The organism is Cellulomonas sp. GbtcB1 (assembly GCF_019091725.1).
In the GTDB taxonomy this organism is placed as follows: domain Bacteria; phylum Actinomycetota; class Actinomycetes; order Actinomycetales; family Cellulomonadaceae; genus Cellulomonas.
Genome location: NZ_JAGXJG010000024.1, coordinates 1 through 57195, shown reverse-complemented (window position 1 = coordinate 57195; position 57195 = coordinate 1). Strand labels below are relative to the sequence as shown.

The window sequence follows — 57195 nt, the reverse complement described above, 5'->3', positions numbered from 1 at the left end:
CGTCCCCCTCCGCGACGGCGACGGGCTCGCCCGCGGTGACGCGCCGCGGCGGCAGGGTGCCGGTCGCGACGGTGATGCCGTTGGTGGAGTACAGGTCCGTGACCAGCACGCGGCCGGCCTCCAGGCGGACCTCGGCGTGCGTGCGCGAGATGTCCTGCTCCGGGCTCGGCACGGTCACGAGGCGCGCCTCGGAGCCGTCGGGCGCGCGGTCGGCCTGCGGCGCGCGGCCGATCAGGACGACGGCGTCGACGGGCACGAGCGCCCCGGTGGACAGGGCGAGCCGGGGCACCGGCAGCTGGGCCGTGGGCGCGGCGGTGACGGGCAGCGCACCCGAGACGCCGGGCGCGGGCGCCGGGGTGGGCACGACGGGGCCGGACGGCCAGTCGCCGGTCTGGGAGACCGCCCAGGACGGCAGGTGCTGGCGGATCGACGCCAGCTCGCCGCTGAGGATCGTCAGGCCGTCGTGGTCGTCGGCGGACGCCGGGCCGGGCAGGGCCGGGGCCGCGGGCGGGGCCGGCGGGACGTAGGGCTGGGCGGGGCTGGGCAGCACCGGGGCCGCGGCCGCCGGCGGGGCCGGCGTGGGCGCCGGGGCCGGTGCCGGTGCGGCGGGGGCCTCGGCGACGGCGTCGTGCTCCTCGACCTCGGCGGGCGCGTCCTCGGCGGGCGACTCCTCCGCGGGCGCGTCCTCCGCGGGCGCGTCCTCGGCGGGTGCCTCCTCCTCGACCACCTCGGCCTCGACGAGCTCGCCCTCGACGACCTCGGCCGGCGCGGGGGTGCCCTCGACGACCTCGGTGCCGGACGGCACGTCCGCGGACCCGGCCGGGACCGGCTCGGCGACGGCGGCCGGGGCGGCCTCGACCTCGGCCGGCGCGACCTCGACGTCCTCGACCGCCGCCGCGCGCGCGGGCGCCACGGCGACCGGCGTCGGGGCGGCGGGCAGCACGACGGGCTCGGACGGCGCGGCCTCGGCCTCGCGCGCCGGCTCGGCGCCCGTCAGCCGCACCCGCACGCGGGACGCGCGCACCACGCCGCTGACGATGGGCAGGGCGGCGCCGCGGCCGGCGCCGGACACCCGGACGGTGACCTCCTCGGCGGAGCCGACGGACCGCTCGGACCAGGACACGACCTCGGGCGCGGACAGCACCTCGGCGCGGGTGCCGCGGACGACCTCGACCTCCACGTCGCCGCGCAGCGCGGTGTGCACCTTGCCGCCGGCCAGGTCGACCGCCGCGAACGGGTGCAGGCCGCCGAGACCGTGCCGCACCAGGGCGTCGAGCTGCGCGCCGAGGCCGCCGCCGCGCTCCGGCGCGGTGGCCCAGACGTCGCGCACGACCTCGGGCGGGGTCGACGGGGCGAGCAGCAGCACGACGCCTCCCGCGACGACGGCGTACCACTCGCCGGGGGTGTACTCGGGCACGATCACCGACGGTCCTCCTGGTGGCTTCGCGGTCGCGGGATGGTGGCCCCGTCGACCGTCTCGTCCCATGTCCTATCGGCAGGACCGGTGCCGAACGCGAGCCATCCGGGTGAATTCGTCCCGTCGGGCTCGTCATCCAGGGCGTCCACGACGACGGCCGTGGCGTTGTCCCGGCCGCCCGCCTCGACCGCGCGGCGCACGAGCTCGGCGGCGGCCGCGGCGGCGCCCGGGACGCGGTCCAGCACGTCGGCCAGGTCGGACGGCGCGAGCTCGCCGGTCACGCCGTCGGAGCACACCAGCAGGCGGTCGCCGGGGCGCGCGGGCAGCGTCCAGTAGTCGGGCTCCGGGTCGGCGCCGGTGCCGAGCGCCCGGGTGAGCACGTGCCGCTCCGGGTGCTGCTCCGCGGCGTCCCGGCTGAGCGCGCCGGAGTCGACGAGCTCCTGCACCACCGAGTGGTCGACGGTCAGCTGCGCGAGCTCGCCGTCCGCCCAGCGGTAGACCCGGGAGTCGCCGACGTTGAACACCAGCCAGTGCGCGGCGCCGTCGTGCTCGCCCAGGGCCACCCCGGCGACCGTGGTGCCGCCCTCGCGGCGCTCGAACGCCCCGCGGATCCGGCGGGCGGCGCGGCGGAAGCACGCGTGCAGGTCGGACGGGTCCACCGCGGTCCGGCCGGCGAGCGCGCCGAACTCCTCGACCGCGAGCCGGCTGGCGACGTCGCCCGCCTCGTGCCCGCCCATGCCGTCCGCGACGAGGAACACCGGCGGGTGCGCCAGCAGCGCGTCCTCGTTCAGCGCGCGCACCCGCCCGCGGTCGGTCGCCGAACCCCACGTCGTCCGCACCCGTGCTCTCCCCTCGTCGCCCTGGCAGGCACCATGGTGCCTGGTCGCGGCGCCACGCACCGCATCGTCCACACCCTCAGATGCCGAGCTGGTACACGCCCCAGTACGCCAGGACCACCAGCAGGGCCGCGCTGGCCGCGCAGGTGCCCCACAGCACGACGTGCCCGAGCACCCCGTGCGCCATCGGCTCGCCGGCCCGGCGCAGCCGCCGCAGCCGCACCACGACGGCCGCCGCGGCGTACACGGCGACCAGGCCGAGCACGCGCACCGCGATCCAGCCGCCCTGCACGATCCAGCCGTTGCGCTCGTACCCGACGGCGAGCCGCGCCACGGAGACGAGGTACCAGACCAGCGCGACGACCGTCGCGACCGAGGCTGCGGACAGCAGCGCCAGCCGCCGGGTCAGCACGCGGTCGCGCCCCGGCCCCGGCTCGCGGCCCCGCACCCGCCGGACGCCCACCACGGCGAGCCGCCCGACGGGCAGCAGCACGAGCACCCCCACCGCCCCCGCGACCAGGAACAGCAGCACGTCGCCGTCACCCAGCCACCGCGGCTGCGGCACCGGGCCGGCCCAGTACAGCTGCTCGGGCTGCTGACCTGCGATCCGCGGGGCGGCCGACGCGGTCGCGGGCAGCCCCTGCACCCAGCCCGCGAGGTCGTGCAGGAACGCCGGCGCCACGACCTCGTCCACCCGGATGCCGTGGTCGGCGCCCCGGTAGTAGCGCACGGTGTAGTCGGTGTTCCCGGCGATCGCCAGGTCCCGGATGATCTGCTCGGCGCCCTGCACCACCGGCATCGACGCGTCCGCGGTGCCGTAGACGACGAGGACCGGCTGGCTCATCCGCCGCTGGTAGGGCGCGACGTCGAAGTCCGCGTAGTCCAGGCCGCCCCCGGGCAGCGACATGCCGACCGCCCGCGGGATCGCCCGGAACACCTGCTGCGGGACGCCGGTGTTCCGCAGGTAGGAGTCGACCGCGAACGCGGCCTGCTGCCGGGGCGGCACGACCGGAGCGGAGGCCAGCACCACGAAGCCGATGCCGGGCTGGTCCGCGGCCATCACCGGCGCGATCCAGGCCCCCTCGCTCTCCGCGTAGACGCCGACCCGGTCCGGGTCGATCCCGGGCAGGCCCCGCAGCAGGTCCCACGAGCGCAGGTAGTCGTCGGCCATCGCCACGTAGTCGCGGTGCCGCAGCGTGTAGGTGTCGAGCCGCTTGTTCGGCACCAGCGTCGCCACGCCGGCCTCGGCGAGCGAGCGCGCCTGGTCGACGAACGCGTCCTCGAACTTCCCGGTCCCCGCGCCGTGCACGAACACCACCGCCGGCACGTCGCCGTCGACCCCGACCGGCATCAGCAGCCGGGCGTCCACGTCCGCCCCGTCGAGCTGGACGGTGAGCACCGACGACCGCACGGCGTACGTCCCCAGCGCGGGCGCGTCGGTGATCGCCGTCGACTGCGTCTGCACCGTCAGCGGGTCGGTGAGCGGCACCGGCGCCCACTGCGGGCCCATGAGCGCCCCGAGCACGGCGAGCACCACCGCGCCCACGACGGTCCCCGCGGCGGTCCGGTAGCGCACGTCGCGATTATCCCCGTGGTGGGTACCCCCCGGGGGGACCCCCTGCTCGTGCTGCGTGGTGGCGGTGCTCAGAAGCCCAGCCGCCCGAGCTGCTTGGGGTCGCGCTGCCAGTCCTTCGCGACCTTGACGTGCAGGTCGAGGTACACCCGGGAGCCGAGCAGGGCCTCGATCCCGCGCCGCGCGGTGGTGCCCACCTCGCGCAGCCGGGAGCCGCCGCGCCCGATCACGATCGCCTTCTGGCTGTCCCGCTCGACGAACAGGTGCACCCGGACGTCGAGCATCGGGGTCTCGCCCGCGCCGGTCTCCCGGGGGACGATCTCGTCGACGACGACCGCCAGCGAGTGCGGCAGCTCGTCGCGCACGCCCTCGAGCGCGGCCTCGCGGACCAGCTCGGCGACCATCACGGCCTCGGGCTCGTCGGTCAGCTCGCCCTCGGGGTACAGCGCGGGGCCCTCGGGCAGGTGCTGGACGAGCACCTGCTCCACCACGTCGACCTGGTACCCCGACTCGGCGGACACCGGCACGATGTCGGCCCACTCCCCGAGCTCGGACACGGCCAGCAGGTGCTCCGCGAGCCGCTGCTTGCCCACCAGGTCGGCCTTGGTGGCGATCGCGACGACCGGGGTCCGGCGGCCCAGCTGCGCCAGCTGCTCGGCGATGAACCGGTCGCCCGGGCCGACCTTCTGGTCCGACGGCAGGCAGAAGCCGACGACGTCGACCTCGCTGAGGGTGTCGCGCACCAGGTCGTTCAGCCGCTCGCCGAGCAGGGTGCGCGGCCGGTGCAGCCCGGGGGTGTCCACCAGCACGAGCTGGGCGTCCGGGCGGTGCACGATGCCGCGGACCGTGTGCCGCGTCGTCTGCGGCCGCCCGGAGGTGATCGCGACCTTCTGGCCGACCAGGGCGTTGGTGAGCGTCGACTTGCCGGCGTTGGGCCGGCCGACGAGGCAGGCGAAGCCGGAGCGGTGGGGCACGGGGGTCTCCGTCATGTCAGTGGTCCGTCGGGGTGGGGGCCGGGTCGGCCGGGCGGTCGGCGGTCTCGCGGGCGTCCGCGTCGTCGGGCTCCGGGGCGCGGGAGACGAGCACCCGGGCGACGCGCTTGCGCCGGCCCTCGGTGCCCTGCGCGACCAGGCGGAGGCCGTGGATCTCGCCGGCCGAGCCCGGGATGGGCACCTTGCCGAGCGCCTTGGCGAGCAGTCCGCCCGCGGTGTCGACGTCGTCGTCCTCGACGTCCAGGCCGAACAGCTCGCCCAGCTCGTCCTTGGCGAGCCGCGCGGGCACCAGGAAGGTGCCGCCGCCGAGGTCCTCGACCTGCGGGGCGTGCGGGTCGTGCTCGTCGGTGAGCTCGCCGACGATCTCCTCGAGGGCGTCCTCGATGGTCACCAGGCCGGCGATGCCGCCGTACTCGTCGACGACCATCGCGATGTGGCTGGCGCCGGCCTGCAGCTCGCGCAGCAGCTCGTCGACCGGCTTCGACTCCGGCACGAACACGGCGGGCCGGACCAGCGAGCCGGCCGGCGCCTCGGCGCCCTCCGGGTCGTCCTGCATCCGGCGCACCAGGTCCTTGAGGTAGAGCACGCCGCGCAGGTCGTCGACGCCCTCGCCGACCACCGGGACGCGGGAGTACCCGGAGCGGAGCAGCAGCGACAGCACCTTGCGCAGCGGCGTCGCCTCGTGGGTCGTGACCATGTCGGTGCGCGGCACCATGACCTCGCGGGTCAGGGTGTCGCCGAGCCCGAGCACGGAGCGCACCATCGCGCGCTCGTCCACGTCGATCGACGGCGACTCCCCCACGCGCTCGACCATCTCGCGCAGCTCGTCCTCGTCGAGGTCCGTACCCGCGGCCGGCGCGACCCGGACCAGCGGGCCGGCGACGGCGCGCACGCCGAGCAGCAGCCGGGACGTGGTGGTGAGCACCTGGCGGGGGTACCGGTGGCCGAGCGAGCGCGGGCTGAGCCGGGCCAGCACGACGGTGAGGAACGCGCAGGCGGCCACGGCGACGACCAGCTCGGCCGCCCACGGCAGCGACGAGGCGGCGATCGCGAGCGTCAGGCAGACGGCCGCGACCATCTCGCACAGCAGCCGGACGACGCCGGCCGACCCGGCGACGGCGGCGCGGTCCTCGGTGAGCCGGCGGACGCGCTCGGCCGCGGGGTGCCGCGACGCGAGCAGGTCGGCCACCACGCCGCGGGACACCCGCAGCACGGCCGCCTCGCCCGCGGAGAGCACCGCCGCCACGAGCACGGCCAGGACCGTCAGGGCCGCGAGCAGCCCGAGCGGGACGCCGGCGGTCATCGTCCCGCGAGGAAGGTCAGCAGCAGCTGGCGCTGCAGGCCGAACATCTCCTTCTCCTCCTCCGGCTCCGCGTGGTCGTAGCCCAGCAGGTGCAGGATCCCGTGCGTGGTGAGCAGCAGCAGCTCCTCGGCGGTCGAGTGGCCCGCGGTGCGCGCCTGCTCGACGGCGACCTCCGGGCACAGCACGACGTCGCCGAGCAGCCCGGCGGGCGTCGGCTCGTCCGCGCGGCCGGGGCGCAGCTCGTCCATCGGGAACGACAGCACGTCGGTGGGGCCGGGCTCGTCCATCCACTTCACGTGCAGATCCGTCATCACCTCGGTGTCGACGAACAGGATCGACAGGTCGGTCTGCGGGTGCACGTGCATCTGGTCCAGGACGAAGCGGGCGAGCGCGGCGAACTCCGCCTCGTCGACCTCGTGGCCGGACTCGTTGTTGACCTCGATACTCATCTCTTGGTGCTGTCCCAGCGTGCGTAGGCGTCGATGATGTCGCTGACCAGGCGGTGGCGGACGACGTCCGAGGAGGACATCCGGCAGAACGCGACGTCGTCCACGTCGTCGAGGATCGACTCCACGACCCGGAGGCCGGAGGTCGTGCCGGACGGCAGGTCGACCTGGGTGACGTCGCCGGTCACGACCACCTTGGACCCGAAGCCCAGGCGGGTGAGGAACATCTTCATCTGCTCGGCCGAGGTGTTCTGCGCCTCGTCCAGGATGATGAAGGAGTCGTTGAGCGTGCGGCCGCGCATGTAGGCGAGCGGCGCGACCTCGATCGTGCCCGCCTCCATCAGCCGCGGGATCGACTCGGGGTCGACCATGTCGTGCAGCGCGTCGTAGAGCGGCCGCAGGTACGGGTCGATCTTCTCGCTGAGCGAGCCGGGCAGGAACCCGAGCCGCTCCCCCGCCTCGACGGCCGGCCGGGTGAGCACGATGCGGTTGACCTGGCGGGCCTGCAGCGCCTGCACGGCCTTGGCCATCGCGAGGTAGGTCTTGCCGGTGCCCGCGGGGCCGATGCCGAACGTGATCGTGTTCCGGTCGATCGCGTCGACGTACTCCTTCTGGCCCGCGGTCTTGGCCCGGATGGTCCGGCCGCGCGAGGAGAGGATGTTGAACGTCAGGACGTCGGCCGGGCGCGTCGCGGTGCCGGCGGTGAGCATCGCGACGGAGCGCGTGACGACGTCGGGGGTCAGGGGCGTGCCGGCGACGGCGGTCTCGACCAGCTCGTCGACGAGACGGGCGACGAGCGCCACGTCCCCCGCCGGGCCGCCGAGGGTGATCTCGTTGCCCCGCACGTGCACGTCGACGGTGCGGAAGCCGTCCTCCACGGCGCGCAGGACCTGGTCGTCCATCCCCAGGAGCTCGACCATGGACACGCTCGACGGGATCGTGATCCGGTGCTCGACCCGGGCGGTACCGGGGAGCGATCGCCGCGGGCGATCGGGTGTGGTCTCGGCCATGTGCTCGGCGTGCGCCGTGCGCTCCATTCATCGAGGCGGACTGGTGCTCCCATCCTACCGACCACCACCGACGCACCGCCCCCGGATTCTCCCGGTCGCCGGGCGGCTCCGCCAGGTACCGATGGCCCTACCGGACCGCGACCGCGGGGAGCAGAGTAGGGAGGGCGGGTGCAACGACGCCCCCGCGGTCGTACCGGAGGTGCACGTGGCCAGCTATGTCCAGGACTTCTCCGAGGGTGGCAAGGACCAGAAGGACCTGCTCGGCGGCAAGGGCGCGAACCTCGCCGAGATGACCCGCCTCGGCCTGCCGGTGCCGCCCGGCTTCACCATCACCACCGACGCCTGCCGCGCCTACATGCGCACCGGGCACCTGCCGCCCGAGCTGCGCGTGCAGGTCACGATGGCCGTCCGCCGGCTCGAGGACGCGCTGGGCCGCGGGCTCGGCGACTTCCACGAGCCGCTGCTCGTCTCCGTGCGCTCGGGCGCCAAGTTCTCCATGCCCGGGATGATGGAGACCGTGCTCAACGTCGGGCTGAACGACGCGTCCGTCATCGGGCTCGCCGAGCTCGCGGGCGACGAGCGGTTCGCCTGGGACTCGTACCGGCGGCTGATCCAGATGTTCGGCAGGACCGTCCTCGACATCGACGGCGACCTGTTCGCCGACACGCTCGACAAGGCCAAGGCGGCCAAGGGCGTCGAGCAGGACGTGGACCTCGACGCGGCGGACCTCCGCCAGCTGGTCGAGGCGTACAAGGAGATCGTGCGCACGGAGTCCGGGCGCGTGTTCCCGCAGCACCCGCGCGAGCAGCTCGACCTGGCGATCGTCGCCGTCCTGCGGTCGTGGAACACCGACCGCGCCCGGCTGTACCGGCGCCGCGAGCGCATCCCCGACGACCTCGGCACCGCGGTCAACGTCGTCAGCATGGTGTTCGGCAACCTCGGTCCGACCTCCGGCACCGGCGTGGCGTTCACCCGCGACCCCGCGACCGGCCACTCCGGCGACTACGGGGACTACCTGGCGAACGCCCAGGGCGAGGACGTCGTCGCCGGCATCCGGAACACGCTCAGCCTGGCCGAGATGGAGCAGGTGTCCCCGCAGGCGTACGGCGAGCTCCGCCAGGCGATGCGCCGGCTGGAGACCCACTACCGCGACCTGTGCGACGTGGAGTTCACCGTCGAGCGCGGCAAGCTCTGGATGCTGCAGACCCGCGTCGGCAAGCGGACCGCCCCGGCGGCGTTCCGGATCGCCACCCAGCTGGTCGACGAGCACCTCATCACGATGGACGAGGCGCTGGCCCGGGTCAGCGGGGCGCAGCTGTCGCAGCTGATGTTCCCCCGGTTCGACGCGCACGCCGAGCGCACCCTGCTCACCACCGGGATGGCCGCCTCCCCCGGCGCCGCGGTGGGCGCCGCGGTGTTCGACTCCGCCACGGCCGAGGCGCGCGCCGCCGCGGGCGAGGACGTGGTGCTGGTCCGGCGGGAGACCAACCCCGACGACCTCGGCGGCATGATCGCCTCCGTCGGCGTGCTCACGGCGCGCGGCGGCAAGACGTCGCACGCGGCGGTCGTGGCACGCGGCATGGGGCTGACCTGCGTGGTCGGGGCCGACGCGCTCGACATCGACCCGGCCGCCCGGTCCATGAAGGTGGGCGGCCACGAGGTCGCGGAGGGCGACGTCGTCGCGATCGACGGCTCCACGGGCGAGGTCTACCTGGGCGCGGTCCCGGTCGTGCCCTCCCCCGTGAGCACCTACCTGGGCGAGGGGCTCGACGCCGCGCTCGACCAGGCCGGCGAGGACGAGCAGACCGCCGACCTCGTCCGCTCCGTGCACCGCGTCCTCACGCACGCCGACGACACCCGCCGGCTGCGGGTGCACGCGAACGCCGACACCGCCGAGGACGCCCGGCGCGCCCGGTCGCTCGGCGCGCAGGGCATCGGGCTGTGCCGCACCGAGCACATGTTCCTCGGCGAGCGCCGGGTGCTGGTCGAGCGGGTCGTGCTCGCCGACGACGACGAGGAGCGGCAGGCGGCGCTCGACGCCCTGCTGCCGCTGCAGCGCGAGGACTTCGGTGCGCTGCTCACGGAGATGGACGGGCTGCCGACCACCATCCGGCTCATCGACCCGCCGCTGCACGAGTTCCTGCCCGACCTCACCGACCTGGCGGTGCGCGTCGCGCTCGCCCGGGAGCGCGGCGAGGAGGACGCGCACGACGTCAAGCTGCTCGCCGCGGTGCGCCGGATGCACGAGGCCAACCCGATGCTCGGCCTGCGCGGCGTCCGGCTCGGCCTCGTCGTGCCCGGGCTGTTCGCGCTGCAGATCCGCGCGATCTGCGAGGCAGCGGCCGACCGCGTCGAGGCCGGCGGCACCCCGCACGCCGAGATCATGGTGCCGCTGGTCGGCTCCGTGATGGAGCTGCACCTGGTCCGCGACGAGGCGCTGCGGATCATGGCCGAGGTCGGCGAGGCGCGGGGCGTCCCGCTCGACCTGCCCGTCGGCGTCATGATCGAGCTGCCGCGCGCGGCGCTCACGGCCGACCGCATCGCCGAGGTGGCGCAGTTCTTCTCGTTCGGCACCAACGACCTCACGCAGACGACGTGGGGCTTCTCCCGGGACGACGTCGAGGGGGCGTTCTTCCCGGAGTACCTCGCGAACGGGGTGCTGACCGTGTCCCCGTTCGAGACCATCGACACGAAGGGCGTCGGTCGGCTCGTCCGCATCGCCGTCGAGGAGGGTCGGGCCACCCGCCCGGACCTCACCGTCGGCGTCTGCGGCGAGCACGGCGGTGACCCGGAGTCGATCCGGTTCTTCGACTCGGTGGGCCTGGACTACGTGTCCTGCTCGCCGTTCCGGGTTCCGGTCGCGCGGCTCGAGGCCGGCAGGGCCGCGATCCAGGGAGCCGACTCCGACGCCCGGTGAGGGGGCGCGCGCGGCGCCGCCCGCCCGGTTGGGACACCGGGAGGGCGGCGGCGCGGCGCCCGGTCCGCGCTCGATCGTCAGGCCAGCGGGAGCCAGACGCGCATCGCGCCCGGGGCGCGGTTGCCCCACTGCGCGTACGGGATCGCGGTGAGCCGGACCGGGCGACCGGCGGGCGGCAGGTCCGCGCCGGCGCGGTACAGCGGGACGTCCGCCGCGTCCGCCGCGACGCCCTCCGCCACGATGCGCGGGAGCGGGTCGTCCCCTGGGACGACCGTGAGGGCGCCACCGGCGCGCAGCCGCACGTCCTCGACCGACGGGCCGTCGGGGTGGTCGGCCTGCTCGACGCAGTAGACGACCGGGCCGCGCACGATCGCCACCGACCCGCGCACGGCGTCCACCCGCGGGTGCGCCGCGACCGCCGTGGCCGGCATCTCGAGGTCGAGCTCGACCCGGCGGGTGCCGGGCGGCAGCACCAGGTAGCCCTCGTCGAGGGGCAGGTCGGCGCGGCTCGCCGCGGCGAGCGGGGCGCCGTCGACGACGACCCGCAGGCCGGCGGCCCAGCCGGGGACGCGCAGCGCCAGCGACCCGGTGAGCTCGCCGTCGACCTCGACCAGCACCCGCCCGTCGGCGGGGTAGGCGGTGTCGAGGCGGACCGTGCCGGTGCCGAGGTGCTCGGGGACCTCGATCGTGGCCGCGGAGTACAGGTGCACCCGCAGCGCGTCGTCGGTCGCGGTCGCCAGGTACGCGTGCAGCGACGCGACCAGCCGGGCGATGTTGGGCGGGCAGCACGCGCAGGAGTACCAGGGCGTCCGCCGGGACGGGGCGTTCTCCTCCTCGCGGTGGCCCTCGCGCAGGTGCAGCGGGTTGGAGTAGAAGAACGACCGCCCGTCCGCCGACACCGAGGCGGCGACGGCGTTGAGCAGCGCGCGCTCGATCGCGTCGGCGTACCGGGAGCCGCCGTCGGCGAGCAGCATCCGGTACGACCACTGCACGTCCGCGATCGCGGCGCAGGTCTCGGCGTAGGCGCGGTCCGGCGGCAGCTCGTAGGCGTCGCCGAACGACTCGTCGAAGTGCCGCGAGCCCATCGCCCCGGTGACGTACATCTTCTGGTGGTGCGCCGAGTCCCACTGGGCGCGCATCGCGTCCAGCAGCGCGGCGTCGCCCTGCTCGGTGAACACGTCGGTGACGCCCGCGTCCAGGTAGAGCTGCCGGACGGCGTGCCCGGTCGCCTCGGTCGACTCCCGGACGGGCGCGTGGTCCTGGAAGTAGTGCGCGCCGAGCCGGTCCGGGCCGAGCAGCGCCAGGTCCTGGCCGCGCTCGTCGACCATCCGCCGGGCCGTCGCCAGGTAGGGCTCGTGCCCGGTCTCGCGGTACAGCTCGACCAGCGCGGTCTCGACCTCGGGGTGCCCGCAGTACCCCGCGCGGCCCTCGGGCCCGAACGTCGCGACGACCAGGTCGGCGTACCGGCGGGCCAGCGCGAGGTAGTCCGCCCGGCCGGCACCGCGGTGCAGCGCGACCGCGGCCTGGATCAGGTGGCCCGCGCAGTACAGCTCGTGCGCCCAGCGCAGGTCCACCCACCGCTGGTCCGGGCGGTCGACCTGGACGAACGAGTTGAGGTAGCCGTCGGCGTCCTGGGCCCGGGTGAGCAGGTCGAGGGTCTGGTCGAGGAAGCCGTCGAACGCGTCGGTCCCGGTGCGGCCGATCTCCCAGCCGATCGCCTCCAGCACCTTGTAGACGTCCGAGTCGGCGAACTGGTAGCCGACGAACGGGCCGTCGTGCTCGCCGGTGACCCGGCGGAGGTTGGGCAGGGCGCCGCTGTCCTCCAGCATCCCGATGCTGTGCGGGAGCGTGGCGTCGGCGTTCAGGCGCTGCCAGCGGCCCAGGTGGCCCTCGGGGTCGAGCCGGACCGAGGTGGCCGGCAGCGGGCGCTGGGTCAGCCGCCCGGTGGCGCGCGGGGCCACCGGTCCGGCGTGCGCCCCGAGCGCGGTCGTGGGGATCGCGGTCGGGTCCGCGGGGGTGGTCGCGTGCGTCATGGGGCTTCCTCGCCGTGAGCGGTGCACCGTTGCCCGCGACACTCTCCCGACGGTTCTACATCGTTGTCAAACGGGAGATCGTGAGCCGCGGGACAGCGCGCGGACGCGACGACGCCCGGCCTCCGCAGGGAGAGGCCGGGCGCGCCGGCGGGCCGACGGCGGTCAGTCCGCCGGGCCCGCGATGAGGGTGACGGTCGCCGTCTGCGCGGTGCCGTCGGCGGCGGTCCAGGTCAGCGTGACCTGGTCGCCGGGGGCGTGCGCCGCGAGCGCCGCGCTCAGGGCGTCGCCGTCCGCCACGGCGGTCCCGTCGACCGCGGTGATCGTGTCGCCCGCCGCGAGGCCGGCCTGCGCCGCCGGGGTGCCGTCGATCACGCCCGCGACGGTCGCGCCCGCGCCGGTCGAGCCCGTCGCCCCGCCGAGGCCGCCCAGACCCGGGACGGTCGTGGTGGCGCCGGTCGCCAGCTGCACGCCGAGGAACGCCGGGTAGCCGAGCGTGATCGTGTCGGAGTCGTGGCCCGCGACGATCTGCGTCGCCACGTCGAGGGCGTCGTCGATCGGGATGGCGAAGCCGGTGATGTCCGACGAGCCGGAGGACGCGGCGGTCGTGATGCCGACGACCTCGCCCTGGTCGTCCAGCAGCGCGCCGCCGGAGTCGCCCGAGACCACGTCCGCGTCCACCTGGATCAGCCCGGTCAGCGACTCGCCGGACGAGACGCCCTCGGCCTGGGTGGTGATCGACTGGTCGAGCGCGGTGACGGTGCCGTCCGCCGCGAGCAGCACGCCGCCGCCCTCGGCGTTGCCGACCGCCGTGACCGCGTCGCCCACCGCGAGGTCGCCGTCGGAGTCGAGCGTGGCGGTGGTCAGGCCGGACGCGCCCTGGAGCTGGAGGACGGCGACGTCGGCGGTCGCGTCGGTGCCGACCACCTGGGCGGCGTAGGTCTCGCCGGTGGTGCCGATCGTCACGGTGATCTCGGTCGCGCCCTCGACGACGTGGTTGTTCGTCAGCACGAGGCCGTCGGAGGTGAGCACGACCCCGCTGCCCGCGGCCTCGGCGGACTGGTAGCCGAGCACCGTGTCGATCAGCACCACGCCCTGCTGCTGGGCCTCGGTGGCGGTGCTGGTGTCGAGGGTGCCGGTCCCGGTCGAGGCCGAGCCGGACGAGGAGCCGGGGAGGCCGGTCGACGGGGCGGAGCCGCCGTACCCGGAGCCGGAGGACGAGCCGCCCTGCGACCCCGTCGAGCCGCTCCACCCGCCGAGGCCGGACGCGGAGCCGTCGCGGCCCGCCGAGGCGGTGAGCCCGGTGCCGGCCGTGCTCGCGGGCCAGCCGAGCGCGACCGCCGACCCGCCGAGGACCAGGGCCCCGGCGACGGCGACGGCGCCCGAGGCGACCAGCCCGACGGCGGTGCGGCGTCGTCGGGAGCGGCGCGGGGCGGGCGGGGCGGCGGGGTCAGCGGGGTACGCGGCGTCGCCGGGGTACGCAGCGGGCTGCTGCGGGTCGGTCGGCTGGGCGGCCTGGTCGTGCTGGTCCATGAGGACACCTCCTGCGGGGCGCCGCTGTGGCGCCGACGGGAGCAAGAGAACGCGCCGATCCCGGAAGGTCGCTGAACCCTCCCTGAGCGCCGCCCATGAACCTCCGCCGGCCCGCGAGGAAGTCACCACCGCGTGAGGTCGTCACACAGCCGTGAGGTCGTCACTCGTTCGTGACGACCTCACCGCGTTGTGACGACCTCACCGCCGACGGCCTGCAGCCGACGAGCGGGGGCGGGACGCCCCACGTCAGGCGGTGAAGCGCTCCGACCGCTCCACCACGTGGGCGGTCTGCGTCGCGTCGTCCCAGGTGTAGACCGTGCGGCCCTCGATGAGGACGTGCTCGGCACGGGCGTGCACGTCCAGCGGGTCGCCCGACCAGATGACCACGTCGCCGTCGCGGCCCGGCTCCAGCGCGCCGACCTGGTCGTCGAGGCCGAGGAACGACGCCGGGTTGACGGTCAGCGCCTCCAGGGCGGTCTCCCGCGGCAGGCCGTCCTTCACCGCGAGCGTCGCCTGGTGCACCAGGAAGTTGATCGGCACCACCGGGTGGTCCGTCGTGATCGCGACGCGGACGCCGGCCTTCGCGAGCGCGGCCAGGTTGGCGATCGCGCGGTCCCGGAGCTCGACCTTCGACCGCGAGGTGAGCATCGGGCCGAAGATCACGGGGATGTCCCGCTCGGCGATGACGTCGGCGATCTTGTGGCCCTCCGTGCCGTGGTTCAGCACGAGCCGGTAGCCGAACTCGTCGGCCAGCCGGATGGCGGTCACCAGGTCGTCGTGCCGGTGCGCGTGCTGGTCCCAGGCGAGCTCGCCGTCGAGCACCCGCGCCAGCGTCTCCAGGCCGAGGTCGACCTTGAACGGCTCGCCCTTGGCCTCGGCGGCGGCGCGCGCGGCGCGGTAGTGCTGGGCGTCGGTGAACGCCTGCCGGATGATCAGCGCGGTGCCGAGCCGGGTCGACGGCGTCTGCTTCTTCTCCGCGTACACCCGCTTGGGGTTCTCGCCGAGCGCCGACTTCACGGAGACGGCGGCCTTGATGACCTGCTCGTCGATGGTGCGGCCGCCCCAGGACTTGATCGCGACCGACTGGCCGCCGATCGGGTTGCCCGAGCCCGGCTTCACGACGACCGACGTGACGCCGCCGGACAGCGCGTCGCGGAAGCCCTCGTCGTCGATGTTGACCGCGTCGATCGCCCGGACGGCCGCCATGTTGGGGCCGGTCATCTCGTTGGTGTCGTTGCCCGCGACGCCCTCGCCCTCCTCGTGGATGCCCACGTGGCCGTGCGCCTCGACGAAGCCCGGCAGCACCCAGCGGCCGGTCGCGTCGATCACGGTCGCGCCCTCGGGGACGGCGACGTCGGCGCCGACGGCCTCGATGCGGCCGTCGCGGATGAGGACGGTGCCGCCGTCGATCGGGTCGGAGGAGACGGGGACGACATGGCCGCCGGTGATGGCGACGACAGAGGAGGTCATGATCTCCACCGTACGTCGGCGTCCGGGCCGGCTCGCACCCGTGACCCGGGCGTCCGGCGACCGGCCTGGCACGCCGCGAGCGCCCCGCGTGTGGCACGGTGGCACGCGTGCGATACGTGATCATCGGCGCCGGCGCGGTCGGCGGGACCATCGGCGGGCTGCTGGCGGAGGCGGGGCGCGAGGTCGTGCTCGTCGCCCGCGGCGCCCACCTCGACGCGCTGCGGGCGGACGGCCTGCACCTCACGACCCCGGCCGGCGCCCGGGTGGTCCGGGCCGCGACGGCCGCCGGGCCGGAGGACGTCGAGCTGCGCCCCGGCGACGTGCTCGTGCTCGCCGTGAAGGGCCAGGACACCGCCGCGACGACGGCGCAGTGGGCGGGCCGCCCCGTCGCCGGCGGTCGGACCGCGGGCGAGGACCTGCTGCTGGTGTGCGCGCAGAACGGGGTCGACAACGAGCGCACCGCGCTGCGCCGGTTCGCCCGGGTGGCCGGCATGTGCGTGTGGCTGCCCGCGACGTTCCTCGAGCCGGGCCGGGTGTCGGCGGCCGGCAGCCCGGTGACCGGCGTGCTCACGGTGGGCTCGTTCCCCGGCGGGGACGCCGACCCGGACCTGGCCGCCGTCAGCGCGGACCTGGAGGCGGTCGGGTTCCGCGCGCCGGTCGTGCGGGACGTCATGGCCTGGAAGTACGCCAAGCTGCTGAGCAACCTGGGCAACGCCGTCGAGGCGCTGTGCGGCCCGGTGCGGGAGCCGGCCGCGAAGGAGCTGCTGACCGCGACGGTCGCCGAGGCGCGCGCGGTGCTCGCGGCGGCGGGCATCGAGCCGACCTCCCCCGAGGAGGAGGCCGCCGCCCGCGGCGACTTCACGCTGGTGGAGCTGCCGGGCGTCACCCGGCGCGGCGGGTCGTCCTGGCAGAGCCTGGTGCGCGGCGCCGGGTCGATCGAGGCGGCGTACCTGAACGGCGAGATCGTGCTGCTCGGCCGGCTGCACGAGGTCGCGACGCCGCTGAACGCGGCCCTGCTGCGGCTGGCCGAGGCCGCCGCGGCAGCCGGCGAGCAGCCGGGCGGGCACGACGCGGCCGAGATCCTCGGCGCCGCCCGGGCCGCGGCCTGACCGGAGCGGCGACGTGCTGAGCGACGAGCGGGCGGACGGCGGCGGACCCGGCCGCGACACCCCGGCGGCCGAGGCCGCGCGCGGGGGCGCCTCCGGCGCGTCGGGCCTCCCCGGCGCGGACGCCCTCGCCGCGGGCGCGGGTGCACCCGGTGCCGGCGCAGCGGGCTCCCCCGCACCCGCCGCCAAGCCGCTGCCCGCCGGGCCGCCGTCCACGCGCGTCGACCGCTGGGTGTGGGCGGTCCGGCTCACCAAGACCCGCGCCGCGGCGGCGACCGCGTGCCGCGCCGGCCACGTGCGGGTCAACGGCGAGCGCGCCAAGCCGGCCACGTCCGTCAAGGTCGGTGACGAGATCCGGGTCCGCGGCGAGGGTCCCGAGCGGATCGTCGAGGTCGCGCACGTCCTGGAGCGCCGCGTCGGCGCCGAGCCCGCCGCCCGGTGCTACGTCGACCGTACCCCGGCGCCCCCGCCCCCGGAGCAGGTGGCCGTGGCGGCGCAGCGCGACCGCGGCGCGGGCCGGCCGACCAAGCGCGAGCGCCGCGAGATCGACCGCCTCCGCGGCCGCGGCTGACCCGGAGCCCGCGCACGGCCGGCCACAGCCGCGTGAATGGATCCGTTCGGGCGGACACGCCCGGGCGTGTCCGGGCGAACGGATCCATTCGCGCGACACAGCCCGCCCGCGTCGGCTCGCCCGGGTCGGCCCCGGTCAGGCCGGGGTGACCAGCGGTCCCACGCCCAGGCGCGCCGCCAGGGCCATCGCGTCGACCGGGGCGCGCACCTTGGTGTCGTTGTCGAAGTACACGAACACGTCCCGCCCCTGCGGCGCCGCCGCGGCTGCCGGGCCCAGCCGGTGCGCGTCCTCCGGCTCCCCTCCCGCGGCCCACGCGCGCACCCGCGCGGCCCAGCGGTCGAGCGCCGGGGCGTCGTAGCCCGAGACGTACAGCTCGGAGTCGCCGTGCAGCCGCACGTAGACCAGGTCGGACGTGACGTCCTCCAGGTACGGCCACCGCCCGGCGGTGTCGGCCACCACGAGACCGATCCCGTGCTCCCGCAGCAGCGCCGGGAACTCGGGCGTCTCGAACGACGCGTGCCGCACCTCCAGCACGTGCCGCAGCGGCCGGTCGGCGTCGGTGGTGGTGAACGCCCGGTCGTCGAGCCGCTCGTCGTGCCGCCCGGCCAGCTCCGCCGCGGCGGCGGTCGTCCGCGGCAGCAGGTCGAAGAACCGCGCCAGCCGGTCGGGGTCGTAGCCGAGGGTCGGCGGGAGCTGCCACAGCACCGGCCCGAGCGCCGGGCCCAGCGCGAGCACCCCGGAGGCGAAGAAGTTGGCCAGCGGCACCTCGACGTCGGCGAGCTTCTTCATGTGCGTGACGAACCGGCCGCCCTTCACCGAGAACACGAAGTCCTCCGGCACCTCGGCGCGCCACGCCTGGTACGACTCCGGTCGCTGGAGCGCGTAGAAGGAGCCGTTGATCTCGATGGTGCCCAGGTGGCGGGAGGCGTGCTCGAGCTCGCGGCGCTGCGGCAGCCCCTTCGGGTAGAACACCCCGCGCCAGGGCGCGTACCGCCAGCCCGAGATGCCGATCCGGACGGTGGAGGTCATGGCCGGACCGTAGGCAGGGACCGCGCGGGCGGCAACGCGGACGGGTGACGCCGGCGCCCGCGTCACGGCCCGTTCAGCCGTTCGACACGCGCGGGACGCCCGATGACGGTATGCCTGGCGGGTGCACGCCGACCCCGCCCCGCTGCCGCCGACGCCGGCCGGGCCCCCGACGCCCGCCGGCCCCGCGACGCCCGGCCCCGCCGCCGCCCCGCCGAGCCCCGCGCCCGGCGCGCGCGGCCGCATCGTCGCCTGGTCCCTGTGGGACTGGGGCTCCGCGGCCTTCAACGCCGTCATCACGACGTTCGTGTTCACGCGCTGGCTGACCAGCGACGCGTTCGTCGACCCGGCCGTGGTCGCGGAGGGCGGCGACGCGCTCGACGCCGCGCTGGCCCGGCACTCGACCTGGCTCGGCTGGGGCCTGACGGCCGCCGGGGTGCTCATCGCGCTGCTGGCGCCGCTGACCGGCACCCGCGCGGACGGCTCGGGGCGCCGGCGGCGGAACCTGGCGGTCCAGACCGCGGTCACGGTGGCGCTGTGCGCCGCCATGGCGCTGGTCCGGCCCGACCCGGACTCGCTCACCGCGAACCTCCTGCTCGGCATCGCGCTGCTCGCGACCGCGAACCTCACGTTCGAGCTGGCGAGCGTGCACTACAACGCGCTGCTCCCCCGGGTCGCGACGCCCGCGACCCTCGGCCGGGTCAGCGGCCTCGGCTGGGGCGCGGGCTACCTGGGCGGCATCGTGCTGCTGCTCGTGCTGTTCGTGGGGTTCATCAACCCGGAGGTCGGCTGGTTCGGGGTGACCGGGGAGGGCGGTGTGAACATCCGCGTCGCGGTGCTGGTGTCGGCGCTGTGGTTCGGCGCCTTCGCGATCCCGGTGCTCGTGGCGGTGCCGGACGACCCCGCGGAGGCCGCCGCGGCGCGCCGCCGGCCCGGCGTCCTCGAGGCCTACCGCCGGATCGTCGCCGACGTGCGCGACCTGTGGCGGACGTCCCGCAGCACCGTGTGGTTCCTGCTCGCGAGCGCGGTGTACCGCGACGGGCTCGCGGGCGTGTTCACCTTCGGCGCCGTCATCGCGTCCGGCACGTTCGGGTTCTCCGCGAGCGAGGTCGTGGTGTTCGCGATCGCCGCCAACGTGGTCGCCGGGATCTCGACGCTCGCGGCCGGCGCCCTGGACGACCGCGTCGGTCCCCGCGTGCTCATCGTCGTCTCGCTGGTCGGGCTGTTGGTGGCGGGCGTCGCCACGTTCGCGCTCGCCGGCGCCGGTGCCTCCGCGTTCTGGGTGTGCGGCCTGCTGCTGTGCGTCTTCGTCGGCCCGGCGCAGTCGGCGAGCCGCTCGCTGCTGACCCGGATCGCGCCGCCGGGGCGCGAGAGCCAGATCTTCGGGCTGTACGCGACCACCGGCCGCGCGGCGAGCTTCCTCGCGCCGTTCGCGTTCTCGACCGCCGTGGCCGTCGCGGGCTCGCAGCGGTGGGGCATCCTGGGCATCGTGCTCGTCATCGCGATCGGCCTGGCCGCGCTGCTGCCGCTGCGCCTGGCCGCGGCCCGGCCCGGGGCGCGCGCGTCGACCGACGGGAGCCCCGCGTGACCGGCTGGCGCCCCGACCCGCTCGGGCCGGGCTGGGAGCAGCGCACCCTCCCGCTGTCGGGGACGGAACCCGACCTGGTGGCGACCGTCGTGCGCCGGACCCCGGAGCCCGGCTCGACCCCCGGGGGCAGCGCCGTGCTGCACGTGCACGGGTTCAACGACTACTTCTTCCAGACCCACCTCGCCGACGCGTTCGCCGCGGCGGGCCACACGTTCTACGCGCTCGACCTGCGCCGGTGCGGCCGGTCCTGGCGCGAGGGCCAGGTGCCGCACTACGTCGACGACCTCGCCGAGTACCGCGCCGACCTCGGCCTGGCCGCCCGGCTGCTGCGCGACGAGCTCGGCCACGACCGGCTGACGGTGCACGGTCACTCGACCGGCGGGCTCACGGCCGCGCTGTGGGCGGACAGCCCCGGCGGCCGCGCGGCGGTCGACGCGCTGGTGCTCAACAGCCCGTGGTTCGACCTGAACTCGCGGTGGTTCCACCGCGTGGTGTCGACCTGGGTGCTGGACAGCCTGGGACCGGTCGACCGGATGCGCGTGCTCGCCGACGGGCCGTCCGCCTACTCGTGGCACCTGCACTCCGCCCACGGCGGGCGGTGGGAGTACGACCGGTCGCTCAAGCCCGCCGAGGGCTTCCCGGTGCGGGCGGGCTGGCTGCGCGCGGTGCGCCGGGGCCAGGCGCGGCTGGGCCGCGGGCTGCGGATCGACGCCCCCGTCCTGGTCGCCACCGCGGCGGAGTCCGGGCCGAACTCCCGGTCGAACCCGCTGCTCGACGCCCAGGACACCGTGCTCGACGTGCAGCAGATCTGGGCGCGCGCGCCGCGGCTGGGCGAGGACGTCACGCTCGTGACGATCCCGGGCGGCATCCACGACCTCGCGCTGTCCGCCGACGGCCCGCGGGCGGAGTACCTGCGGGCGGTCACGGAGTTCCTCGCGCGGGTGCAGGGCGACCGCGCGGCCTGACCCGCTCAGATGCCGGTGACGAGGCGGATGCCGGCCGCCACCGCGTTCGCCAGGTAGGCCGGGAGGTGGCCGGTCGGGAACGGCTCGAGGAACTCGCGCGACACCGGGCCGACCGCGACGCTGTCCCGGTCGAGGCCGCTCGCGGCGCCGGGGACCAGCACGTTGCCCGGGAACACCTCCAGTGCCAGGTTCGACGTGAGGGGCACCACCAGCACCGTCCCGATCTCGGTCGCGAGCAGCCAGTCGTCCTGCACGACCACGGCGGGACGGACCGTGCCCGGCTCGCTGCCCCTCGGCTGACCGACGTCGACCCACACCACGTCGGAGCGGGCGATCACCACTCGGTCCCCTCCAGCACCGCCCGCTCCGACGCGCGGAGGAACGCGCCGTCGCCGGCCGGCTGCCCGGCGCGCGCGATGGCCGCGTTGGCGAGGGCGGTGAGCTCGCTCGTCCCCTCGAGCTCGTCCGCGAGGCGGCGTCCCGCGAGGCGGTAGAACTCGGAGCGGTTCATCCCGTGCCGCGCCGCGACGCGCTCGAACCGCTCGAAGTCAGGATCCGGTACGGAGATCGCGGTCTTCATGGCCCCGAGTATCACCGGTCATACCAGCCCGGCGTCAGCCCCGCAGCCCCGCCGCGTCGATCAGCGTCGCCGCCGCCGCCCGCGCCTGCACCGCCGCCTCGGGCGTGCCGGCGATCGCCGCGGTGGTCTGCGCGCCCTCGGCGAGGATCGCGAGCTGCGCCGCGAGCGCGGGCCCCCCGCCGGCGTCGGCGACGAGGCCCGCGACGTACTCCTGGAACCCCGCCTTGTGCGCGCGGACGATCTCGGCGACCTCGGGCGAGCACCCGCCGAGCTCGCCGAACGAGTTGATGAAGATGCAGCCGTGGAAGTCGGTCTCGCCGAACCACGCGGCCAGGTGGTCGTAGACGGCGAGCAGCCGCTCGCGCGGGCCCGGCGCCGCGTCGACGGCGGCCTGCACGCCGCGCTCCCACTGCGCTCCGCGGCGGCGCAGCACCTCGGCGACGATCGCGTCCTTCCCGCCGAACAGCGCGTAGAGCCGCTTCATCGGGACGCCGGCCTCGGCGCGCAGCTCGTCCATGCCGACGGCCTGGATGCCGCGCCGGTAGTAGAGCCGGTCCGCGGCGGCGAGCACCCGCTCGCGCAGCTCGTCGGCGGACGGCGCCGGACGGGCCGCCTCCTGCACCTGGTTCATGGCCGCTCCTCGGGGGGTTGCGCGGAAAACGCTCGTTCTCTAGTGTAGGCGACATCGCGGAGAACGACCGTTCTCCGACGTCAGGGAGAGGGCTGACCATGCCGTACATCACCGTGGGCACCGAGAACACCACGTCGATCGACCTCTACTACGAGGACCACGGGACGGGGCAGCCCGTCGTCCTCATCCACGGCTACCCGCTCGACGGCCACTCGTGGGAGAAGCAGTCGGCCGCCCTGCTCGACGCCGGGTACCGCGTCATCACCTACGACCGCCGCGGGTTCGGGCAGTCGAGCCAGCCCACCACGGGCTACGACTACGACACGTTCGCCGCCGACCTGAAGACGGTGCTCGACACCCTGGACCTGCGCGACGCGGTCCTCGTCGGGTTCTCGATGGGCACCGGCGAGGTCGGCCGGTACCTGGGCAGCTACGGCTCGGAGCGGGTCGCGAAGGCCGTGTTCCTGGCGTCGCTCGAGCCGTTCCTGCTGCAGACCGACGACAACCCGACGGGCGTCCCGGGCGAGGTGTTCGACGGGATCGTCGAGGCCGTGACCGCGGACCGGTACGCGTACTTCACCAGCTTCTACGCCGACTTCTACAACACCGACGAGAACCTGGCGTCGCGGCTGTCGGAGGAGGCGCTGCGGCACTCCTGGGACGTCGCCGCCGGCTCGTCCTGGTTCGCGTCCAGCGCGGTGGTCCCCGCCTGGCTGACCGACTTCCGCGGCGACCTGCCGAAGGTCGACGTGCCGACGCTGATCGTGCACGGCACCGCGGACCGGATCCTGCCGATCGACGCCACCGGCCGCCCGTTCCACGCGGCGCTGCCGCAGGCCGAGTACGTCGAGATCGAGGGGGCGCCGCACGGCATGCTCTGGACGCACGCCGCCGAGGTGACCGAGGTCCTGCTCGACTTCCTCAAGCGCTGACCCCGCGTACCCGCGACGGCGCCGACCGGGCCCACGAGGCCCGTGTCGGCGCCGTCCGGCATGCTGGAGGGGTGCAGCACCCCGGCGGCCCCGAGACCCGCGGGTACGTCCCGGACGGCCCGCTCGACGTCCGGCTCACGCTGATGCTGGTGCGCCGCGGCGGCCTCGACCCCGCGCTCCGGATCGAGCGCGACGGCACCGTCTGGCACGCGCTGCGCACCGCCGACGGCCCCGCCACGCTGCATCTGCGCCCCGGGCCCGGCGGGGTCGCGGCGGCCGCCTGGGGACCCGGCGCGGCCCGCGCGCTCGCCGGCCTGCCGGACCTGCTGGGCGCCCGGGACGACCCGCGCACGTTCGACCCCGTCGGCCACCTCGCGCTCGCCGCGGCGCACCACCGGCTGCGCGGCCTGCGGATCCCCCGCACGGGCGATGTGCTGGGCGCCCTGGTGCCCGCGGTGCTGGAGCAGCGCGTCGTCACGGTCGACGCGCACCACGCCTGGCGCTGGCTGCTGCTCCGGCACGGCGAGGTCCCGCCCGGGCCGGCACCCGCGGGCATGCGGGTGCCCCCGGACGCCCTCGGCTGGCGCCGGGTCCCGGTGTGGGACTGGCGGCGGGCCGGGGTGGACGACCAGCGGTCCTCGACGATCCTCCGCGCCGCCGCGGTCGCGCGCCGGCTGCAGGAGGTGCTGGACGTCGCCCCGGACGCGCCCGGCGCCGCCGCGGAGGTCCGGCGGCGGCTCGCCACCGTCCCCGGGATCGGCGTGTGGACGGTCGCGGAGACCACCCGGCGCGCGCTCGGCGACGCGGACGCCGTGTCGGTCGGGGACCTGCACCTGCCCCGGCTCGTCGGCACGGCGATCGCGGGGCGGCGGGTCGAGCAGGAGGAGGTGCTCGACGTGCTCGCCCCCTGGGCCCCGCACCGGGGACGGGTCGTGCGGCTGCTCGAGCTCACGGACCGGTCGCGCTCCCCCCGCACCCGGCCGCGGCCCCGGCGCGCGGTCCGCCCGGCCTGACCCGCGACACCTGCGTCCGGCCCTCGCGCCCGGAATACCGCGCGCCCCGCGACCGCTGCACAATGTTCCCGTCCGCCCGCTGCACCCCGAGGGAGTCCCGTGAACCAGCCCCGCATGAACGTCGAGTCGTTCAACCTCGACCACCGGACGGTGGCCGCGCCGTACATCCGGCTGGCCGACACGAAGGTGCTCCCGGCGGGCGACGTGATCAGCAAGTACGACATCCGGTTCGCCCAGCCCAACAAGGCGCACCTGGAGATGCCGGTCGTGCACTCGCTGGAGCACCTGTTCGCCGAGCACTCGCGCAACCACAGCGACCGGGTGATCGACTTCTCCCCGATGGGCTGCCAGACGGGGTTCTACCTGATCCTGCAGGGCGAGTGGGCCGAGGAGGACGTGCAGGCCCTGGTCGCCGACACGCTCCAGGACATCACCACCGCCGGCGAGGTGCCCGCCGCGAACGAGGTGCAGTGCGGCTGGGGCGCCAACCACACCCTGGAGGGCGCGCAGGGCGCGGCGCGGGAGTTCCTCGCGCACCGCGCCGAGTGGAGCCAGGTGACCGCGTGACGGCGGCGAGCGCCCTCGCGGGCGTCGACGTCGTCGTCTCGGTCGCGATGCCGGACGAGGCGGCGCCGTTCCTGGAGCGCGCCGACGCCGTCGGCGAGCCGGCCACGGTCGGCGGCGCCGAGCACCACGTCCTCACCGTCGCCGGCCGGGACGTGCTGCTCGTCCGCTCCGGGATCGGCCTGGTGAACGCCGCCTCGGCCGCGTCCGCGGCGCTGGTGCTGGTCGCGGCCGCCCGCGGCGGCGCGGCGCCGGCGGCGCTGATCAGCGCGGGCAGCGCCGGCGGCGTCCAGGCGGGCGTGCACGTCGGCGACGTCGTCGTCGGCTCGGAGCACGTGTACACGAACGCCGACGCCCGGGCCTTCGGCTACGCGCTCGGCCAGGTGCCGGGGATGCCGGCGACCTACCACGGCGACCAGGCGCTGCGCGGCGCCGCCCTGGGTGCCGACGCCGGCGACCTCACCGTGCGCGCGGGCCTCATGCTGTCGAGCGACGCGTTCGTCGACGCCAGCCTGGTCGGTCCGGTGCGCGAGCAGTTCCCCGGCGGCCTGTCGACCGACATGGAGACCACCGCGCTCGCCCAGGTGGCGCACGTCTACGGCGTGCCCTTCCTCGCCGTGCGCGGGATCTCGGACCTGTGCGGCCCGGCCGGCGCGGACGACTTCCTCACGCACGTGGACGACGCGGCCGACCGCTCCGCGGCGGTCGTGCTGGCCATGCTCGCCCGGGTGGGCGCGCCCGCCTGACGACGACGACCGGCGCGCCGGGGACTCGAGGATCCGCCTCAGCCCCCGGCGCGCCGGCCGCCCTCGTCGCCGGTCCCGCGGTCGCCCGCCCGGCGCCCGGCCGCGGCGCCGCCGACGGCCCCGCGGCGCTCCCCGACCGTGCGGCGGGCCGCCGCGCCCCGGCGCGCGCCGCCGCGCCCCGGCCGGTCACCGCCGAGCTTGGCGTCGTACATCACCTGGTCCGCGTCGTGCAGCAGCTTCTCGGTCGTGTGCGCCCGGTCCGCCACCGCGGCCCCGACGCTGGCGCTGACCCGCGCCCACGCCCCGCCGACGGGCACCGACACCTGACCCATGTCCTGCACCGCCGCCACCGCGCGCCGCACCGCGGCGGGCGTCCCCGTGACCAGCACCGCGAACTCGTCGCCACCCAGCCGCGCGACGGCCCCCGACGGCGGCACGAGCTCGCGCAGCCGGTCGGCCACGGCGACCAGCACCCGGTCGCCGACGGCGTGCCCGAAGCTGTCGTTCACGGCCTTGAAGTCGTCCAGGTCGACGTACATGACCGCGACGCCGCGGCGCCCGTCGACCCGCCCGGCCAGCGCCTCGTCCACCAGCCGGTGGAAGTGCGACCGGTTGACCAGCCCGGTGAGCGCGTCGTGGTCGACCATGTGGGCCAGTCGCTCCTCGAGCGTCTTCTCCTGGGTCACGTCGACGAGCACGCCGTGCAGCCGCGGGCTGCCGTCGCTGTCCCGGCGGAGGACGGCGTCGTCGCGCACCCACACGTCGTAGCCCTCGCGGTGCCGCAGGCGGTAGGTGATCGACGGCAGCTGGCCGCCCTCGCCGAGGCCCTCGCGCAGCGCCTCCTCGTGGAACCGCATCGCGCGGTCCGACGGGTGGATCGCGCGGGTCCACTCCCCCGCGTCGTCGAGCCACTCCTGGGGTGCGCGGCCGAGCATCCACTCCAGCCGCGGGCTCACGTACTCGAACCGGCCGCCAGGCCCGGGCTCGGCGATGTAGACGACCGCCGGGACGTGCTCGACGAGCAGCCGGTAGTGCAGCTCGGCGGCGGCGAGCTCGTCGGCCAGGCGCTTGCGCTCGGTGATGTCCTGGACCATGCCGATGGCGTAGTCCGGCCGCCCGTCGGCGTCCCGCACCAGCGAGACGGTCAGGTCCACCCAGAGGGTCGTGCCGTCCTTGCGGACGAACCGCTTCTGCATGGCGAAGCCGTCGGCCTCGCCGTCGCCGTCCACCATCGCGCGGAACAGCCGGTCGTTCTCGGCCTGGTCCTCGGCGACGGTGTAGTCCGCGAACGGCATCGTCGCGAACTCCTCGGTCGAGTAGCCGAGCAGCTGCCGCAGGGTGTCGTTCGTCAGCGGGGTGCGGCCGTCGAGCTGCACGAGGCCGATGCCGACCGGCGCCGCCTCGATGAGCGTCTCGAGCTGCCGCAGCCGCTGGGACTGCCGCGCCAGCAGCGCGGGCAGGTCCTCGGGGGCCGGCGCGCCGCCCGCCTCCACACGGCGCCGGCGGCGCGGCAGCCCCGGGACCCGCCCGGCGCCCTCCGCCGCGGACGCGGGCGACCGGGGCGTGAGGCCGTCGAGCGGGAACGAGCCGTCCCGGGTCAGCGCCGCCAGGGCCCCGCGCAGCACCCGGGCGCCCTCGTCGGCCTCCCACTCCTGCTGCCCTGCGCCGTCCACGTCCCGATCCTCGCTGTTCCACGCGCCGCCCCGGCGAACGTGCCGGGGACCTGCTCGTGTCATCGGCGTCCTCGCAGGTCATCTGAGGCGCCGACCGGGTGGACCGCGATGGCGGGCGGGTGACTTCTCAGACCTCCGAGGAGCCGAGGTCGGGACCGGGGACGAACGTCACCCGCGCCTCCGCGGCGCCGTGCAGCTCGAGGACCACGAGCTCGTTGCCGGCGGCGCGCAGCAGCGGCCCGGGCACGTACAGCGTCGCGGTCGGGCCCGCGCTCCAGTACCGGCCGAGCAGGAAGCCGTTCACCCAGACCAGGCCCTTGCCCCAGCCGTCCGTGCGCAGGAAGTGGTCGGCGCCCGCGACGGTGTCGAAGGTGCCGCGGAGGAACGCCGGACCGGCGACCGGCACCACGGCGTCGACGGCGGGCGCGGCGGCCAGCAGGTCGGCCAGCGCCGGCTCGACGCCGTCCAGGCGCAGCGGCGTCACCGCCCAGTCGGTCACCTCGCGGGTCGCCGTGCGCGCGGGCCCGATCAGCCCCTTCGGCTCGCCGATCCGCGGGCCGTAGTTGACGCGGCCCTGGTCCTCGACCAGCAGGGTGAGCTCGCCGGCCCGGGCGGGCAGCGCGAGCGTGCGGCTGTGCTCGGTGCGGCTCAGGACGCCGACCGGCTCGCCGTCGAGCGCGACCAGCGCGCGGTCCCGGACCTCGGCGAGCGTGAGCGCGCGGTCGTCCGCGGTGACCCGGGTGCGGTACAGCGTGAACCCGGTCCAGTGGCCGAGCTCGTCGGTGGTCGGCAGGTGGTCCCACGCCGCGGGCTCGCCGAGCACGGGCAGCGCCGCGGCGAACGGGACCCGGCGGTCGAGGTCGACCGCGAGCTCCGGTGCCGGCGCAGGGTCGGCGGGCAGCTCCTCCGGCACTGGTGCGTACCGGGAGATGACCTCGCGCATCGCGTGCCACTTGGCGGTGACCGCGCCGTGCTCCGCGAGCGGGGCGTCGTAGTCGTACGACGTGGTGATCGGCTGGTACGTGTGCTTGTCGTTCGCGCCGCCGGTGAACCCGAAGTTGGTGCCGCCGTGGAACATGTAGAGGTTCACGGACGCGCCCAGCGCCAGCAGGTCGTCCAGGTCCTGCGCGTTCATCTCGGCCGGCGCCACGTGGTGCGGCTGGCCCCACCAGTCGAACCAGCCGTCCCAGAACTCCATGCACATGAGCGGGCCGGTCGGCTGGTGCCGGCGGAGCAGCTCGAGGCGCTCCTTGGCGCGGGTGCCGAAGGTGACCGTGCGGTGCAGCTCCGGGACGCTGCCGCGGGCCTGCATCTCGTCGTCGGCCTGGTCGCAGCTCAGCAGCGGGACCTCGATCCCGCGCTCCCGGTTCATCGCGATCAGCGCGCGCAGGTAGTCGTGGTCGTCGCCGTAGGCGCCGTACTCGTTCTCCACCTGGACCGCGATCACGGGCCCGCCGCGGGTGACCTGGCGCTCGGCGACGAGCGGGAGCAGCTGGTCGTAGTACTGCGCGATGGCGGCGAGGTAGCGCGGCTCGTGCCGGCGGACGCCGACCTCCGGGTCCGCGAGCAGCCACGCGGGCAGACCGCCGTTGTCCCACTCGGCGCAGATGTACGGGCCGGGGCGCACGATCGCGTGCATCCCCTCGGCGGCGACCAGGTCGAGGAACCGGCCCAGGTCGCGCGGGCCGTCGAGGTCGAACCGCCCGCGCTCGGGGGCGTGGAAGTTCCACGCCACGTAGGTCTCGATGGTGTTGAGCCCCATCAGCCGGGCCTTGCGGATGCGGTCCGCCCACTGCTCGGGGTGCACCCGGAAGTAGTGCAGCGCACCGGAGACCACCTGGTGCGGGCGGCCGTCGAGCAGGAAGTCGGTGTCGCCGATCTCGAACGTGGGCATGCTGGGCGGTGCTCCCGGGGTGTCGTGGGTGGGGCGCGGTGGCCGGGCGGGGCGGTGGCCGGGCGGGGCGGTGGCCGGGCGGCGGCCGGTGCCGGGCCGGCGGCGGGCGTCGTGCGCCGCGCCGCCGGCCCGGCGGAGGGCGTCAGTCGACCGTGAAGCCCTGCTCGTTGCCGTACGCGACCGACTTGTCCTGCCAGTCGAGCAGGCCGTCCTGCAGCGTCGTCCCCGACACGTAGGCCTGGCCGGCCGTGTCGTTGAAGATGCTGTTCGCGTAGACCTGGAACGGCAGGTACTGCCAGCCCTCGGCCACGTCGGCCGCGGACTGCGCGAGGACCTCGTTGGCCTTCTGACCGCCGAAGTACGGGAACTCCTTGTTGAGGAACTCGTCCGACTCGAGGTCGGCGACGGTGGCCGGGAAGGCGCCCGCGTCGATCCGGGTCTGCACGCCGTCGCCGGCGGTCGCGTACTGCAGGAACTCGTAGGCGAGCTCGGCGTTCTGCGTGCCCGCCGGGATCGACAGGCCGGAGCCGCCGTTCTCGGCCGTCACGGAGTCGCCGGCCTCCCACTGCGGCATGGGCGCGACGCGCCAGTCGCCGGACGCCTGCGCGACGCCGGACTCCAGGTTGGCGGGCATCCACGCGCCGACGACGAGGGTGGCGAGGGTGCCGTTGCCGAGGCCCTGGTACCACTCGTCGGTCCAGCCGCTGATGTCGGAGAGCAGGCCCTCGTCGATCATCTGCTGCCACAGGTCGGTGTACTTCTGCGTGCCCTCGTCGGTGAAGTCGATGGTCACGTCCGTGCCGTCGACCGTGTACGGGTGCCCGCCGGCCTGCCAGATCATCGAGGTCGCCGAGCCGGCGTCGCCGGTGTCGGAGGCGATGTAGACGCTCGGGTCGGCGGCGTGCAGGGCCCGCGCGGCCGCCAGGTACTCGTCCCACGTGGTCGGCACGGCGACGCCGAGCCGGTCGAAGACGGCCTTGTTGTAGAACAGCGCCATCGGGCCCGAGTCCATCGGCAGGTTGTAGATGCCGTCGCCCTGGTGCACCGCGTTCCACGGCCCGGGGCTGAAGGTGCCGTCCAGGTCGTCGGCGCCGTACTCGGTGAGGTCGAGCAGCGACTCGCCGATCGCGAACTGCGGCACGGCGTAGTACTCGATCTGCGCGACGTCCGGGACGCCCGAGCCGGCCGCGATCGCGTTCTGCAGCGCGGTGTACTGGTCGTTGCCGGTGCCGGCGTTGACCAGGTCGACCGTCACGTCGGGGTGGTCGGCCTGGAAGTCGGCGACCACGTCCGTCAGCGAGGTCTCCCACGCCCAGATGGTGAGCGTCGTCGAGCCGCCGCCCGAGGCGTCGTCCGAGCCGCCGCCGTCGCCGCCGGAGCTGCAGGCGGCGAGGCCGAGGGAGAGCGCGCCGGCCAGCGCGACGGTGCGCACCAGCGTCCGGCGGGTACGTGCGGTCATGGGGTGTCCTTCCACGTCGTCGTGAGATGGGTGGTGCTGGGTCGTGCGGGAGGGGTCATTCCTTGACGGAGCCGGACGCGAGGCCCGACTGCCAGAACCGCTGCAGCAGCAGGAACGCGGCGATGAGCGGCACGATCGTGAGGACGGAGCCCGTGATCACGAGGTTGAAGATCGCCTGGCCGCCCGAGGTCGCCGCCTGGGCGTTCCACGAGTTCAGGCCGACCGTGAGCGGGTACCAGTCCGGGTCCTTGAGCATGATCAGCGGCAGGAAGTAGTTGTTCCAGGTCGCGACCATCGTGAACAGCAGCACCGTGACGATGCCCGGGCCGAGCAGCGGCAGGCAGATCTGCGCGAACGTGCGCACCTCGCTGGCGCCGTCGACGCGGGCGGCCTCCAGCAGCTCGGTCGGGATCGCCTCGGCCGCGAACGTCCACATGAGGTAGAGGCCGAACGGCGAGATCAGCGACGGGATGATGACGGCCCACGGGGTGTTGGTCAGGCCCATCTGGCTGAACATGAGGAACGTCGGCACGGCGAGCGCGGTTCCGGGCACCGCGACCGCCCCGATCACGATCGCGAACACGGCGCGCTTGCCCGGGAACGTGAACTTGGCCAGGCCGTAGCCGCCGAGCACGGCCAGGGCGGTGGCGCCGCCGGCGCCGACGACCACGTAGAGCAGCGTGTTGCCGAGCCAGCGGACGAAGATGCCGTCGTTGTAGGTGAGCGTGTCGGCGATGTTCTGGAACAGGGAGAAGTCGCCGGCGAACCACAGGCCGAACGAGCCGAACAGGTCCTCCTGCGCCTTGGTCGCGTTGATGACCAGCCAGGCCAGCGGGACGACCGCGTACAGGCCGACGACGGTGGTGAGCACCGTGAGCAGGACGCTGCGGCGGGGCCTGTCGACGCTGTGGCCCCGGCGGGTGCGGAGCTTCGGGCCGGCCACGGGACGGGCCGGCGTGGGGGCGGTGGTGGTCGTCATGGTCACGCCTCCTTCCGCATGCCGCGGAGCTGGACGGCGTAGGCGACGACCATCGTGACGACGCCCATGATGATCGCGACGGTGGCCGAGTAGTTGTACTGCTGGCCGGAGAAGGACAGCGAGTAGGCGTACATGTTCGGCGTGAAGCTCGTCGTGATCGCGTTGGGCGCGAGCTTCTGCAGGATGCTCGGCTCGTTGAACAGCTGGAACGAGCCGATGATCGAGAAGATCGTCGCGATGACCAGGGCGCCGCGGATCGCGGGGAGCTTGATCGCGCGGATCACCCGCCACTGCCCCGCCCCGTCGATGGCCGCGGCCTCGTAGAGCGAGGCCGGCACCACCCGGAGCGCCGAGTAGAAGATCAGCATGTTGTAGCCCACGAAGCTCCAGGTCACGATGTTGCCGATCGACAGGAGGACCAGGTCGGGCGACAGCGGGTTGGGCAGCGAGACCCCGAACGCGTCGTTGATGTTCCCGACCAGGCCGAACCGGGTGCCGTACATGAAGCCCCACATGAGCGTGGCGACCACGGCGGGCACCGCGTACGGCATGAAGATCGAGATGCGGAAGAAGCTCTTGCCGTAGAGCCGGCCGCTGTCGATCGCGAGCGCCACCAGCAGCGCGATGCCGAGCATGATCGGCACCTGCACCGCGAGGAACAGGGTCACGCGCCCGAGCGCCGACCAGAACGCCGGGTCGGCGAACGCGCGCTGGTAGTTCTCGACGCCGACGAAGGCGTTGCCCCCGACGAGCTGCTTGCGGAACAGGCTGAGGTAGATCGAGTACGCGATGGGCGCGAGGAACACCAGCGCGAACACGGCCATGAACGGGCCGACGAAGCCCCAGCCGGTCCACCGGCCGCGGCGGGCCGGACGGCGTCCGGACCGGGCCGGGAGGTCCGCCACGACGGGCGGGGGGACGGTCTGCGTCACGACGAGCCACTCCTTCGGGGTCGTTGCGCGTCCGATGTTGACGTCAACATCCGGTGCGCCCGCTCACGGTGCCACGGCGTCGCCGCGTGCGTCAACGGGAGCGGCGTCCTCGAAGGTCACGAAATGGTGACGTCACCATTTCGTCGATGGTGACGTGAACACGCGCTAGGGTCTGCGGCATGACCGTCGCCGCGCGCGGCCGCCCGGGCCCGTCGATCGCCGACGTCGCGCAGCTCGCCGGCGTCTCCTCGCAGACCGTCTCGCGCGTGTCGACCGGCGCGGAGAACGTCCGGCCGGAGACCCGCGAGCGGGTGCTCGCGGCGATGGACGAGCTCGGGTACTCCCCCAACCACGCGGCGCGCGCGCTGCGGTACGGCTCGTTCGGCACCCTCGGCCTGATCGCGCACCGCCTGGCCCGCACCGGCGAGTCCCGCACGGTCGAGGCCGTCGTCGAGGCCGCGCGGGCCGAGGGGTACACCGTGAGCCTGGTCGACGTGCGCACCCCGGGGTCGGCCGACGTCACCGACGCCGTGGCCCGGCTGTCGCACCAGTCGATCGACGGCCTGGTCATCATCCGGGCCGAGACCGCCACCCCGGTCACGCTCGCGCTGCCGCCGCGGATGCCGGTCGCGGTCTCCGACTCGCGGTTCGTCGGGCACCACCCGGCGGTCGGCGCGGACCAGGTCACCGGCACGCACCTCGCCGTGCAGCACCTGCTCGACCTCGGGCACCGCACCGTGCACCACGTGGCGGGCCCGGAGGACTCGGCGCCCGCGCAGATGCGCGCCGCCGCGTGGCGCGAGCACCTGGTCGGCTCCGGGCGCCCCGTCCCGGAGGTGCTGGTCGGCGACTGGACGGCGCGGTCCGGCTACGAGCTGGGGCGGCGGCTGGCCGACGACCCCGACGCCACCGCGGTGTTCTGCGCCAACGACGAGATGGCCGCCGGCGTCGTCCGCGCGCTCTACGAGCGCGGGCGCCGGGTGCCGGACGACCTGTCCGTCGTCGGGTTCGACGACATCCCGCTCGCCGAGTTCCTCTGGCCGCCGCTCACCACCGTGCAGCAGGACTTCCACCAGATCGGCAGCCGCCTCATCGACCTGCTGGTCCGGCAGATCCGGGACCGCGAGACGCTGACAGACTCGCGGATCGTGGTGCCCACCCGGCTCGTGGTGCGGGCGAGCACGGGCGCGCCGCGGGCCTGAGCCGGCGCGTCCCCCGCGCCGCCGGGTCCGCCCCCGCGGGCCGTCAGGCCGACGCCGTCGCGCGCTCCGGCCGCGGCGGGCGGGACTCCGGCACCGCCTCCGCGCTGCGCGTGACGAGCACCGGGCACTCGGCGCGCTGCACCACCGGGCGGCTGGTCGAACCCAGCACCAGGCTGGCGAACCCGCCGCGCCCGCGCGTGCCCACCACCAGCAGGCTCGCGTGCCGCGAGCGCCGCACCAGCGCCTGCGCCGGCCGCCCCTCGGCCAGGTCGAACGCCACCTCGACGTCCCGCCGGGACGCCGCCCACGACCGGCCGCGCTCCAGCACGCGCTCCGCCTCCTCGAGCGCCACCTCGCCGGGCGAGCGCTGGGGGTAGGTGAACGCCCAGTACGCCGGGCTGGTCGTCTCAACCGCCGTGGTCCACGCCGTCACGACGCTCACGCCGGTGCCGAGGTGGGCCGCCTGGTCGCACCCGGCCTCGAGCGCGCGGAACGAGCCCGGGGACCCGTCGAAGCCGACCAGCACCGGGTCGCGGCCCGCGCCGGCGTGCGCGGACGCGGGCACCACCACCACCGGGCACCGCGCCCGGTGCAGCACACCGGTCGCGGCCGAGCCGATCAGGGCGTTCACCACGCCCGCGCCGCGCCGGCCGACCACGACCAGCCGGGCGTCGGCGGCCCGCTCGACCAGCACCCGCGCGGGCGGGCCGTGCCGCACCTCGGCCCGGGCGTCCACGCCGGGGGCCGCCTCGACGGCGATCCGCGCGCCCTCCTCGGCGACCTGCCGCACCTGCTCCTGGACCTCGCGACCGAGCCAGGACTCGCCGGCCCCGCCGCCCTCGCGGCCCGCGAAGCCCCAGACGTGCACCACGTCGAGCGCCCAGCCGCGACTCGCCGCCTGCGTGGCGGCCCACCGGACCGCCGCGGCCGACTCGACCGACGTGTCGTAGCCGACGACCACCCTGTCGTCCATCTCCCGCACCTCCGTCCAGCTGACGCCGGATCCGTCCACCATGCGCCTCGACGCCCCGGACACGCCAGGCCCTTGGTCCCTCGGGCGAGGCCGCCCGGGCGCGCGCGCAGGTCAGCGGCCGGTGGTCGAGAAGTGCTGGTAGTCGATCGGCGACGACCAGTCCCCGCCCCACCGCCAGCCGTGCGCCGCGAACGCGCGCACCACCGCGTCGTCCGCGTGCACCACGCCCGGGGCGTCGGGTCGCGACGCGTACGGGACGCCCTCCGGCGGGAGCACCAGCGACCCCCGCACGTACGGGTTCTCGACCGGGTTCAGGTCGATCGCCCGGCCGTAGGCGTGCTCGGACCAGCCGGTGCCCCGGCTGATCGGCCGGCAGTTGAACGCCGAGGTGTTGTCCGCCGCCATCGAGGCGTCGTCGTCGCCGCCGAAGTCGTCGACCAGCCGCATCGAGGCGACCGGGTAGCCCAGGGCGAACAGCTCGCCGAACACCGCTACCACGCTGTCCGCGACGTCCGCGTGCACGACGAGCTCCCCCGTCGCCGTCGCGCCGTCGAACCCGCGGTAGGTGACCGTGACGTACCGCAGGTCGGCCAGCGGCACCGGGCAGCCCGCGCGCCAGGAGGACTGCATCCGGGCAGCCAGCTCGGGCGTGATCGGGCCGACGGTGCCCGCGTACCCGAGGGCGTAGGCGTCGGCGGCCACCGCGCCGTGGTCGGCCCACGCGGCGTCGGGGGCGAGGACCGCGGCCGGCTCGGGGTCCGCGGCGCGCGCGGGCTCGGGCGCGGGCTCGGCGGCCTGCGCGGCGGACTCCCCCGCCGGGCTCCGCCCCGGGGACGGCGCCGGGTCCCCGCCCGGCGTGCACGCGGCCGCGGCCAGCAGCAGCACGGCCGCGAGCCCCGCCGGACGTCCCCGCCTCACGACGTCAGCTCCACGTCCACGACCACCGCGAAGTGGTCCGAGGGGTACCGCCCGCCCACGGGCTCGGTCCCCGCGAGCCGGGCCCCGTCCGCGCGCAGCGTCCCGCCGGGGCGGCCGGGCCGGGCGAGCACGTGGTCGATCCGCTGGTCGATCAGCTCGACGACCTCCAGCGGCGCCTCCGGCACGACCGAGCTCAGGGTCGCCGCGGCCGGGTCGCCGCCGCCGAGCGGCCACAGGTCCGCGAGCTGCCGGGTCAGCGCCGCCAGCTGCGGGCCGTCGGGACGCGCGTTGAGGTCGCCGAGCACCAGCACGGGCAGGTCGCCGTCCAGCTCGGCGTCCGCGGCGAGGTCCGCGAGCGCCCAGGCCTGCGCCATCCGGTCCTCGGCGTACCGCAGCTCCCACTCGAGCGTCGCCACCAGGACGTGCAGCGGCCCCGCGGGGTGGTCGAGCGTGGCGTGCAGGACGTGCGCCGGCGGCCCCGGGCGCTGGGTCGCCGGCAGCGGCACGGTCCGGGTCGCGAGCGGGGGCCACCGGGCGACCAGGGCGATGCCCATCTCGACGCCGGCCAGGTCGGGCTCGGGGGCGTCCGGGACCGGCGGCAGCCCGGTCGGCACGAACACCGCGGCGGGCAGGCCGAGGTGGTCCGCGACCAGGTCGGCCTGGGTGCCGTCGGCGTCCCGCCAGGTCTCCACCAGCGCCAGCACGTCGGGGCGGGCGTCCGCGAGCACGCCGAGGACGGCGGGCTCCCGCTCCCGCCACGCGCCCCCGAAGCGCCACCACACGTTCCACGTCATGGCCCGCACGCCGCCAGCGTAGGGACCGGCGCGCCGACGCGCGCGCCCACCTGCGGGACTGGCCTCCCGGGCGCCGGCGTGCCTACCGTGGGGCCTCCCCCGATCCCCGGACGAGAGGCACCCGCGTGCGCCGACCCGCCCTGCTGCTCGGCACCGGCGCCGTCGTCCTCGTCCTCGTGCTGCTCGTGGTGGTGCTGCTGGTCCGGGACGACCGCGCCGACGACTCCCCCGCCCCGACCGCGTCCGCGAGCACCCCGCCGGCCGAGGCCATGACCACCGTGCTGTCCAGCAGCTTCGACGAGGGCGACGAGGGCTGGGCCCCGCTCGGCGACGGCGTGCAGGTCGCCGCCGCGCAGGACGTCACGCGCGACGGCGCGGGCAGCCTGCTGGTCACCGGCCGGTCGGAGGCCTGGCACGGCGCGGCCGTCGACCTGTCGGGGTCGGTGGCCCGCGGCCAGGTGCACACCGTCTCGGCCTGGGTCCGGCTCGGCGACGGCGCGCCGGACGCGGACGTGCAGCTCACCCTCGAGCGCGATCCCGGGAGCGAGGACCCCCTCTACCTGCACGTCGCGCGGGCCGCCGCCTCCGCCGGCGACTGGGTCGAGGTGTCCGGCACCGCCCAGGTCCCCGAGGGCGACGGCGAGTGGCGGCTGTACGTCGAGACCACCGAGTCGACCGCAGACCTGCGGCTGGACGACGTCACCGTGCAGCGCCCGACCCCGGAGGTGCAGACCGACGTGACCGCCCTGAAGGACGCGGCGGAGGTGCCGCTGGGCGTCGCGGTCGGGCCGCAGGACCTCACCGGCCGCCCCGCCGAGCTGCTGCTCCGGCACTTCGACCAGCTCACCCCCGAGAACGCCATGAAGCCGGTCACGGTGCAGCCGACGGAAGGCGAGTTCGACTTCGGGCCCATGGACGAGGTGCTGGACTTCGCCGCCGCCCACGGGCTGACGGTGCACGGCCACACGCTGGTCTGGCACCGGTCGACGCCGGACTGGTTCTTCGAGGCCCCGGACGGCCGCCCGCTCACCGGCAGCGCCGAGGACCGCGCGCTGCTGCTCGACCGGCTGCGCACGCACACGCGCGCGGTCGCCGACCACCTGGCCGAGCGGTACGGCGACGCGAGCCCCGTCACGTCCTGGGACGTCGTCAACGAGGCGCTCGACCCGCAGCAGCCGGACGGCCTGCGGCACAGCCGGTGGTACGAGGTGCTCGGCCCGGACTACGTGGCCGAGGCGTTCCGGATCGCCCGGGAGGAGCTGGGCCCGGACGTCGCGCTGTACCTCAACGACTACGACACGGACGCCCCCGACCGCCGCCGCGGCCTGGTGCGGCTCGTGATGGACCTGCAGGCCGCGGGCGCGCCGGTCGACGGCGTCGGGCACCAGATGCACGTCGACCTGGACACCGACGTCGACCGGGTCGCCACGACCCTCGACGCGGTCGCGGCGCTCGGCGTGCGGCAGGCCGTGACCGAGCTGGACGTCGCGATCTCGGGGCGGGACGAGCAGCTGGACCGGACGCCGCCGGACCGGCTGGAGGCCCAGCGGGGGCAGGTGCGCGACCTGACCGCGGCGTTCGCGCAGCGCGACCTGGCGTTCGTCGGCGTCTGGGGCCTGTACGACACCCGGTCGTGGCTGCGGGCCTGGCCCGAGGAGCGGCCGTACGAGGCGCCGCTGCTGTTCGACGACGACCTGCAGGCGAAGCCGGCCTACGAGGGGTTCCTCGAGGGGCTGGGCGCGGGCTGACTCCCCGTCAGGGCAGGTCGTCCGCGGCGACCGCGCCGGCGCGGTAGACCACCAGCGCCACGTCGTCCTCCGCGCCGTGCGGGGCGAGCGCGCGGATCAGGTCGTCGGCCACGGACGCCGTGCGCGCGTCGGCGGGCTGGGCCGCCACCTCCGCCACCAGCCGGTCCAGCCCGGTGCGGAGCGTCTCGCGGCGCCGCTCGATCAGGCCGTCCGTGCACACGACCAGCAGGTCGCCGTCCGTCAGCCGCTCGACGGCCTCCGGGCGCGGGGCGGTCGAGATGCCGAGCGCCGCGCCGCGTCCCCCGACCAGCATCTCCGCCCCGCCCGCGGCCCGGCGCAGCACGGGCGGCAGGTGCCCGGCCGACGAGTGCACGACCGTGTGCTCCACCTCGTCGACGACGCCGCAGAACACCGTGGTGCACTCCGCCCCGGGCAGGGTGCGTGCGAACCGGTCGAGGCCGTCCAGCACGTCGGCGGGGCTCCGGTCCTCGAGCAGCAGGGCGCGGGTGGCGGCGCGCAGCTGGCCCATCCGCGCGGCCGCGTCGAGGCCGTGGCCCACGCAGTCGCCGACGACGAGCGCCCGGCGCCCCGGGCCCAGCTCGACCACGTCGTACCAGTCGCCGCCGACGGCCAGGTCGCCGACCGCGGGCAGGTAGCGGGCGACCACGCCGGCGACGCTGGACCCCTCGGGCACGATCGCGGCCTGCAGCGTGTCGCTGACCTCGCGCAGGTGGTCCACCTCGAGCTGGTGCCGGAGGGTGCCGGCGACCGCCTCGCCGACGGTGCTCGCGACCAGCGCGAGGAACGACCGGTACGCGTCGTCCCACGGCCGCCGGCCGGTGCCGGTCAGCACCATGACGCCGACGGGCGTCGCGTCGACGACCCCCGCGAGCGGGACGACGACCGTGCGACCCCGTTCCTCGGCCGTGCCGGTCCGGGCCACCTGCTCGACGACCTGGTCGGGGACCGTCGAGCCGCGCGAGGCCCCGGCGCTCCCCCGGAGCCGCAGGGCGCCGCCGTCGTCCCGGACGTACAGCGCCGAGGCCAGCACGTCGGGTGCGCCCTCGAGCAGCCCGAGCGTCCGGGACGCCAGCGAGTCCAGGTCGTCGCGCGCCGCGGTGAGGGCCACCGTCAGGTCGCCGAGCAGGCGCATGCGGCGCTGCTCGACCACCCGTTCGGTCGTCTCGGTCGCGATGTCGAGCAGGCCCCGCACCTCGTCCGACGCGTCGCGGATCGGCGAGTACGAGTACGTGAAGTACGTGTCCTCGTCGTAGCCCGAGCGGTGCATGACGAGGTGCTGGTCCACCGTCCAGGTGGGTTCGCCCCGCACCATCACGGCCTCGACCGAGGGCAGCAGGTCGTCCCAGATCTCCTTCCACACCTCGGCCAGCGGGGACCCCATCGCCCCGGGGTGCTTGTCGGAGCCGAGCATCTCCCGGTAGCCGTCGTTGTAGATCATCGTCAGCTCGGGACCCCAGGTGACCAGCACCGGGAACCGCGTGTTGAAGCACATCTCCACGGTCAGCCGCAGCGCGGTCGGCCAGGTGCTCGGCACGCCCAGCGGCGTCGCCGCCCAGTCCACCTCGCGCGCCAGCGCGCCGGTCGCGCTGCCGGCGGTGACGCGGAGGAACCAGGGGGATCGCACGCTGGTGACCCTACGCGCCGCCGTCCCCCGCCGCCGGGTGACGGCGGGCGGTCCGTGCGGGTCAGCCGTCCCGGTAGAGGCAGAACGGGTGGCCGGCCGGGTCCAGCAGCACGCGGCGCGACGGCTGCGGCTGGTGCCCGGCGAGGCGCGCGCCGAGCCGCAGCGCGCCCGCGACCGCCTCCTCCAGGTCCAGCACCTCGACGTCCAGGTGCAGCTGGCGCTGCTGGTCGCCGGGCTCCGCGGGCCACACCGGCGGCCTGTGGTCGGGGCTGCGCTGCACCGCGAGGTAGGCCACGCCGGACGGCGCCGCGACGACCGCGTGGTCCGGGTCGTCGCCGACGACCTGCCAGCCCAGCACCTCCGCGTAGAACGCCGCGAGCGCGCACGGCTCCGGCGCGTCGAGCACCACACCCCACCAGCCGTCGTCGGCCCGCCCCTGCATGCGCCCATCGTGCGGTCAGGTCGGGCCCGGCCGCACGTCGGGAGCGGACCGCGGGCGGCCCGCCCCGCTCAGCGCGCGCCCAGCTCCGCCACCCGCGGCACCGCGGGCGCCACGTGGTCCCGGACCCAGGTCGCCAGCGGCACCTCGGCCGGCGGGCGCAGGATGACCGTCTCCACGCCGAGGTCGGCGTACGGGCGCGCCGCCGCGACGAAGCCGTCGACGTCCCCGGACAGCAGCTGGTCGCCGCCCATCAGCAGCGTCACCCGGATGTCCGCGTAGTCCCGGCCGACGTCGTCGCAGTGCCCGCGCAGCACGTCCAGCTTGCGGCCGACCTCCTCCGGCCCGGTCTCGAACAGGTTGCACGCGTCGCCGTACTGCGCGACGAGCCGCAGGGTCTTGCGCTCCCCCGACCCGCCCACGAGGATCTCGGGGCCGCGGCCGGGCCGGCTGAGCGGCAGCGGGCGGCACAGCGTCTCCGCGAGCCGGTAGTGCTCGCCCTCGAACGGTCCCTCGTCCTCGGGGTCCCACATCTGCCGGCAGATCCGCAGCGTCTCCTCCAGCCGCTCGAACCGCTCCTTCAGCGGCGGGTAGGGCACCCCGAGCGCGACGTGCTCCTTCTCGTACCAGGCGGCGCCGATGCCGAGCGTCGCGCGGCCCTGGGACAGCACGTCCAGGGTCGCGACGATCTTCGCCAGCAGGCCGGGGTGCCGGTAGGTCACGCCCGTGACGAGCGCGCCGAGCTGCACCGTCTCCGTGCGGCCGGCCAGCATGCCGAGCGTCGTGTACGCCTCCAGCATCGGGTCGCTCGCGGGGAAGCCCGCGGGCTCCATCTGGAAGAAGTGGTCCATCACCGACAGCCAGGCCAGACCGGCGTCCTCCGCCGCCTCGGCCGTGTCGGCGAGCTCGGGACCGAGCCGGGCGGGCTCGACCGCGTCGAACCGCATGAGGTGGGCGCCCAGGCGCATGGTGGCTCCTCCGGGGGTCGTTCCGGCGCGCGGACCGCGCCGGCTCCTCGGACGATGCCGCTTGGAGCGCGCTCGAAGTCAAGGGGGCCGGGCGCCCGGGCGGCCGGGGCGGGTCCCGCGACGTCTGCTGAGGGCAGAACGGCGCGCCCGGCCGCGGCGAGGGTCGCGGCGCTAGCGTGGCGGGGACCGAGGAGGTCCGCCCATGCCGCACGTCGCCGCCGCACCGCCCGCCACCCCCGCCACGCCTCGCGGGCGCACGGGGCCCGCTCGGCCCGCCGACCCCGTCGCCGCCCGCCCCGAGCCGCCGCTGCGCGTCCTCGTCGGCGCCGTCCTCCGCCGGCACCGCGAGCGCCAGGGCCGCACCCTGCGCGACGTCGCGGACGCCGCGCGCGTCTCGGTGCCCTACCTCTCCGTGGTCGAGCGCGGCCGCAAGGAGGCCTCCTCCGAGGTGCTGGGCGCCGTCTGCCGGGCGCTGGGGCTGCGGCTGGTCGACCTGGTGGGCGACGCGCACGCCGTCCTGGCCCGCGCGGAGGGCCGGGTGGTCGTCGACCTGGCGGCGGCCCCGGTCGCCGGCGCGACCGACGGCGCGGGCCTCGCCCGGGTCACCCCGCTCCCGACCGGGCAGCCCCCGCGCTCGGCGGTCCTGCTCGCCGCCTGACCCGGGGCCCGCTAACCGTGGGGCCGAGCCTCGAGTGGAGCGTTCTGCCGGACACGCCCGGCGTGTCCCGACGGAACGCTCCACTCGTCTCCACTCCGCCGGGCCGGGCCGGGCCGGACCCGCGTGCCCCCGGGGTCAGGCCGCCGCGGACGGGGCGCGTGGCGGCTTGAGGGTGGTGATCACCGTGTCCGCGATCCCGTACGCCACCGCCTGGTGCGCCGACAGCACGAGGTCCCGGTCGGTGTCGGCCCGCAGCTGCTCGCGCGACCGCCCGGTGTGGGCGGCGAGGATCTCGTCGACCTGCCCGCGCAGCCGGAGGATCTCCGCGGCCTGCAGCTCCAGGTCCGCCGCCGTCCCCTGCGCCCCGCCCGACGGCTGGTGCAGCAGCACCCGCGCGTGCTCGAGCACGTGCCGCTGCCCGGGCGCCCCGGCCGCGAGCAGCACCGCCGCCGCGGACGCCGCCTGCCCGAGGCAGTACGTCGCCACGTCGGGCCGGACGTAGCGCATGGTGTCGTAGATCGCGAGCAGCGCCGTGACGGAGCCGCCCGGCGAGTTCAGGTACAGGTGGATCGGCTGGTCCGGGTCCTCGGACTGCAGGTGCAGCAGCTGGGCGACGACCACGTTCGCCACGCCGTCGTCGATCTCGGTCCCGACGAACACGATCCGGTCGCTCAGCAGCCGGGAGAACACGTCGGACGCGCGCTCGCCGTTCGGCCGCTGCTCGACGACCACCGGCACGGTGTAGGTCCCGGGCATCAGAGGCCCGCCCGCCGCTGCGCCGCGTCCGGGCGGACGTCGTCCAGGTGCTCGACCACGCGGTCCACGAACCCGTAGGCCAGGGCTTCCTCGGCGGTGAACCAGCGGTCCCGGTCGGAGTCGCGCTCGATCGTCTCGACGGTCTGGCCGGTGTGCTCGGCGATCAGCGCCTGCATCGTCCGCTTGGTGTGCGCCAGGTTCTGCGCCTGGATCGCGATGTCGACGGCGGTGCCGCCGATGCCCCCGGACGGCTGGTGCATGAGGACGCGGGCGTGCCGCATGACGTTCCGCTTGCCCGGGGTGCCGGCGCTGAGCAGGAACTGCCCGGCGCTGGCCGCGAGCCCCATCGCGAGCGTCGCGACGTCGTTCGGGATCAGCCGCATCGTGTCGTACATCGCCATGGCGGCCGTGACCGAGCCGCCTGGCGAGTTGATGTACAGCGCGATGTCGCGCCGCGGGTCCTCGGCGGACAGCAGGAGCAGCTGGGCGCAGACGCGGTTGGCGACGGCGTCGTCGACCTCCTGGCCGAGCACGACGATCCGCTGGTGCAGCAGTCGGGCGGCGAGGTCGTCGTCGAACGCGCGGGCGGGCGGGGCCTCGGCGCGGGCGGCGGGCGGGACGGGGACGGGTGACATGCGGGCCTCCTCGGGTGGGCTGGTCCCCGCACGCTCGCACCGCGCACGCCCCCGGCGGCCCCGGGTCTGCCCTGGGCAGACGCCCGTCTGCCGGGAGCAGACGGCGGTCAGCCCGCGGCGGCCGGCAGCCGGTCGTCGGCGGCGGCCCCGGCCAGGCGCGCCTGACCGTCCGCCGGAGCCTGCCCCGCGGCCACGACGTCCGCCACCACGACGGTGACGTTGTCCCACGCGTCGGCGTCCAGGGCCTCGCCGACGAGCGCCTCCGCCACGGCCTCGGGCCCGCCCGGGGTGCCGAGCAGCGCCAGCACCCGCTCCTCCGGCACGTAGTCCGTCAGCCCGTCGGTGGACATCAGCCACCGGTCCCCCGGCCGCGCGTCGACCTCGAGCACCGTGACGTGCGCGGCGTCCTCGGCGTCGCCGGCCAGGCAGTGCAGGATCACGTTGCGCCGCGGGTGGTGCGCCGCCTCGGAGGCGTCGATGACCCCCGCCTCGACGAGCAGCTGCACCAGCGAGTCGTCCCGCGTCACCCGGCGCCCCTCGCCGTCGCGCCACAGGTACGCGCGCGAGTCGCCGATGTGCATCACGCGGACGGCCTCCTCCGCGCAGAACACGCCGGTGAAGGTCGTCGCCATGCCCTCCAGCGACGGGTCCGCGCGCACCCGCTCCGCGAGGTCGGCGTTCGCGGTCGCCACCGCCGCGCGCAGGTCCTCGGCGGTGAACCGGTCCGCGCCGGAGGCCGCCAGCGCCGCCATCAGCCGGTGCGCGACGGTCCAGGACGCGACGTCACCGCCCGCGTGCCCGCCGACCCCGTCCGCGACGAACGCGTACCCCGGCGCGCAGCCGGCCGAGTCCTCGTTGTGCGGCCGGTGCTCGCCCGCGACCGAACGCAGGGCGGCGTCGAGGGTGAGCGGCACTGCGGCACCTCCAGGGGGATCGGGCACCTCGTGACCCCACGATGCCACGTCCGGGCGCACGTGCGCAGCCGGGTGCGCGCGGACGCGGCTCCCGGCCGCGCCACCCGGGTGCCAGCACCCCGCGGGCCCCGCCGGCGTCAGCCGATCAGCCCGCGCAGCGCCTCCGGCCGGACGTCGGTCTGCCCGGCGATCACCTCGCGCGCGCGATCGGTCGCGTCCCACACGTCCCACAGCAGCACGCCCACCACCCGGCCGCCGTCGAGGTAGTAGACGACGCCCGCGCCGAGGTCGTCGCCGTGCCAGTCCTCGACGGTCTCGAGCGACGCGTCCAGCCGGCCGACCGCCTCGTAGCCGAGCTCGAACAGGTCGGAGTAGAAGAACGGGGTGTGGTCGTACGGTTCGTCGGCGCCCGCCAGGTTGCGGCCCGCCTGCCGGCCCATCGTGGTGGCGTTGTCCACGTGCTCGACGCGGCGGCGGCCCAGGAGGCGGTCCGGGTACTGGGCGACGTCGCCGGCGGCCCACACGTGCGGGTCGGACGTCCGCAGCCGGTCGTCCACCACCACGCCGTCGTCGACCTCCAGGCCCGCGGCGCGCGCGAGGTCGGTCTCGATCTCCAGGCCGGCGCCGACGACCACGCCGTCCGCCGCCAGCGTGCGCCCGTCGTCCAGGGTGACGACCACCCCGTCCGGCCCGGACTCCGTCGAGGAGACCTTCGCGCCGCGCAGCAGCGTCACGCCCGCGTCGGCGTACCGGCGCTCGACCTTCCGCGCCAGCGCGGCCGGGAACGTCGAGCCCGTGAGCACGTCCTGGGTGAACACCAGCGTGACCCGGGTGTCGTTCTGCACCAGGGCCGCGGCGAGCTCGGTGCCGATGTAGCCGCCGCCGACCACGACGACGTGCCGGCCGCCGCCGGCGAGGTCGCGCAGCCGCTCGTAGTCGCGCACGGTGCGGAAGTAGATGACGCGGCCGGAGTCCTCGACGCCCGGCAGCCGGCGCGGGTGCCCGCTGGTCGCGAGCAGCAGCGCGCCGTAGCCGACCGTGACGTCGGCGTCCGTCGTCACGGTGCGCGCCGCGGTGTCGACAGCGACCACCGCCTCGCCGAGCAGCAGCTCCGCGCCGGTCTCCTCCGCGGTCGGCAGCCACACCTGGTCGAACGCGAACTCCGGGTCGGTCCAGAGCTTCTTGGTCAGGGCGGGCCGGGTCACCGGCGCGGTCGGCTCGCGGCCGATCACCAGGATCGTCCCGCCCGGGTCGACCTCGCGGATCCCGTGCGCCGCGGCGTCGCCCGCCATCCCGGCCCCGACGACGACGTAGTCGTAGCTGTCCCGCACCGTGCCTCCCGAAGGTCGCGTCCTCGCGGCCCAGCCTGGCGCGGCCGGTCGCAGGACGCCACCCTCGGGCGCGCCCGGGCCTCACGGCAGCGGCGTGACCGTCCACGTCCCGTTGGTGCTCAGCGCCACGACGCCGGGCAGCGCCACGTCCGCCGTCTCGCTCAGCGCCTCGTCCCCGCCGAGCACCAGCGACGCCGGGCCGGTGGCGGGGTCGACGTCGACCGCCGACACGACCCGGGCCAGCAGCGAGTCGTCCGGCCCCGCCGGGGTGTAGTCGATCCGGGCGCCGCTCGCGGTGTCGCCGAGCAGCAGCACCGCGGCGCCGGTCCCCTGCTGCGGCCCGGTCAGCACCGGAAGCTCGTTCCAGCTCGAGAACGTGAGCGTCCAGGGGCCGACCGCGTCCAGCAGGAAGCCCTGCTTGGCGTCCGTGCCCTCGAGCACGTCGACCAGGTACGTCCCGGTGAGCGGCGCCGGGCCCGCGCCCCAGGGCGACATGCGGCCGTCGGAGGTGAGCACGACGTCGCCGGTGCAGGCGGCGCAGTCGAGCTGCGCCACGACGCCGAAGTCGCCGTCCCGGACGACGGCGATCCGCGCCGGCCCCTCGCCGGAGACGGTGACCGGCGCGCCCTCCGCCACGGTGCCGGCGTTGAGCAGCGGGCGTTCGGGCCCCGTCGACGGCGTGGGGCTGGGCGCGGGCGCCGGGGTCGCGCTCGGGGCGGGCGCCGCCGACGTGGCGGCCTCCGGCCCGGGCTCCGGCCCGCCCGACGTCCCGCACCCCGCGAGAAGCAGGAGCGGCAGGGCGAGGAGGGCGACGGCGCGCGTGCGGGCGCCGGGTCGGATCGGCATGCGCGCCATCCTGCCCGGGGCTCAGTCCGGCAGCGCGCCGGCGACGACCCGCCCGCGCGACACCACGGCCACGATGTTCTCCACCCGCAGCGCGTCGACGTCCTCCCACGGGCGACCGCGCAGCACGACGAAGTCGCTGCCGAGCCCCGGGCGGAGCCGGCCCGTGACCGACCCCAGCCGAATCGCGTCGGCCGCGTCCGAGGTGGCGGCGGCGAGCGCCCGCGCGGGCGTCCAGCCGAACATCGCCGCCATCGTGCGGACCTCCTCCATCTGGTCCCCGAAGCCGACGAACTGCCCCGAGGCGTCCGTGCCGAGCACGAACCGCACCCCCGCCTCCGCGGCGCGGGCGAACCCGGCGTCCCGCAGCGCGACGACGTCGCGGGCCTTGGCCTGCGCCTCCGCGGACACCGGCCGGCGGGCCTCCGCGATGATGTCGTTGATCAGCAGCGTCGGCGCGACCGGCAGGTCCCGCTCGACCAGCGCGGCGAGGTGGTGCTCGGCGATCGCGGTGCCGTGCTCGATCGAGTCGACGCCCTCGGCGAGCGCGATGTCGAGCCCCTCCACCGAGTGCGTGTGCGCGGCGACCAGCAGGCCGAGGGCGTGCGCCTCGTCCACCGTGGTGCGGATCTCTTCGGTGGTCTGGTTGCGCCAGCCGACCTTGTCCCCCATCGAGAGCACGCCGCCGGAGGTGTAGATCTTCACGCCCGCGGCGCCCGACCGGGCCCAGACGCGGACCAGCTTGCGGCACTCGTCGGGGCTGTCGGCGGTCGGCGGCCGGTGCGGGTAGTGCGGCGGCACGAACAGGTCGCCGTGGCCGGCGGTCATGCCGACCTGGCCGTGCGACAGCAGGCGCGGCCCCGTCAGGACGCCCGCGTCGAACGCGCGGCCCACGGCGAGCTGGATCGAGTCCGCGGCCAGGTCGCGCAGCGTGGTGACACCCGCGCGGGCGCAGCGCAGCGCGTTCGCTGCGACGTGCAGCGACCGCTCCTCCGGCGGGGTGAGGATCGGCCACGCCGACGGGTCCTTCGCGGGCGCGCCCGCCGGGTAGCCGAGGTGCACGTGCGTGTCCACGAGCCCCGGGACCACGCTGAGGTCCGCGTGCCGGGCCGGCGCCTCCTCCACCGCGAGGATCTCGTCGCCGGACCAGGTCAGCCGGGCCGGGCCGACCTCGCGCTCGCCGTCCCAGAGCGGGAGGCCGTCGAGGACGTTCTCGTGGGTGCTGTCGGTCATGGCGGGTCCTTCGCGGGTGGTGCGGGCCGGGGAGGTCCCCGGCGGGGGGCGGGCGGGCGCGCGGGCGCCCTAGAGGCGGGGCGTGATCTCGCCGACGACGCGGTCCTCGGCGTCGACCAGCGGGAGGTGCCGCCACCGGTCGAACGCGCCGCAGGGGTGGCTGATCCCCAGCCGGAGCACGGTACCCGGCGCGACGCGGGTGCCCGGCGGGACGCGGAGGAAGGCGTGGTGGTCGTTGACGCCGGTGACCTGCCACTCGGCCACGTCGGACGCGTCGGGCGCGTCGGCCGCGACCCCCGCGACCCCCAGCACCACCGGCAGCCGGTCGTCGGTCGGCGCCTCTCGCCGCCCGAACCCGGCGATCACCAGCCCGTCCTCCGGGGCCGACAGCACGCTCGCGCGCAGCTCGAACGCGGGCCGCAGGGTCGCGGACCCCCGGTCGGCGCCGAGCGGCGACGTGCGCCGGTAGACGCCGTGGTCGTGCGTCACGTAGCAGCCGGACCGCAGCACGGTCGTGACCGGCCGGTCCCACATCGCCGGGCCGAGCTCGCGCGCGACCAGGTCGAAGTACGAGGAGCCGCCGGCCGTGACCACGGGCACGCCGGCGACGAGGCCGGCCTCGGTGATCGCGGTGACCAGGGCCCGGACCCGCGCCAGCAGGTCGGCGGCCCCGGGCGGGGCGCCGGGGTCGTCGCCGACCGGCATCAGGCCCTCGAACGCGGAGACGCCCGCGAGCCGGACGCGCTCGGCGCCCGCCACCCGGCCGGCCAGCGCCAGCGCGGCGACGTCGTCCCGCACGCCCGTGCGGCCGCCGCGGAACCCGAGCTCCAGCAGCAGCGGCAGCGGCCGGTCGGGCCGGAGCCGGTCGAGCTCGGCCAGCAGCAGGTCCAGGCCGGCGTCGCTGTCGACGTAACAGAGGTACTCGGTCGCGGAGCCGGCCGCGAGCAGATGCTCGGCGACCCAGGCGATCGACCCGCGGTCGACCAGGACGTTCGCGTGCAGCACGCGGCCGACGCCCCAGCCGGCGAGCGTGCGGACCTGCGCGGGCGTCGCGGCGGTGAACCCCCACGCCCCCGCGGCCGTCTGCCGGCGGACCAGGTCGCGGGACATGTGCGTCTTGGCGTGCGGGGCGAGCTGCACGCCGGCGGCGCGGCACCAGTCGGCCATCGCCCGGACGTTGTGCTCGATCGCGTCGTCGCGCAGCAGCATGGCGGGCAGCTCGAGGTCCGCGGCGGCCACGGCGGCGGTCGCCCCGGACCCGGCCGCGTGCCGGCCGCTCACGCGCCGGCTCCCGTGGCGGCCGACCGGCCGACGGGCTCGGGCCGGCCCGCCCGCAGCACCCGCCCCGCGCGCACGCCGGTGAACTCCCCGCCGTCGACGACCACGGTCCCGGCGAGCACCGTGTACGCGATGCCGGAGGGCCGCTCCCACGGCCGCTGCGGCGTCCCGGGGTGCCCCACGGTGGCGGGGTCGAAGACGGCCACGTCCGCGATCGCGCCCGGCACGAGCCGGCCGCGGTCGGGCAGCCCGAGCGCGTCGGCGGTCAGCGAGGTCATCTTCCGGACCGCCTCCGCGAGCTCGAGGACGCCGAGGTCCCGGACGTACCGGCCGAGCACCGTCGGGAAGCAGCCCCAGCCGCGCTGGTGCGCGTTGCCGACCGGCACCGAGTTGTCCGAGCCGATCGCGATGAGCGGGTCGGCGAGGATCGCGCGCACGTCGTCCTCGGCCATGAGCTCGTAGACCATCATCGCGCCGGGGTCGGCGAGCACGAGGTCGCACAGCGCGTCCCAGGCGTCGAGGCCGCGCTCGGCGGCGACGTCGGCGACGCTCCGGCCGAGCAGCCCCGCGTCGGTGTGCATCGACAGCAGCACGCCCGCGGGGGTCGTCTGGGTCCAGGACCCGGAGCCGGGGCCGCCGGCCAGGGCGCGCTCGAGCAGGGCCGTGCGGGTGGCCGGGTCGGACAGCCGGCGCACGAGCTCCGCGCGCCCGCCGACCTGCGCCTCGGCCGGGAGCAGCGCGGTGAGGAAGCTCTCCCCCGTCGTGTACGGGTACGCGTCGCCGTGCGCGTCGACGCCCTGGGCCCGCGCGGCCCGGAGCGCCGTGAGCAGCTCGCCCGCGCGCCCGTGGTTCCGGCGGCCGGCGGCCTTGCAGTGCGAGACCTGCACCCGGACGCCGGTGCGCCGGGCGACCTCGAACGTCTCGGCCAGCGAGTCCGCCAGGCCGTCGCCCTCGTCGCGCATGTGCGTGGCGTACGGCCGGCCCCAGCGGGCGGCGACCGCGGCGAGGGCGGCGACCTCGTCGGTGTCCGCGTACACGCCCGGCGCGTAGATCAGGCCGGTCGAGAACCCGAACGCGCCGTCGGCGAACGCCTGGTCCGCGAGCTCCGCCATCCGGTCCAGCGCGCCCGGCGCGAGCGCCTCGGCCATGCCGTTCGCGCTGATCCGCAGCGTGTGGTGCCCGACCAGCGACGCGACGTGCGTCGTCGGGCCGTGCTCCTCGACGGCGTCCAGGTACCCGGCGAACGTGCGCGGCCACGAGGACACCCCGGCGGCGACGGTCGACGAGATCGGCCGGTGCAGCTCCACCGCGCGGTCGTCGACCAGCGGGGCCGCCGAGTTGCCGCAGTTGCCGACCACCTCGGTGGTGACGCCCTGGAGCACCTTGAACGGCTGGGCCTCGGCCATGAACGGCACGACGTCCGAGTGGGTGTGCGCGTCGATGAACCCGGGCGCGACGACCAGGCCGGCGGCGTCGACCACCCGCGCGCCGGCGGGCGCCGAGGCGGCGAGGCCCGGGCCGACCGCCGCGACCCGGTCGCCGGCCACGAGCACGTCCGCCTCCACGGGGGCGGCGCCGGTGCCGTCGACGACGGTCCCGCCGCGCAGGACGAGCGTCACGCCGGTCACGTCAGCTGCCCGATCCGCTCCTGCACCAGCGTGTCCACGATGCTCAGCACCGCGTACGCCAGCATCGTCACCGCGGCGACCGTGATCGCCGAGGCCCACATCGCGTCGTAGCCGAACGACCCCGCGGCCTTGGAGATCGCGCCGCCCAGGCCCTGGCCGGTCGACAGCCACTCGGCGATCATCGCGCCGGTCACGGCGGACGGGACGGCGATCCGCGCGGAGGCCAGCGTCGACGGCACGGCCGCCGGCAGGGCCACCTTGCGCAGCACCGTCCACGACGAGCCGCCGTACGCGAGCACCAAGTCCCGGTGCTCCCCGGACACGCTCCGCAGCCCGTAGAGGATGTTCGCCAGCGCGGGCAGGAACACCACGAGGATGACGATCGCCGTCACGCCCGCCTGGCCGATGCCGAAGATCAGCGTGATCAGCGGCGTCAGCACGACGAGCGGGATCGACCGCAGCACCATCGCGGTCGGCATGACGATCCGCTCCAGCACCGGCGACACGCAGAACACCACGGCGAGCAGGAACGCCGCGGCGAGGCCGACGACGTACCCGATGCCGGCGTCCCGGACCGTGACCGCGAGGTCGGCGGCGATGGTCGCGCGGTGGTCGGCGGCGCCCTCGGCGGTGACGACGTAGTCGAACACGTCCCAGGGGCGCTTGCCGATGAGCGGGCTGACGTCGAACACCTCGAGCACCGCCACCCACAGGGCGAGGGCCACGACCACGGCGGCCGCGAGGGTGCCGACCCGGCGGGCGACGAACCGCCCCGTCCCGCCGCTCATCCGCGCTTCTCCTTCGCCCAGGGGGTGAGGACCCGCCCGACCAGGCCGACGAGCGCGTAGCCGCCGAGCGCGATCAGACCGGCCAGGATGCTCAGCGCCCACACGCGGTCGGGCTGGATCTGGCGCTGCGCCGCGTTGAGCGCCACGCCGATGCCCGCGTCGATGCCGCCGAGGTACTCCCCGACGACGGCGCCGAGCAGCGCTGCCGGGACCGCCACCTGCAGGGCGGTGACGATCGCCGGCAGCGCCGACATGAGCTGGACCTTGCGGATCTGCGTCCACCGGCCGCCGCCGTACGCGGCGACGAGGTCCAGCGAGCTGCGGCTCGCCGAGCGCATCCCGAGGATGGCGCCGACGAGCGTGGTGAAGAAGACGAGCAGCGCGCCGAGGAAGATCGCCGAGGCGCGGCCGCCGAAGATGACCATCACGATCGGGCCGATCGCGGTGACGGGCAGGCAGGCCGAGATGACGCCGACCTGGGTGATCACGTCCTCCAGGCGCGGCACCACGAGCACGACCGCGGCCAGCGCCAGGCCGGCGAGGTTGCCCCACAGGTAGCCCTGCGCGGCACGCGTCAGGGTCGGGACGACGTTGGCCTCGTAGAACGGCCAGCCGTCCGCGACCGCGGAGCGGGCCACGTCGACCGGGGACGGGAACGACGTGCTGTTCTCCAGGCCGACGGTCATCGCCCACCACAGGGCGATCAGCAGCACGATGCCGACGGTGCCGCCGACCCACGGGCGGGCCAGGGCGCCGCGGAACCGCGCGAGGGCGACGCTCACTCCGTGCCCCTGCCGGCGGCGGCGCCACCCGGGGAGAACAGCAGCCCCGACAGGTGGTCGACCACCTCGTGGAACTCCGGGGTCCGCATCATCTCGGGCGTGCGCGGGCGCTCGAACGGGATCTCGACGACCTCGACGATCCGGCCCGGGCGCGCGGACATCACGGCCACGTAGTCCGACAGCAGCGCCGCCTCGGCGATGCCGTGCGTGACCATGAGCGTCGTCGCGGACCGCTCGGTCCAGATCCGCTGCAGCTCGAAGTTCAGCCGCTGCCGGGTCATGTCGTCGAGGGCGCCGAACGGCTCGTCCAGCAGCAGGAAGTCCGGCCGCACCGCGAGGGCCCGGGCGATGGACGCGCGCTGCCGCATGCCGCCGGACAGGTGCGCCGGGCGGGCCTTCTCGAAGCCCGTGAGGCCGACGAGCTCGATCAGCTCGTCGACGATCCCGTCGTCCTTCCGCTTCTGGATCTCCAGGGGCAGCCGGATGTTCTTCTGCACCGAGCGCCAGGGCAGCAGGGCCGGGTCCTGGAACGCGATGCCCATGCCGTCGGCGCGCTTCCCGGTCGCGACGGGCGTGCCGTTCACGGCGACCGTGCCCGACGACGGCGTCTCGAGGCCCGCGAGGATGCGCAGGATCGTCGACTTCCCGCACCCCGACGGGCCGAGCAGCGACAGGAACGAGCCGCGCGGGGTGGACAGGCTCACGTCCTCCAGCGCGGTCACGGACCGGCGGCCGGAGCGGAACTCCTTGCCCAGGCCGGCGATCTCGATGCCCGGGGCCGGGGACGTGGGCACGCCCGCCCCCGCGGCCGAGAGGGTCGGCAGCACGGGGGCGGGCGTGGACTGGGGGTCGGTCACGAGAGCAGGTCCGGGTTCTCGGCGTAGACCTCGTCGAGGAGCGAGAGGTCGAACAGCTCGTCGGCCGTGATGTCGACGCCGGCGTAGCCGAGAGAGGCGATGGTGCCCTCCTGCAGCTCGTCGCTGACGGTGAGCAGGCCGTTCGTCGCGGTCTCGTCCGACTCGATCAGCGTCGCCTGGCGGTCGAACGACAGCGTGATCGCGTCGGCGTCGTACTGCTGCTCCTTGCCGTACGTGTTCACGGTGAGGTCGACGGCGCGCTCCGGGTCGTCCAGCGCCGCGCGCCAGCCCTCGGCCGTGGCGAGCAGGAACGCCTTGACCTCCTCGGGGCGCTCGTCGATGGCCTCCTGGGAGGTGACCAGCACCTCGCCGACCATCGGCAGGCCGTTCTCGGCGAGCAGGAACTCGGTGGCGTCGAAGCCCGCCGCGGTCAGCGCGGCGGCGCCGGTCGTGGTGTAGCCGATGAAGCCGTCCACCTGGCCGGTGGTGAGCATCGAGGTGTCGGACAGCGGCACCGTCGTGACCTCGGAGGCGTCGATCTCGTTGGCGGCGAGGAACGCGTTCCACACCAGCGTGTTCGAGTCGGAGACCGCGATCGTCTTGCCGGCCAGGTCGTCCGGGCCCTCGATCGGCGCGGACGTGGCCGACACCAGCGCGAACGGGTTCTGCTGGTACGTCGCGCCGACGATCTTCAGGGCGGCGCCGCTCTGGATCGCCGGGGCGGTGATCAGCGGGGAGGACAGGCCGACGAAGGCCTGGCCGGAGGCGACGGCCGCCTCGGCGGAGGTCGCCGACGAGCCGCCCGCGGTCAGCGTGACGTCCGCGAACCCGGCGTCCGTGTACAGGCCGTCCTCCACCGCGAGGTACTCGCCGGCGAACTGCTGGTTCTTCAGCCAGGACAGCTGGACGCTCACCGCGTCGAACGACTCGGCGGCGCCGGACGCGTCGCCGGACGAGCCGGCGGTGTCGTCCGAGGAGCAGGCGGAGAGCAGGAGGCCGGCGGCGGCCACGGCGGCGGCCAGGCCGGCGATCCGGCGCCGGGGGCGCGCGGTGAAGGAGCGGGTCACGTCAACCTCGATCACGTCGTGCGGCGCCCGCGGCTACGGGCGGCCGCGGTGCCAGGGGGAGGGTCGCGCCGGGCGACCCGGCGACTGCACCCATTCGACAGGCCCGGGCTCGGCCGTCGCCATGTGGGATCCTCCGAACTCGACCCACCCCGGCGGTGCGGTCCGTTGTGCGACCCACCGAGCGCGTCACGTGCGCGTCACACGACGAGGGCGTGCGGCCGCGCACCCGGCGGATCGCCCAGCCCCTCGCCCCGGGACCGCCGCCGGTCGTTGGTGGATCGCACGAGGCCGCAGGCCACGGCCCTGTGGTTGGCTTCCCGGCAAGCGTGGACGACACCTCCGCGACGACCGACGAACGACGAACGACCGGGAGCAGGACGTGTGGCCGACGGCTGAACTGCACGTGCACATCGAGGGCACGCTGGACGCCGACCTCATCCGCGTGCTGGCGGACCGCAACGGGCTGCCCGTCCCCGCGGGCGCCGGGCGGGGCGCGCCGTTCCGCGACCTGCAGGAGTTCCTCGACGTCTACTACGCGAACCTCGACGTGCTGCGCACCCGCCAGGACTTCCAGGACCTCGGCGCCCGCTACCTGGCCCGCGCCGCCGCGGCCGGCGTCCGGCACGCCGAGATCTTCGTCGACCCGCAGTCGCACACCGAGCGCGGCGTCCCGGTCGAGGACGTGCTGCTCGGGCTGTCCGCGGCGCTCGCCGACGCCCGCGCGGTCCACGGCATGTCGGGCGGGCTGATCGTCTGCTTCCTGCGGCACCTCGGCCCCGAGGCGGCGATGGCGACGCTCGAGGCCGTGCTCCCCCACCGGTCGCTGCTGCTCGCGGTCGGCCTGGACTCCAGCGAGGTCGGCTTCCCGCCGTCGCTGTTCCGCGACGTCTTCGAGCGCGCCGCCGCCGAGGGCCTGCGCCGCGTCGCGCACGCCGGCGAGGAGGGCGGGCCGGACTACGTGTGGGAGGCCCTGGACATCCTGGGCGCGGAGCGGATCGACCACGGCAACCGCGCGCTGGAGGACGTCGAGCTCGTCGCCCACCTGCGCGCCACCCGCACCCCGCTGACCGTGTGCCCGCTGTCCAACCTCGCGCTGCGCACCGCCGGGCCCGACCTGGCGGACCACCCGATCGCGGTCATGCTCGACGAGGGCCTGCGCGCGTCGGTGCACTCGGACGACCCCGCCTACTTCGGCGGGTACCTGGACGACAACGTGCGCGCGCTGGTCGCCGCCGGGAACGTCACCGAGGACCAGGTCGGCGTGCTCGCCGCCAACGCGGTGGCGTCGTCGTTCCTGCCCGACGCCGGCAAGGCCGCGCTGCTCGCCGAGATCTGCGCGCACGCGGAGCGGATCGGCGCCGCCGTGCCCGCGCTCGCCCTCGACCCCGCGGAGGTCTGAGCGTGCGGAGCACCGAGGTGACCACCGGCCGGCGCGTGGCGGTCGTGCTGGAGCCCGGCGACGAGGTGCTGGCGGCGCTGACGGAGGCGTGCCGGGAGCACGGCATCCGGCAGGGCTTCGTCCCCGTGTTCTCCGGGGCGTTCCGCACCGCGCGGTTCATCGCGGCCGACGTGCCGGTCGACGATCAGGAGCCGCCGCTCCCCCACGAGGTCACCGTGACCTACACCGAGGGCATCGGCAGCGGCACCATCCTGTGGGACGCCGAGACCGGCACCCCCACGCCGCACCTGCACCTGGCCGTCGGCGTGAAGAACGCCGCCGCCGCGGGGTTCGCCGGGCACGTGCTGAGCGCCGAGACGCACTACACGGTCGAGGTGCTCGTCGAGGAGGTCGTCGCGCCGGCGCTGCTGCGCGTGCCGGACCCGCGCGCGTACGGCATCCCGACGATGCACTTCGCCTGACGCCGGGGTCCAGGCCCACCTCGGGGGTGCTGGCACCCAGGCCGGGCGGCTCCGGGGGCGTTCACCCGGTCGGGTGGCTCCGCCCGCCCGCGCGCCGGCCGAACAGGTCCGCATGCCCCTGCACGCCCTCGCGCCCGCACTCGTCGCATGACGCGTCTGCTGCCGCCCCTGTCGCCCGTCGGCTGGCTCCTGTTCGGGGCGATGGTGCTCCTCGTCCTCACCTACCTCTACTACTGGTCGACGGTCGTCCGCGCCACGGCGCACGGGCACGTCTCGCGGGCGCGGCTCACCGACTCCGACCTGCGCCTCTCGCGGGCCTGCGCGCAGGACGCGGGGCGCACGCACCGGTTCCTGATCCAGATCACGACCAAGGGCGGCGCGCTGCCGGTCGTCGAGCGCGGGATCGACCAGGTGCTCGAGGGCGTCGCCCGGTACCCGGCGCTGCGCCGGGTCGTGCGGGTCGAGGTCGTCACCGAGGACGCCCGCGAGGTCGCCGCCCTCGCGCACCGGTACCGCGACGCGGCCGTGCCCGTCCGGCCGTTCCTGCTGCCGCCCGACTACGCGACGCCGAAGGGCACCCGGCTCAAGGCGCGCGCGCTCGAGTACATGGTGGAGCAGCACCGGGCGGACCCGGACGACTGCTACGTGGTGCACTTCGACGAGGAGTCGGTGCTCACCCCGGACAACCTCGCCCGCCTCGTGCACCGGCTCACCGACCACCCCGTCGGCATCTCGGAGGGGATGATCTCCTACGGGCTCGACTGGGACCGGGCGACGCTGCTCAACAAGGCGATGGAGTCCAGCCGCCCGTTCGGCTGCCACGAGTGCTACACCGTCATGACCAGCCCGCCGCCGATGCACCTGCACGGCTCCAACCTCGTGATCCGGCAGGACCTGGAGAACGAGATCGGCTGGGACATCGGCACGCTCGACGGCGCCCCGCTCATCGCCGAGGACCTCGTGTTCGGCCTCGGCGCGTACCTGCGGTTCGGCCCGGACGTCTTCGGCTGGCACCACGCGGAGATGGTCGAGCAGCCGCCGTTCAGCCTGAAGGCCGCCTACAAGCAGCGCGAGCGCTGGGTGTTCGGCTCCCTGCAGGCGCTCGCGCACGTGCGGGCGCAGGCCGACTGGTCCCGGCTGTCCCGCCGCGACCGCTGGCACATCGGCGTCGTCATCCGGCTGCGGGTGCTCACCTACGCGCTCGGGTTCGCGGTGTCGCTGCTCGCGCTCGGCTCGAACGCGGTGGTGCTCGGGGTCCTGGCGACGCGGGCCCTCGCGGGCGACGCGGTCGGCGTCGCGGCACCGGAGCTGTCGGTCTACGGCGTGGTCACCGGCGCCGGGCTGCTGATGTGGCTGGGCAGCAACCAGCTGGGGCTGTTCTACAACCTGCGGTACTCCGGGCTGAGCCGGGCGCAGAAGGCGCGCGACCACGTGCTCGTGCTGCTGGCCACCCCGTTCGCCGGCGTGGTCGACACGGCCGGCCCGCTCGTGGCCGTGCTCAAGTGGGCCGCCGGGATCCGCGAGGTCGCGTGGAAGCCGACGCCGAAGGCGGCGCCGGCGTCGCGCGGCCGCGCCGGGTCGGCGCCGGTGGTGGCGGCGGACGCGCCAGCGGCCCCCGCCGGCACGAATGCCTCGGCCACGCTCGGCTGGAGCGCGGTGATCGTGACGCCGGCCGTGGACGCGAGGTCGTTG

52 protein-coding genes (1 of these 52 only partly in view) are annotated in these 57195 nt (G+C 75.7%); 15 read left to right on the top strand and 37 right to left on the bottom strand.

From position 1 onward, the window contains the following. The 7 genes from KVT14_RS10640 to KVT14_RS10610 all read right to left on the bottom strand — a co-directional run. Positions 1-1423, bottom strand: the 5' portion of a protein-coding gene (locus KVT14_RS10640; protein ID WP_217615633.1) for an FHA domain-containing protein. 50 nt of this gene lie to the left of the window's left edge; the window shows 1423 of its 1473 coding nt (coding positions 1-1423); its start codon is at positions 1421-1423; its stop codon lies off the left edge, out of view. Beyond that, entirely contained in the window at positions 1420-2256 is an 837-nt protein-coding gene (locus tag KVT14_RS10635) for a PP2C family serine/threonine-protein phosphatase (protein ID WP_217615632.1), read from the bottom strand. The genes KVT14_RS10640 and KVT14_RS10635 overlap by 4 nt, the downstream gene beginning before the upstream one ends. A gap of 76 nt (positions 2257-2332) precedes the next feature. Next, complete coding sequence (locus tag KVT14_RS10630; RefSeq protein ID WP_308161016.1) at positions 2333-3829, bottom strand: prolyl oligopeptidase family serine peptidase; 1497 nt, start codon at positions 3827-3829, stop codon at positions 2333-2335. Between the two features lie 68 nt (positions 3830-3897). Then, on the bottom strand, positions 3898-4815 hold the full coding sequence (era, locus tag KVT14_RS10625; RefSeq protein WP_217615631.1) for a GTPase Era: 918 nt from the start codon (positions 4813-4815) through the stop codon (positions 3898-3900). A 1-nt stretch (position 4816) separates the two neighbouring features. Continuing rightward, positions 4817-6121, bottom strand: a complete 1305-nt coding sequence (locus KVT14_RS10620; protein ID WP_217615630.1) for a hemolysin family protein — start codon at positions 6119-6121, stop codon at positions 4817-4819. Further along, positions 6118-6570, bottom strand: a complete 453-nt coding sequence (ybeY, locus tag KVT14_RS10615) for an rRNA maturation RNase YbeY (RefSeq protein WP_122149451.1) — start codon at positions 6568-6570, stop codon at positions 6118-6120. The genes KVT14_RS10620 and ybeY overlap by 4 nt, the downstream gene beginning before the upstream one ends. Then, a complete protein-coding gene (locus KVT14_RS10610; protein WP_147796877.1) occupies positions 6567-7577 on the bottom strand; it encodes a PhoH family protein in 1011 nt (336 codons plus the stop codon). Before KVT14_RS10610 ends, ybeY begins: the two co-directional genes overlap by 4 nt. 205 nt (positions 7578-7782) lie before the next feature. On the opposite strand from KVT14_RS10610, the gene ppdK reads away from it, so the two are divergent. Further along, a complete protein-coding gene (gene ppdK / locus KVT14_RS10605; protein WP_217615629.1) occupies positions 7783-10494 on the top strand; it encodes a pyruvate, phosphate dikinase in 2712 nt (903 codons plus the stop codon). Between the two features lie 77 nt (positions 10495-10571). Here ppdK and KVT14_RS10600 read toward each other — a convergent pair whose 3' ends face one another. From KVT14_RS10600 to KVT14_RS10590, 3 genes are all read right to left on the bottom strand, one after another. Next, positions 10572-12527 (bottom strand): glycoside hydrolase family 127 protein, encoded by a 1956-nt coding sequence (locus KVT14_RS10600; RefSeq protein WP_217615628.1) that lies wholly within the window; start codon positions 12525-12527, stop codon positions 10572-10574. A gap of 162 nt (positions 12528-12689) precedes the next feature. After that, positions 12690-14057: a S1C family serine protease gene (locus KVT14_RS10595; protein WP_217615627.1), complete on the bottom strand. Its 1368-nt coding sequence runs from the start codon at positions 14055-14057 to the stop codon at positions 12690-12692. Positions 14058-14303: 246 nt separating this feature from the next. Continuing rightward, positions 14304-15527, bottom strand: a complete 1224-nt coding sequence (locus KVT14_RS10590) for an amidohydrolase (RefSeq protein WP_217615626.1) — start codon at positions 15525-15527, stop codon at positions 14304-14306. A gap of 107 nt (positions 15528-15634) precedes the next feature. On the opposite strand from KVT14_RS10590, the gene KVT14_RS10585 reads away from it, so the two are divergent. Beyond that, positions 15635-16636, top strand: coding sequence for a ketopantoate reductase family protein (locus tag KVT14_RS10585; RefSeq protein ID WP_217615625.1), 1002 nt, complete (start codon positions 15635-15637; stop codon positions 16634-16636). Positions 16637-16826: 190 nt separating this feature from the next. Beyond that, positions 16827-17204 (top strand): RNA-binding S4 domain-containing protein, encoded by a 378-nt coding sequence (locus KVT14_RS10580; protein ID WP_217615641.1) that lies wholly within the window; start codon positions 16827-16829, stop codon positions 17202-17204. Between the two features lie 135 nt (positions 17205-17339). Here KVT14_RS10580 and KVT14_RS10575 read toward each other — a convergent pair whose 3' ends face one another. Next, on the bottom strand, positions 17340-18233 hold the full coding sequence (locus KVT14_RS10575; protein WP_217615624.1) for a DUF72 domain-containing protein: 894 nt from the start codon (positions 18231-18233) through the stop codon (positions 17340-17342). A gap of 121 nt (positions 18234-18354) precedes the next feature. On the opposite strand from KVT14_RS10575, the gene KVT14_RS10570 reads away from it, so the two are divergent. Then, entirely contained in the window at positions 18355-19818 is a 1464-nt protein-coding gene (locus KVT14_RS10570; RefSeq protein WP_308161015.1) for an MFS transporter, read from the top strand. Then, positions 19815-20783 carry an alpha/beta hydrolase gene (locus KVT14_RS10565; RefSeq protein WP_217615623.1) on the top strand — a complete coding sequence of 323 codons (969 nt, stop codon included), beginning with the start codon at positions 19815-19817 and terminating at the stop codon, positions 20781-20783. The genes KVT14_RS10570 and KVT14_RS10565 overlap by 4 nt, the downstream gene beginning before the upstream one ends. 5 nt (positions 20784-20788) lie before the next feature. On the opposite strand, the gene KVT14_RS10560 is transcribed toward KVT14_RS10565, so the two are convergent. Genes KVT14_RS10560 through KVT14_RS10550 form a run of 3 tightly spaced genes read right to left on the bottom strand, consistent with a single transcriptional unit; the run spans position 20789 to position 21994 of the window. Next, a complete protein-coding gene (locus KVT14_RS10560) occupies positions 20789-21121 on the bottom strand; it encodes a type II toxin-antitoxin system PemK/MazF family toxin (protein ID WP_217615622.1) in 333 nt (110 codons plus the stop codon). Further along, positions 21118-21363 (bottom strand): CopG family transcriptional regulator, encoded by a 246-nt coding sequence (locus KVT14_RS10555; protein ID WP_147793943.1) that lies wholly within the window; start codon positions 21361-21363, stop codon positions 21118-21120. The genes KVT14_RS10560 and KVT14_RS10555 overlap by 4 nt, the downstream gene beginning before the upstream one ends. Before the next feature lie 34 nt (positions 21364-21397). Further along, a complete protein-coding gene (locus tag KVT14_RS10550) occupies positions 21398-21994 on the bottom strand; it encodes a TetR/AcrR family transcriptional regulator (protein WP_217615621.1) in 597 nt (198 codons plus the stop codon). Positions 21995-22092: 98 nt separating this feature from the next. On the opposite strand from KVT14_RS10550, the gene KVT14_RS10545 reads away from it, so the two are divergent. The 4 genes from KVT14_RS10545 to mtnN all read left to right on the top strand — a co-directional run bounded on the left by KVT14_RS10545 (position 22093) and on the right by mtnN (position 25249). Continuing rightward, a complete protein-coding gene (locus KVT14_RS10545) occupies positions 22093-22926 on the top strand; it encodes an alpha/beta fold hydrolase (RefSeq protein WP_217615620.1) in 834 nt (277 codons plus the stop codon). 71 nt (positions 22927-22997) lie between these two features. Next, on the top strand, positions 22998-23939 hold the full coding sequence (locus KVT14_RS10540) for a DNA-3-methyladenine glycosylase (protein WP_217615619.1): 942 nt from the start codon (positions 22998-23000) through the stop codon (positions 23937-23939). Positions 23940-24053: 114 nt separating this feature from the next. Next, positions 24054-24506 carry an S-ribosylhomocysteine lyase gene (locus tag KVT14_RS10535; protein WP_217615638.1) on the top strand — a complete coding sequence of 151 codons (453 nt, stop codon included), beginning with the start codon at positions 24054-24056 and terminating at the stop codon, positions 24504-24506. Further along, the gene (mtnN, locus tag KVT14_RS10530) at positions 24503-25249 is read left to right on the top strand and encodes a 5'-methylthioadenosine/S-adenosylhomocysteine nucleosidase (protein ID WP_308161014.1); all 747 of its coding nucleotides are present in this window, start codon (positions 24503-24505) and stop codon (positions 25247-25249) included. The genes KVT14_RS10535 and mtnN overlap by 4 nt, the downstream gene beginning before the upstream one ends. Before the next feature lie 38 nt (positions 25250-25287). Here the strand turns inward: mtnN and KVT14_RS10525 are convergent, their stop codons facing one another. The 5 genes from KVT14_RS10525 to KVT14_RS10505 form a co-directional block, all read right to left on the bottom strand. Then, entirely contained in the window at positions 25288-26922 is a 1635-nt protein-coding gene (locus KVT14_RS10525) for a sensor domain-containing diguanylate cyclase (RefSeq protein WP_217615618.1), read from the bottom strand. A 127-nt stretch (positions 26923-27049) separates the two neighbouring features. After that, positions 27050-28816, bottom strand: coding sequence for a beta-galactosidase family protein (locus KVT14_RS10520; RefSeq protein WP_217615617.1), 1767 nt, complete (start codon positions 28814-28816; stop codon positions 27050-27052). A 142-nt stretch (positions 28817-28958) separates the two neighbouring features. Beyond that, positions 28959-30275: a sugar ABC transporter substrate-binding protein gene (locus KVT14_RS10515; RefSeq protein WP_147793949.1), complete on the bottom strand. Its 1317-nt coding sequence runs from the start codon at positions 30273-30275 to the stop codon at positions 28959-28961. Positions 30276-30330: 55 nt separating this feature from the next. After that, positions 30331-31254 (bottom strand): carbohydrate ABC transporter permease, encoded by a 924-nt coding sequence (locus KVT14_RS10510; protein WP_147793950.1) that lies wholly within the window; start codon positions 31252-31254, stop codon positions 30331-30333. A 2-nt stretch (positions 31255-31256) separates the two neighbouring features. After that, a complete protein-coding gene (locus KVT14_RS10505) occupies positions 31257-32159 on the bottom strand; it encodes a sugar ABC transporter permease (RefSeq protein ID WP_308161017.1) in 903 nt (300 codons plus the stop codon). A 206-nt stretch (positions 32160-32365) separates the two neighbouring features. On the opposite strand from KVT14_RS10505, the gene KVT14_RS10500 reads away from it, so the two are divergent. Then, on the top strand, positions 32366-33388 hold the full coding sequence (locus KVT14_RS10500; protein WP_217615616.1) for a LacI family DNA-binding transcriptional regulator: 1023 nt from the start codon (positions 32366-32368) through the stop codon (positions 33386-33388). Between the two features lie 43 nt (positions 33389-33431). Here KVT14_RS10500 and KVT14_RS10495 read toward each other — a convergent pair whose 3' ends face one another. From KVT14_RS10495 to KVT14_RS10485, 3 genes are all read right to left on the bottom strand, one after another. Beyond that, positions 33432-34361 carry a universal stress protein gene (locus KVT14_RS10495; protein ID WP_217615615.1) on the bottom strand — a complete coding sequence of 310 codons (930 nt, stop codon included), beginning with the start codon at positions 34359-34361 and terminating at the stop codon, positions 33432-33434. A 111-nt stretch (positions 34362-34472) separates the two neighbouring features. Beyond that, positions 34473-35279: a M15 family metallopeptidase gene (locus KVT14_RS10490; RefSeq protein WP_217615614.1), complete on the bottom strand. Its 807-nt coding sequence runs from the start codon at positions 35277-35279 to the stop codon at positions 34473-34475. Next, positions 35276-36073 (bottom strand): endonuclease/exonuclease/phosphatase family protein, encoded by a 798-nt coding sequence (locus KVT14_RS10485; protein ID WP_254630740.1) that lies wholly within the window; start codon positions 36071-36073, stop codon positions 35276-35278. Before KVT14_RS10485 ends, KVT14_RS10490 begins: the two co-directional genes overlap by 4 nt. Positions 36074-36198: 125 nt before the next feature. Here KVT14_RS10485 and KVT14_RS10480 point away from each other — a divergent pair, with 125 nt between their 5' ends. Next, positions 36199-37821 carry an endo-1,4-beta-xylanase gene (locus KVT14_RS10480; protein WP_217615612.1) on the top strand — a complete coding sequence of 541 codons (1623 nt, stop codon included), beginning with the start codon at positions 36199-36201 and terminating at the stop codon, positions 37819-37821. Positions 37822-37828: 7 nt separating this feature from the next. On the opposite strand, the gene KVT14_RS10475 is transcribed toward KVT14_RS10480, so the two are convergent. The 3 genes from KVT14_RS10475 to KVT14_RS10465 form a co-directional block, all read right to left on the bottom strand. Then, positions 37829-39466 (bottom strand): SpoIIE family protein phosphatase, encoded by a 1638-nt coding sequence (locus KVT14_RS10475; protein ID WP_217615611.1) that lies wholly within the window; start codon positions 39464-39466, stop codon positions 37829-37831. Positions 39467-39527: 61 nt separating this feature from the next. Beyond that, positions 39528-39908, bottom strand: a complete 381-nt coding sequence (locus tag KVT14_RS10470; protein WP_217615610.1) for a VOC family protein — start codon at positions 39906-39908, stop codon at positions 39528-39530. 68 nt (positions 39909-39976) lie between these two features. Beyond that, positions 39977-40873 (bottom strand): LLM class F420-dependent oxidoreductase, encoded by an 897-nt coding sequence (locus KVT14_RS10465; protein WP_217615609.1) that lies wholly within the window; start codon positions 40871-40873, stop codon positions 39977-39979. Between the two features lie 202 nt (positions 40874-41075). Between KVT14_RS10465 and KVT14_RS10460 the strand changes: the two genes are divergently transcribed. Next, positions 41076-41531 carry a helix-turn-helix domain-containing protein gene (locus KVT14_RS10460; protein WP_217615608.1) on the top strand — a complete coding sequence of 152 codons (456 nt, stop codon included), beginning with the start codon at positions 41076-41078 and terminating at the stop codon, positions 41529-41531. A 135-nt stretch (positions 41532-41666) separates the two neighbouring features. Here KVT14_RS10460 and KVT14_RS10455 read toward each other — a convergent pair whose 3' ends face one another. The 12 genes from KVT14_RS10455 to KVT14_RS10400 form a co-directional block, all read right to left on the bottom strand. Beyond that, a complete protein-coding gene (locus tag KVT14_RS10455) occupies positions 41667-42287 on the bottom strand; it encodes a ClpP family protease (protein WP_217615607.1) in 621 nt (206 codons plus the stop codon). Then, a complete protein-coding gene (locus KVT14_RS10450) occupies positions 42287-42922 on the bottom strand; it encodes a ClpP family protease (protein ID WP_217615606.1) in 636 nt (211 codons plus the stop codon). The genes KVT14_RS10455 and KVT14_RS10450 overlap by 1 nt, the downstream gene beginning before the upstream one ends. Positions 42923-43029: 107 nt before the next feature. Then, positions 43030-43836: a PP2C family serine/threonine-protein phosphatase gene (locus KVT14_RS10445; protein ID WP_217615605.1), complete on the bottom strand. Its 807-nt coding sequence runs from the start codon at positions 43834-43836 to the stop codon at positions 43030-43032. A gap of 137 nt (positions 43837-43973) precedes the next feature. Continuing rightward, the gene (locus KVT14_RS10440) at positions 43974-45167 is read right to left on the bottom strand and encodes an FAD-dependent oxidoreductase (RefSeq protein WP_308161013.1); all 1194 of its coding nucleotides are present in this window, start codon (positions 45165-45167) and stop codon (positions 43974-43976) included. 81 nt (positions 45168-45248) lie between these two features. Then, complete coding sequence (locus tag KVT14_RS10435; protein WP_217615604.1) at positions 45249-46013, bottom strand: hypothetical protein; 765 nt, start codon at positions 46011-46013, stop codon at positions 45249-45251. A 21-nt stretch (positions 46014-46034) separates the two neighbouring features. Beyond that, positions 46035-47243 carry an amidohydrolase family protein gene (locus KVT14_RS10430; protein ID WP_217615603.1) on the bottom strand — a complete coding sequence of 403 codons (1209 nt, stop codon included), beginning with the start codon at positions 47241-47243 and terminating at the stop codon, positions 46035-46037. 69 nt (positions 47244-47312) lie between these two features. Next, positions 47313-48524: an alanine racemase gene (locus KVT14_RS23455; protein ID WP_217615602.1), complete on the bottom strand. Its 1212-nt coding sequence runs from the start codon at positions 48522-48524 to the stop codon at positions 47313-47315. Further along, positions 48521-50140: an amidohydrolase family protein gene (locus KVT14_RS10420; protein ID WP_217615601.1), complete on the bottom strand. Its 1620-nt coding sequence runs from the start codon at positions 50138-50140 to the stop codon at positions 48521-48523. The genes KVT14_RS23455 and KVT14_RS10420 overlap by 4 nt, the downstream gene beginning before the upstream one ends. A gap of 5 nt (positions 50141-50145) precedes the next feature. Next, on the bottom strand, positions 50146-50937 hold the full coding sequence (locus tag KVT14_RS10415; protein WP_217615600.1) for an ABC transporter permease: 792 nt from the start codon (positions 50935-50937) through the stop codon (positions 50146-50148). Then, positions 50934-51719 (bottom strand): ABC transporter permease subunit, encoded by a 786-nt coding sequence (locus KVT14_RS10410; RefSeq protein ID WP_308161012.1) that lies wholly within the window; start codon positions 51717-51719, stop codon positions 50934-50936. The genes KVT14_RS10415 and KVT14_RS10410 overlap by 4 nt, the downstream gene beginning before the upstream one ends. After that, complete coding sequence (locus KVT14_RS10405; protein ID WP_368858783.1) at positions 51716-52489, bottom strand: ABC transporter ATP-binding protein; 774 nt, start codon at positions 52487-52489, stop codon at positions 51716-51718. Before KVT14_RS10405 ends, KVT14_RS10410 begins: the two co-directional genes overlap by 4 nt. A gap of 83 nt (positions 52490-52572) precedes the next feature. Further along, positions 52573-53643 (bottom strand): ABC transporter substrate-binding protein, encoded by a 1071-nt coding sequence (locus KVT14_RS10400; protein WP_217615599.1) that lies wholly within the window; start codon positions 53641-53643, stop codon positions 52573-52575. A 379-nt stretch (positions 53644-54022) separates the two neighbouring features. Here KVT14_RS10400 and add point away from each other — a divergent pair, with 379 nt between their 5' ends. The 3 genes from add to KVT14_RS10385 all read left to right on the top strand — a co-directional run. Then, the gene (gene add, locus KVT14_RS10395) at positions 54023-55042 is read left to right on the top strand and encodes an adenosine deaminase (protein ID WP_308161010.1); all 1020 of its coding nucleotides are present in this window, start codon (positions 54023-54025) and stop codon (positions 55040-55042) included. Between the two features lie 2 nt (positions 55043-55044). Beyond that, positions 55045-55503 carry a PPC domain-containing DNA-binding protein gene (locus KVT14_RS10390; RefSeq protein WP_217615597.1) on the top strand — a complete coding sequence of 153 codons (459 nt, stop codon included), beginning with the start codon at positions 55045-55047 and terminating at the stop codon, positions 55501-55503. Positions 55504-55650: 147 nt separating this feature from the next. Further along, positions 55651-57195, top strand: a 1545-nt coding sequence (locus KVT14_RS10385; protein WP_217615596.1) for a glycosyltransferase family 2 protein, incomplete at its 3' end; no start/stop codon positions are given.

Excerpts from the sequence above, each read along its gene's own strand:
- KVT14_RS10500 (WP_217615616.1), top strand. The coding sequence starts at position 32,366 with ATGACCGTCGCCGCGCGCGGCCGCCCGGGCCCGTCGATCGCCGACGTC.
- KVT14_RS10435 (WP_217615604.1), bottom strand. The coding sequence starts at position 46,013 with ATGCCGATCCGACCCGGCGCCCGCACGCGCGCCGTCGCCCTCCTCGCC.
- KVT14_RS10575 (WP_217615624.1), bottom strand. The coding sequence starts at position 18,233 with ATGACCTCCACCGTCCGGATCGGCATCTCGGGCTGGCGGTACGCGCCC.
- ybeY (WP_122149451.1), bottom strand. The coding sequence starts at position 6,570 with ATGAGTATCGAGGTCAACAACGAGTCCGGCCACGAGGTCGACGAGGCG.
- KVT14_RS10495 (WP_217615615.1), bottom strand. The coding sequence starts at position 34,361 with ATGGACGACAGGGTGGTCGTCGGCTACGACACGTCGGTCGAGTCGGCC.
- KVT14_RS10550 (WP_217615621.1), bottom strand. The coding sequence starts at position 21,994 with ATGAACCAGGTGCAGGAGGCGGCCCGTCCGGCGCCGTCCGCCGACGAG.
- KVT14_RS10515 (WP_147793949.1), bottom strand. The coding sequence starts at position 30,275 with ATGACCGCACGTACCCGCCGGACGCTGGTGCGCACCGTCGCGCTGGCC.
- KVT14_RS10610 (WP_147796877.1), bottom strand. The coding sequence starts at position 7,577 with ATGGCCGAGACCACACCCGATCGCCCGCGGCGATCGCTCCCCGGTACC.
- KVT14_RS10545 (WP_217615620.1), top strand. The coding sequence starts at position 22,093 with ATGCCGTACATCACCGTGGGCACCGAGAACACCACGTCGATCGACCTC.
- KVT14_RS10535 (WP_217615638.1), top strand. The coding sequence starts at position 24,054 with ATGAACGTCGAGTCGTTCAACCTCGACCACCGGACGGTGGCCGCGCCG.
- KVT14_RS10520 (WP_217615617.1), bottom strand. The coding sequence starts at position 28,816 with ATGCCCACGTTCGAGATCGGCGACACCGACTTCCTGCTCGACGGCCGC.
- KVT14_RS10450 (WP_217615606.1), bottom strand. The coding sequence starts at position 42,922 with ATGTCACCCGTCCCCGTCCCGCCCGCCGCCCGCGCCGAGGCCCCGCCC.
- KVT14_RS10430 (WP_217615603.1), bottom strand. The coding sequence starts at position 47,243 with ATGACCGACAGCACCCACGAGAACGTCCTCGACGGCCTCCCGCTCTGG.
- KVT14_RS10470 (WP_217615610.1), bottom strand. The coding sequence starts at position 39,908 with ATGCAGGGGCGGGCCGACGACGGCTGGTGGGGTGTGGTGCTCGACGCG.
- KVT14_RS10485 (WP_254630740.1), bottom strand. The coding sequence starts at position 36,073 with ATGACGTGGAACGTGTGGTGGCGCTTCGGGGGCGCGTGGCGGGAGCGG.
- KVT14_RS10460 (WP_217615608.1), top strand. The coding sequence starts at position 41,076 with ATGCCGCACGTCGCCGCCGCACCGCCCGCCACCCCCGCCACGCCTCGC.
- KVT14_RS10555 (WP_147793943.1), bottom strand. The coding sequence starts at position 21,363 with ATGAAGACCGCGATCTCCGTACCGGATCCTGACTTCGAGCGGTTCGAG.
- KVT14_RS10415 (WP_217615600.1), bottom strand. The coding sequence starts at position 50,937 with ATGAGCGGCGGGACGGGGCGGTTCGTCGCCCGCCGGGTCGGCACCCTC.
- KVT14_RS10620 (WP_217615630.1), bottom strand. The coding sequence starts at position 6,121 with ATGACCGCCGGCGTCCCGCTCGGGCTGCTCGCGGCCCTGACGGTCCTG.
- KVT14_RS10595 (WP_217615627.1), bottom strand. The coding sequence starts at position 14,057 with ATGGACCAGCACGACCAGGCCGCCCAGCCGACCGACCCGCAGCAGCCC.
- KVT14_RS10465 (WP_217615609.1), bottom strand. The coding sequence starts at position 40,873 with ATGCGCCTGGGCGCCCACCTCATGCGGTTCGACGCGGTCGAGCCCGCC.
- KVT14_RS10510 (WP_147793950.1), bottom strand. The coding sequence starts at position 31,254 with ATGACGACCACCACCGCCCCCACGCCGGCCCGTCCCGTGGCCGGCCCG.
- KVT14_RS10455 (WP_217615607.1), bottom strand. The coding sequence starts at position 42,287 with ATGCCCGGGACCTACACCGTGCCGGTGGTCGTCGAGCAGCGGCCGAAC.
- era (WP_217615631.1), bottom strand. The coding sequence starts at position 4,815 with ATGACGGAGACCCCCGTGCCCCACCGCTCCGGCTTCGCCTGCCTCGTC.
- KVT14_RS10590 (WP_217615626.1), bottom strand. The coding sequence starts at position 15,527 with ATGACCTCCTCTGTCGTCGCCATCACCGGCGGCCATGTCGTCCCCGTC.
- KVT14_RS10600 (WP_217615628.1), bottom strand. The coding sequence starts at position 12,527 with ATGACGCACGCGACCACCCCCGCGGACCCGACCGCGATCCCCACGACC.